Annotated in this window: 49 protein-coding genes, 1 riboswitch and 1 other annotated feature (2 of these 51 only partly in view); of the genes, 9 read left to right on the top strand and 40 right to left on the bottom strand. The window is 30.3% G+C overall.

Annotated features, from left to right (window positions below; genetic code table 11):
* The 13 genes from CDLVIII_RS01750 to purR form a co-directional block, all read right to left on the bottom strand.
* Positions 1-236, bottom strand: the 5' portion of a protein-coding gene (locus CDLVIII_RS01750) for an HU family DNA-binding protein (protein WP_009167755.1). It extends 40 nt beyond the left edge of the window; the window shows 236 of its 276 coding nt (coding positions 1-236); it begins with the start codon at positions 234-236; its stop codon lies beyond the left edge, outside the window.
* 219 nt (positions 237-455) lie between these two features.
* Positions 456-1,907, bottom strand: a complete 1,452-nt coding sequence (mazG, locus tag CDLVIII_RS01745) for a nucleoside triphosphate pyrophosphohydrolase (RefSeq protein ID WP_009167754.1) — start codon at positions 1,905-1,907, stop codon at positions 456-458.
* Between the two features lie 171 nt (positions 1,908-2,078).
* On the bottom strand, positions 2,079-3,626 hold the full coding sequence (locus CDLVIII_RS01740) for a polysaccharide biosynthesis protein (protein WP_009167753.1): 1,548 nt from the start codon (positions 3,624-3,626) through the stop codon (positions 2,079-2,081).
* Positions 3,627-3,720: 94 nt separating this feature from the next.
* Positions 3,721-4,269, bottom strand: coding sequence for a stage V sporulation protein T (spoVT, locus tag CDLVIII_RS01735; RefSeq protein WP_009167752.1), 549 nt, complete (start codon positions 4,267-4,269; stop codon positions 3,721-3,723).
* Positions 4,270-4,495: 226 nt separating this feature from the next.
* Complete coding sequence (locus tag CDLVIII_RS01730; protein WP_009167751.1) at positions 4,496-5,521, bottom strand: peptidylprolyl isomerase; 1,026 nt, start codon at positions 5,519-5,521, stop codon at positions 4,496-4,498.
* Between the two features lie 181 nt (positions 5,522-5,702).
* Positions 5,703-9,206, bottom strand: coding sequence for a transcription-repair coupling factor (mfd, locus tag CDLVIII_RS01725; RefSeq protein ID WP_009167750.1), 3,504 nt, complete (start codon positions 9,204-9,206; stop codon positions 5,703-5,705).
* 14 nt (positions 9,207-9,220) lie between these two features.
* Positions 9,221-9,796: an aminoacyl-tRNA hydrolase gene (gene pth, locus CDLVIII_RS01720; RefSeq protein ID WP_009167749.1), complete on the bottom strand. Its 576-nt coding sequence runs from the start codon at positions 9,794-9,796 to the stop codon at positions 9,221-9,223.
* Positions 9,797-9,818: 22 nt separating this feature from the next.
* Positions 9,819-11,237 (bottom strand): HAMP domain-containing sensor histidine kinase, encoded by a 1,419-nt coding sequence (locus CDLVIII_RS01715; protein ID WP_009167748.1) that lies wholly within the window; start codon positions 11,235-11,237, stop codon positions 9,819-9,821.
* A complete protein-coding gene (locus tag CDLVIII_RS01710; protein ID WP_009167747.1) occupies positions 11,238-11,924 on the bottom strand; it encodes a response regulator transcription factor in 687 nt (228 codons plus the stop codon). It abuts the gene before it with no gap.
* 311 nt (positions 11,925-12,235) lie between these two features.
* Entirely contained in the window at positions 12,236-13,204 is a 969-nt protein-coding gene (locus tag CDLVIII_RS01705) for a ribose-phosphate diphosphokinase (RefSeq protein ID WP_009167746.1), read from the bottom strand.
* Between the two features lie 47 nt (positions 13,205-13,251).
* Positions 13,252-14,619 carry a bifunctional UDP-N-acetylglucosamine diphosphorylase/glucosamine-1-phosphate N-acetyltransferase GlmU gene (gene glmU / locus CDLVIII_RS01700; protein ID WP_009167745.1) on the bottom strand — a complete coding sequence of 456 codons (1,368 nt, stop codon included), beginning with the start codon at positions 14,617-14,619 and terminating at the stop codon, positions 13,252-13,254.
* A 199-nt stretch (positions 14,620-14,818) separates the two neighbouring features.
* Entirely contained in the window at positions 14,819-15,094 is a 276-nt protein-coding gene (gene spoVG / locus CDLVIII_RS01695) for a septation regulator SpoVG (RefSeq protein ID WP_009167744.1), read from the bottom strand.
* Between the two features lie 279 nt (positions 15,095-15,373).
* Complete coding sequence (gene purR, locus CDLVIII_RS01690) at positions 15,374-16,189, bottom strand: pur operon repressor (protein ID WP_009167743.1); 816 nt, start codon at positions 16,187-16,189, stop codon at positions 15,374-15,376.
* Between the two features lie 273 nt (positions 16,190-16,462).
* Here purR and murC point away from each other — a divergent pair, with 273 nt between their 5' ends.
* The 3 genes from murC to asnS all read left to right on the top strand — a co-directional run bounded on the left by murC (position 16,463) and on the right by asnS (position 20,515).
* A complete protein-coding gene (murC, locus tag CDLVIII_RS01685; protein WP_009167742.1) occupies positions 16,463-17,839 on the top strand; it encodes a UDP-N-acetylmuramate--L-alanine ligase in 1,377 nt (458 codons plus the stop codon).
* A gap of 43 nt (positions 17,840-17,882) precedes the next feature.
* Positions 17,883-18,581: a metallophosphoesterase family protein gene (locus tag CDLVIII_RS01680; protein WP_009167741.1), complete on the top strand. Its 699-nt coding sequence runs from the start codon at positions 17,883-17,885 to the stop codon at positions 18,579-18,581.
* 539 nt (positions 18,582-19,120) lie between these two features.
* Complete coding sequence (asnS, locus tag CDLVIII_RS01675; protein ID WP_009167740.1) at positions 19,121-20,515, top strand: asparagine--tRNA ligase; 1,395 nt, start codon at positions 19,121-19,123, stop codon at positions 20,513-20,515.
* Positions 20,516-20,867: 352 nt separating this feature from the next.
* On the opposite strand, the gene serC is transcribed toward asnS, so the two are convergent.
* Positions 20,868-21,950: a 3-phosphoserine/phosphohydroxythreonine transaminase gene (gene serC / locus CDLVIII_RS01670; protein WP_009167739.1), complete on the bottom strand. Its 1,083-nt coding sequence runs from the start codon at positions 21,948-21,950 to the stop codon at positions 20,868-20,870.
* A 303-nt stretch (positions 21,951-22,253) separates the two neighbouring features.
* Between serC and CDLVIII_RS01665 the strand changes: the two genes are divergently transcribed.
* The 3 genes from CDLVIII_RS01665 (at position 22,254) to CDLVIII_RS01655 (ending at position 24,794) form a co-directional block, all read left to right on the top strand.
* The gene (locus CDLVIII_RS01665; RefSeq protein WP_009167738.1) at positions 22,254-23,339 is read left to right on the top strand and encodes an HD-GYP domain-containing protein; all 1,086 of its coding nucleotides are present in this window, start codon (positions 22,254-22,256) and stop codon (positions 23,337-23,339) included.
* A 66-nt stretch (positions 23,340-23,405) separates the two neighbouring features.
* On the top strand, positions 23,406-24,371 hold the full coding sequence (locus tag CDLVIII_RS01660; protein WP_009167737.1) for a glycosyltransferase family 2 protein: 966 nt from the start codon (positions 23,406-23,408) through the stop codon (positions 24,369-24,371).
* A 9-nt stretch (positions 24,372-24,380) separates the two neighbouring features.
* A complete protein-coding gene (locus CDLVIII_RS01655; RefSeq protein ID WP_009167736.1) occupies positions 24,381-24,794 on the top strand; it encodes a GtrA family protein in 414 nt (137 codons plus the stop codon).
* 35 nt (positions 24,795-24,829) lie between these two features.
* Here the strand turns inward: CDLVIII_RS01655 and CDLVIII_RS01650 are convergent, their stop codons facing one another.
* The 6 genes from CDLVIII_RS01650 to CDLVIII_RS01625 form a co-directional block, all read right to left on the bottom strand.
* The gene (locus CDLVIII_RS01650) at positions 24,830-25,036 is read right to left on the bottom strand and encodes a hypothetical protein (RefSeq protein ID WP_009167735.1); all 207 of its coding nucleotides are present in this window, start codon (positions 25,034-25,036) and stop codon (positions 24,830-24,832) included.
* Between the two features lie 233 nt (positions 25,037-25,269).
* On the bottom strand, positions 25,270-26,148 hold the full coding sequence (locus CDLVIII_RS01645) for an aldose 1-epimerase family protein (RefSeq protein ID WP_009167734.1): 879 nt from the start codon (positions 26,146-26,148) through the stop codon (positions 25,270-25,272).
* Positions 26,149-26,195: 47 nt separating this feature from the next.
* A complete protein-coding gene (nrdG, locus tag CDLVIII_RS01640) occupies positions 26,196-26,705 on the bottom strand; it encodes an anaerobic ribonucleoside-triphosphate reductase activating protein (protein WP_009167733.1) in 510 nt (169 codons plus the stop codon).
* Between the two features lie 296 nt (positions 26,706-27,001).
* Entirely contained in the window at positions 27,002-28,924 is a 1,923-nt protein-coding gene (locus CDLVIII_RS01635; protein WP_009167732.1) for an aconitate hydratase, read from the bottom strand.
* Positions 28,925-28,942: 18 nt separating this feature from the next.
* Positions 28,943-30,112 carry a homocitrate synthase gene (gene nifV, locus CDLVIII_RS01630; RefSeq protein ID WP_009167731.1) on the bottom strand — a complete coding sequence of 390 codons (1,170 nt, stop codon included), beginning with the start codon at positions 30,110-30,112 and terminating at the stop codon, positions 28,943-28,945.
* 487 nt (positions 30,113-30,599) lie between these two features.
* A complete protein-coding gene (locus CDLVIII_RS01625; protein ID WP_009167730.1) occupies positions 30,600-32,708 on the bottom strand; it encodes an anaerobic ribonucleoside triphosphate reductase in 2,109 nt (702 codons plus the stop codon).
* Positions 32,709-33,240: 532 nt separating this feature from the next.
* A riboswitch (TPP riboswitch) is annotated at positions 33,241-33,340 on the top strand.
* A gap of 57 nt (positions 33,341-33,397) precedes the next feature.
* Between CDLVIII_RS01625 and thiT the strand changes: the two genes are divergently transcribed.
* Positions 33,398-34,075 carry an energy-coupled thiamine transporter ThiT gene (thiT, locus tag CDLVIII_RS01620; RefSeq protein WP_009167728.1) on the top strand — a complete coding sequence of 226 codons (678 nt, stop codon included), beginning with the start codon at positions 33,398-33,400 and terminating at the stop codon, positions 34,073-34,075.
* Positions 34,076-34,225: 150 nt separating this feature from the next.
* On the opposite strand, the gene CDLVIII_RS01615 is transcribed toward thiT, so the two are convergent.
* The 15 genes from CDLVIII_RS01615 to CDLVIII_RS01545 all read right to left on the bottom strand — a co-directional run bounded on the left by CDLVIII_RS01615 (position 34,226) and on the right by CDLVIII_RS01545 (position 50,931).
* Positions 34,226-34,414, bottom strand: a complete 189-nt coding sequence (locus tag CDLVIII_RS01615) for a ferredoxin (protein WP_009167727.1) — start codon at positions 34,412-34,414, stop codon at positions 34,226-34,228.
* Between the two features lie 121 nt (positions 34,415-34,535).
* Positions 34,536-35,375, bottom strand: a complete 840-nt coding sequence (locus CDLVIII_RS01610) for an Mrp/NBP35 family ATP-binding protein (protein ID WP_009167726.1) — start codon at positions 35,373-35,375, stop codon at positions 34,536-34,538.
* Between the two features lie 16 nt (positions 35,376-35,391).
* The gene (locus CDLVIII_RS01605) at positions 35,392-36,231 is read right to left on the bottom strand and encodes a hypothetical protein (RefSeq protein ID WP_009167725.1); all 840 of its coding nucleotides are present in this window, start codon (positions 36,229-36,231) and stop codon (positions 35,392-35,394) included.
* A complete protein-coding gene (locus CDLVIII_RS01600; protein WP_009167724.1) occupies positions 36,218-36,991 on the bottom strand; it encodes a prolipoprotein diacylglyceryl transferase in 774 nt (257 codons plus the stop codon). Before CDLVIII_RS01600 ends, CDLVIII_RS01605 begins: the two co-directional genes overlap by 14 nt.
* A 241-nt stretch (positions 36,992-37,232) precedes the next feature.
* Positions 37,233-37,805, bottom strand: a complete 573-nt coding sequence (locus CDLVIII_RS01595) for a hypothetical protein (protein WP_009167723.1) — start codon at positions 37,803-37,805, stop codon at positions 37,233-37,235.
* 9 nt (positions 37,806-37,814) lie between these two features.
* Positions 37,815-39,737 (bottom strand): hypothetical protein, encoded by a 1,923-nt coding sequence (locus CDLVIII_RS01590; protein ID WP_009167722.1) that lies wholly within the window; start codon positions 39,735-39,737, stop codon positions 37,815-37,817.
* A gap of 98 nt (positions 39,738-39,835) precedes the next feature.
* On the bottom strand, positions 39,836-40,687 hold the full coding sequence (rsmA, locus tag CDLVIII_RS01585; protein ID WP_009167721.1) for a 16S rRNA (adenine(1518)-N(6)/adenine(1519)-N(6))-dimethyltransferase RsmA: 852 nt from the start codon (positions 40,685-40,687) through the stop codon (positions 39,836-39,838).
* Positions 40,688-41,245, bottom strand: a complete 558-nt coding sequence (gene rnmV, locus CDLVIII_RS01580) for a ribonuclease M5 (RefSeq protein WP_035301633.1) — start codon at positions 41,243-41,245, stop codon at positions 40,688-40,690.
* Positions 41,246-41,410: 165 nt separating this feature from the next.
* Positions 41,411-42,463: a 3D domain-containing protein gene (locus tag CDLVIII_RS01575; protein ID WP_009167719.1), complete on the bottom strand. Its 1,053-nt coding sequence runs from the start codon at positions 42,461-42,463 to the stop codon at positions 41,411-41,413.
* A 270-nt stretch (positions 42,464-42,733) separates the two neighbouring features.
* On the bottom strand, positions 42,734-43,519 hold the full coding sequence (locus CDLVIII_RS01570; protein WP_035302015.1) for a TatD family hydrolase: 786 nt from the start codon (positions 43,517-43,519) through the stop codon (positions 42,734-42,736).
* A 562-nt stretch (positions 43,520-44,081) separates the two neighbouring features.
* Positions 44,082-46,019, bottom strand: a complete 1,938-nt coding sequence (gene metG, locus CDLVIII_RS01565) for a methionine--tRNA ligase (RefSeq protein ID WP_009167717.1) — start codon at positions 46,017-46,019, stop codon at positions 44,082-44,084.
* A gap of 113 nt (positions 46,020-46,132) precedes the next feature.
* Positions 46,133-46,375 (bottom strand) — a binding site (T-box leader).
* Positions 46,376-46,545: 170 nt separating this feature from the next.
* A complete protein-coding gene (locus CDLVIII_RS01560; protein ID WP_009167716.1) occupies positions 46,546-48,321 on the bottom strand; it encodes an aminopeptidase P family protein in 1,776 nt (591 codons plus the stop codon).
* Between the two features lie 112 nt (positions 48,322-48,433).
* A complete protein-coding gene (locus CDLVIII_RS01555; RefSeq protein WP_009167715.1) occupies positions 48,434-49,678 on the bottom strand; it encodes an aminopeptidase P family protein in 1,245 nt (414 codons plus the stop codon).
* A gap of 91 nt (positions 49,679-49,769) precedes the next feature.
* Complete coding sequence (locus CDLVIII_RS01550; protein WP_009167714.1) at positions 49,770-50,297, bottom strand: nucleoside recognition domain-containing protein; 528 nt, start codon at positions 50,295-50,297, stop codon at positions 49,770-49,772.
* Positions 50,298-50,355: 58 nt separating this feature from the next.
* Entirely contained in the window at positions 50,356-50,931 is a 576-nt protein-coding gene (locus tag CDLVIII_RS01545; RefSeq protein ID WP_009167713.1) for a nucleoside recognition domain-containing protein, read from the bottom strand.
* Between the two features lie 332 nt (positions 50,932-51,263).
* On the opposite strand from CDLVIII_RS01545, the gene CDLVIII_RS01540 reads away from it, so the two are divergent.
* The gene (locus tag CDLVIII_RS01540) at positions 51,264-51,452 is read left to right on the top strand and encodes a hypothetical protein (RefSeq protein ID WP_009167712.1); all 189 of its coding nucleotides are present in this window, start codon (positions 51,264-51,266) and stop codon (positions 51,450-51,452) included.
* A 65-nt stretch (positions 51,453-51,517) separates the two neighbouring features.
* Here CDLVIII_RS01540 and CDLVIII_RS01535 read toward each other — a convergent pair whose 3' ends face one another.
* The gene (locus tag CDLVIII_RS01535) at positions 51,518-52,891 is read right to left on the bottom strand and encodes an MATE family efflux transporter (protein ID WP_009167711.1); all 1,374 of its coding nucleotides are present in this window, start codon (positions 52,889-52,891) and stop codon (positions 51,518-51,520) included.
* A gap of 389 nt (positions 52,892-53,280) precedes the next feature.
* Between CDLVIII_RS01535 and CDLVIII_RS29620 the strand changes: the two genes are divergently transcribed.
* Entirely contained in the window at positions 53,281-53,586 is a 306-nt protein-coding gene (locus CDLVIII_RS29620) for a hypothetical protein (protein WP_009167710.1), read from the top strand.
* On the opposite strand, the gene CDLVIII_RS01530 is transcribed toward CDLVIII_RS29620, so the two are convergent.
* The 4 genes from CDLVIII_RS01530 to ileS form a co-directional block, all read right to left on the bottom strand.
* The gene (locus CDLVIII_RS01530; protein ID WP_009167709.1) at positions 53,558-54,514 is read right to left on the bottom strand and encodes an IS3 family transposase; all 957 of its coding nucleotides are present in this window, start codon (positions 54,512-54,514) and stop codon (positions 53,558-53,560) included. The genes CDLVIII_RS29620 and CDLVIII_RS01530 overlap by 29 nt on opposite strands.
* 13 nt (positions 54,515-54,527) lie before the next feature.
* Positions 54,528-54,914, bottom strand: a complete 387-nt coding sequence (locus tag CDLVIII_RS01525; RefSeq protein WP_009167708.1) for an HTH domain-containing protein — start codon at positions 54,912-54,914, stop codon at positions 54,528-54,530.
* A 159-nt stretch (positions 54,915-55,073) separates the two neighbouring features.
* On the bottom strand, positions 55,074-56,072 hold the full coding sequence (locus CDLVIII_RS01520; RefSeq protein ID WP_009167707.1) for a LacI family DNA-binding transcriptional regulator: 999 nt from the start codon (positions 56,070-56,072) through the stop codon (positions 55,074-55,076).
* Positions 56,073-56,331: 259 nt separating this feature from the next.
* Positions 56,332-57,671, bottom strand: partial view of an isoleucine--tRNA ligase gene (gene ileS / locus CDLVIII_RS01515; protein ID WP_009167706.1) — the end only. The gene runs 1,774 nt beyond the window's last position; 1,340 of the gene's 3,114 nt are visible here — the last part of the coding sequence; its start codon lies off the right edge, out of view — the gene reads right to left on this strand; the stop codon is at positions 56,332-56,334.

Here is a 57,671-nt window from a genome sequence, read left to right as displayed (position 1 = left end):
AATACTGGCACTGTTGTTGCAGGAATCTTTATAACTTCCTTAGTTCTAGGATTTCTTCCTTCTCTAGCAGCTCTTTCTCTTGTTTCAAAAGTTCCGAAACCAACTAGTTGAACTTTTTCTCCTTTTTCTAATGCTTCTTCAACGCTTTCAATTAAAGATTTTAATGCTAATTCTGCATCTTTCTTTGTTAACTTACTTTTTTCTGCCATGCTAGTAATTAATTCTGCTTTATTCACAATAACATCCTCCTTAAAATCCAGTTATATATTGTTTAACTGTTTTCTTTATGTACTAAATTGCACTTCTTTATTATATAACCTCTTCAGCTACCCGTCTATAGAAAAACGCTTTCTTTTCCTATATATAACTAAATAATCCAATAAATCGTTACAATATAGTTCTTTATATTTTATTATTCTGCATAAACTAGAAAATTCCTCTATTTTAATTATATATTAATCTAGTTTTTTTGATATTTCCCAAAGTTTATCCATTTTATCCAAATTTTTATTAGTTAATTCAATACTTTTTTCTTTTGAAACTCTTTCAACGTAATCAAACCTTTTTATAAACTTGTCTATAGTATTATTTAATGCTATTTCCTCATCTACTTTTAAAAGCCTTGAAACATTAACACATGAAAATAGTACATCTCCAACTTCTTCTATTATTTTCTCCACATTTTCTTTATTATATACATCAATTACCTCTTTAAGTTCTTCTTTTACTTTATCTATAGCCAAATTTACATTTTTAAAATCGAATCCAACTTTCCTCGCTTTCTCTTGAACCTTATGTGCTCTTAATAATGCCGGTAATCCTTTTGTTATACCTCTCATTTCTTCTGCAATACTAGTATATCCCTTTTCTTTCTTTTTTAATTCATCCCATTTTACTAATACCTCGTCTGAGGAATTTAATCCACTAGAATTATTAAAGACGTGAGGATGCCTGCTTATCATTTTATTACATATTCCCTCTATCACATCATTTATATCAAAATATCCTTCCTCTTTTCCTATTGAGGAATGGAAAACAACCTGTAGAAGTACATCTCCCAGTTCTTCAATTAAAGAATTATCATCCTCCTCATCTATTGCATCTATAACTTCATAACTCTCCTCTATCAAAGCTTTTTTTAAAGATTCATGAGTTTGTTCCTTATCCCATGGGCAACCATTTTCGCCCCTTAATATTTCAATTATCTCTAGTAAATCGTTAAAATCCTTTTTATTATTAAGATCCTTAGGAATGTAGACAGATGTTAAATAGTCTATATCTTCCTGCATATCCAATTCAAATAAAGGTATCTTTCTTATACTTTCCTGTCCTATTATTCCTGCTGCTCTTACATAATATATTTCTGTTTCATCATTATAACATTCTAGTAATTTTAACTTAACTTCTGATGCTATTAATGGATTGTATACTTGCGTAATTATAGTTCCTATTCTCTTATCTAAAATTTGATTTCTTATATCAAAAGAATCTATTACCTTTAATCCTTCTATAGGATCAATTCTAAGGCTCTCAATCATCGCATCAATAAAACTTACGGCTGGTATTATCTTATATTCTATATTTTTTTCCTTACATAATTCAATTAAATTAAATACTGATTTTTCTGCAACTAACGGATGTCCTGGTACTGCGTAAATTAAATTTCCTAATTCATCATGCTTTTTTATTAAATCGTTAGCTATATTTAGATATACTTCATCAAAACTTTGGATACTTTCATAGACATCATCATAAGTATTAAATTCGATATTCTTTTTCTTTAGGTAATCTACTGTTGGATGTTTTTCTGTTCTTAAAAATATATTTTTATTACTCTCAAGTTCTTGTATTGTTCCTATAGTTAATGCTTCCTTCGCCCCTGGTCCTAGTCCCATTATTTTAATCATTAGAGTTTCTCTCCTTTTCACTTTTCTTTATGCATATCAAATGAACGTCTTTTCAATATATACGCTATTATATTTGTGTCACATAGAATAATATTAAATCTCTTGACTTTATTTATATTTAAATAAAGCAACCTGACTACACACTCCCAAATATATATTAGCATAATCTGACTAGTTTCTTTTTGAATATGTTTTAAATCTGCTTTTTATGTCCTCCACATTAAATACTCTAAATATAATTATTAATATGATATATATTATCATACCCAAGAATATGGATAATAAGCAAGATACTCCATTACTTATTGTCTTCTTATATATAATATTATAACTAATTAACACAAATATCATCATAATAATAGCTGCATATGTTGGCTTAATTAATATTTCATATAGATTTAACTTTATTTTTAATGTAAACTTCATAGCTATCATATTTAAAATACTTATTAATGAATATGCTCCACAGCTTGCTATAACAGCACCATATATATTAAAAGCTTCCATTGGAACTAATGTGCAAGTTAATATAATCTTTATTATGCATCCAATTAATAAATTAATAACAGGTTTAATATAATTTCCTGTCCCCTGCAATATTGCTGTTGTTGTTTGAGTAATTATTATAAATGGTATAGATAAAGATAAGTATTTTAATATTTCTATGCCGTCAAATCTACCCGGAAATATGAATTTCATTACTGGCTCTGCTAGAAAGAAAAGTCCCATAGTACATGGAATAGCTATTACTGCTGACATTTTAATAGAAGCATCTACTTTATTTTTTAGTCCCTTCTCTCTTTTAAGTACAAAATTCTCAGCTATAATAGGAACTAATGATGTACAAATTGCCATAGAAAGGGTTAATGGAATGTTTATAATAACCGAGGCTTTTCCTGTCAATTGTGCATACAGAACAGTAGATTGAGTATTTGTAAAACCTGCTTTTAGTAGTTCTTGCGGAACTAAAATAGAATCTATTAGGTTCATAATACTTCCAACTGTTGTACCTAATGATATAGGGATTGCAATTCTTAATATTGTACTTAATATTTCAGTATTGTTTCTTACCTTCTTAATTTTGTAATTCTTTTTAACCTTTTTATAATTGGAATATAAATACGTTCCTCCAACAACAGCTCCCGCAGTAGCACCAAAAGCTGCTCCTCCTGCAGAATATTCAATTCCCTTTGGTAATAAAAAGATAGCTAGTCCTACTCCAAATATAACTCTTCCAATCTGCTCAATTATTTGTGATATTGCCGACGGAGTCATATTTTGAAGTCCTTGAAAAAATCCTCTAAATATGGTTACATATGATATTACAATTGGTGCAAAAGAGATTCCTATCAATGAATAATATGCTTTTGAATCCCACTTTAAGAATAGTATTATCGGTTTTGCAAAAAAGAATAACGCTAAAGTAGTGCCTGTCCCTATTATTGCCATCAAAATAGCAGCTTCCTTCATAACTTCAAAACTTCCCTCTATATCATTCGTTGCATTCTTTTCTGATATTATTTTGGACATTGCTACAGGGACTCCTGAGGCCATGGCTATAAAAAACATATACAGTGGATAAGACATCTGATAATACCCTATTCCTTCATCACCTATTAACATTATCAGCGGCCATCTAAAAAACAGCCCTAGAAATCTAGTTAATATTCCTGCCGTCCCAAGAATAATACTTCCTTTTATTAAGGATTGCTTCTTCATAAAACACCTCCAAACTTACATGTTACAATAATAATTATTGTAAGTTTAGAGGTATTATTCCTTTTATTTTCACACTTTGAATAAATTATTAATATTATTGTTCCATTTGCTTACCTAAAAATGCTGCTGCAGTTTCAACTAACTTTGTTTCAACTTCACCAAGTTCTCCATCCTCTTTTGATACAATTATTACTGCACCAATTTCATCTCCTTCTGCTACAATTGGTGATATAACCTGACTTGTATAAGTTGTTTCATCATCATCATTATGTAATGGTATTACTGAATTACTAGCTTTATTTAATAATACAGTCTTTCTGCCATCCATTACTTTTTCTAGTTCGCTACTTACTTTTCTTTCTATGTACTCTTTTTTAGGTGCTCCACTTACAGAAACAAATGCATCTTTGTCAGCAATTAATACAACATGACCTATAACTTGTTGCAAACTTTCACAATATTCCTTTGAAAAATTAGTAAGTTCCTCAATTGGAGAATATTTTTTTAAAATTACTCCCCCATCTCTATCTGTGAAAATTTCTAATGGATCTCCTTCTCTTATTCTCAAAGTTCTCCTTATTTCTTTTGGTATTACCACTCTTCCTAAATCATCGATTCGTCTAACAATTCCTGTTGCCTTCATTGGTTATGTAACCTCCTTTGAACTCTTTAATTGATTGCAATATTATTATTTGAATTTCTAGAAATTTTATACACTTATAGACAAATTTTATATAAATTATTTTTTTGACAAAAAAGACTGTTCCAAAATAATCTAATTATTTTAAAACAGTCTCTTTATTATTCTATTAATTTCATAAACTTAGCTGTAAGTATTAAATATACTTTAAAAACATAATTATTATTAATTATAATCGATCTTCATAAGTTTTTACTTTTAAATCTGATTTCCATTCTGCTATCTTTGAATTAAAAGCATCACCTTGCTTTTGTTGTAATAAAGTTGATTTTATTTGATCTTTAACTTGATCAAATGGAGTCACTTGCGCAGCTTTTAATCCAGTAGCTTTAATTATATGATATCCATATTGGCTTTTTACTGGTGCTGAAATTTCTCCTTCTTTTAGATTTTTAAATCCATCTACAAATTCAGGAACTAATTGTGTTGTATTATATGCTTGGAATCCTAAATCTCCACCTTTGTCCTTAGACCCTGGATCAGTTGAATATTGTTTAGCTAATGTCGCAAAGTCTGCACCTGAGTCTAATTGTGCTTTTATATCATTAGCTTTTTTCAATGATGCATCAAAATCTACAGATCCATCACTAGCCTTTTCAGCAATTAAAATATGTGCTACATTTGCTCCAGCTCCTGTACTATATTTAGAATCCTTATTTTTATCATACTCTGCTTGAGCATCATCATCTGTTACAGTTACATCTTTTACCATATCTTGCTGAACTGCCTGCTCTATGTTACTCTTCTTTATTAAATCTCTAAGTTGATCTTCAGTTAATCCACTTTGCCCTAAAACGCTTTCCCATTGACCTTCTTCAGAATATTGCGCTTTATATTGGTTTATAGTATCATCAACCTTACTATTAAGCTCATCATCAGATGGCTTTAGTCCTAATTTATCAGCTTCTTGTAAAAGTATTTTTTCAGTTACCAGATTATCTAGTCCTTGCTTCTTCGCTTGTTTTACTTGGTCTGCAACCTTAGTATTAGTTTCATAATCATCTCCAAATTGTTGCTTTAACTGAGCACCAATTTCTTTATCTAAATCGCCTTTTGTTATTGTTTCACTTCCAACTGTTGCCAAAACTGTTTTTTGTATAGCTTCCGGTGTCTTCTCAATCATCTTGCATCCCATAGCTGTAGCTGAAATTGCTGCAATAGCTATAATCGCAATAAACTTCTTTAATCTTTTCAAAATTTTCCCCTCGCTTATTTTAGATTTAACCCTTAAAAATACGATGAACTTTTCTCAACCAATAGTATTTTTAAAGTCTTTACTGTAAAAAGTCTAATATTAGTATATCAATATTATTTTTATAATTCAATTTTTTTGAACTATTTAATTTATGTTACTTTTCTTTTATATCATATCTTTGTTACAATATTATGTCATTAAAAACTTCTTTTAAAAATTCTAATTTATTTTCCTTCTTAATATATTTTAACTTGAATGAAAAATAAGGGTTTGTTCCAAACTTTAATACCACACTGTTTTTATATTTGTCCATTAGAGTTTTAAATATATTCTTATATCCATTTTCATCTTGTGCAAATCTAAATATTATTTCTTTTGAATTTTCCTTTATTTCCTCTATAAAAATAGATTTAGCCTGACTTTTTATATAAGCAATATCCATTAAGTTATATACTGGTTCAGGTATCTTTGAATATCTGTCTTCTAGTTCTTCTTTTATATCATTATAGTCATCTATTCCCTCAATTGCAGCTATCTTTTTGTAAACTTCGATTTTTTGAATCTCATCTTCTATATAACTTTCTGAAATAAATGCATCTACCTTTATATCTAAAGTTGTTTCTATAGGTTCTTTTTGAATTTCTCCTTTTAGGATCTTAACAGTGTCCTCAAGCATTCTACAGTATAAGTCATATCCTATTGATGCCATATGTCCATGCTGAGATGATCCCATCATATTACCTGCACCTCTGATTTCTAAATCCCTCATAGCTATCTTAAAACCAGAACCTAATTCAGTAAAATCTTTTAATGCCTTAAGTCTTTTCTCTGCAACTTCCGTCAAAACTTTATCTTTAGTATATAAAAGATAAGCATATGCAATCCTATTAGATCTACCTACTCTGCCTCTTAATTGATATAATTGTGATAATCCCATTTTATCTGCATCATAAATAATTATAGTATTTACATTCTGAATATCCATTCCAGTTTCTATTATAGTTGTACAAACTAATACGTTATACTCTCCTGACATAAAATCATACATTTCTTTTTCAAGCTGTCTTTCTGCCATTTGTCCATGAGCAACACCTACTTTACTTTCTGGAACCAGCGTTTGTACGTATTTGGCCATTCTTTCAATATCTTCAACCCTGTTATATACAAAATAAACTTGACCATCTCTGCCTATTTCTCTGAGGATAGCATCTCTTATAAGCTGATCATTTTGTTCTACAACATACGTCTGAACTGGATATCTCTCTTCAGGAGGAGTTTCAATAACAGAAATGTCTCTAACCCCACTCAGTGACATATGAAGTGTTCTAGGAATCGGAGTTGCACTCAATGTTAAAACATCAACATTTTTTTTAATACCTTTAATCTTTTCTTTTTGCTTTACTCCAAACCTTTGCTCTTCATCCACTACTAGCAACCCTAAATCCTTAAATTGAATATCTTTTGATACTAATCTATGAGTTCCTATTAAAATGTCCAAATTTCCTTCTTTTACCTTTTGTAATATATCTTTTTGTTGCTTTGCAGTCCTGAATCTGCTAACCATATCTATTTTTATCGGAAAATCGGAAAATCTGTTTTTCATATTTTTATAATGCTGTTCTGCTAAGATAGTTGTTGGAACTAAAATTGCAACTTGCTTTCCATCCATGACTGCTTTAAACGCTGCTCTTAAAGCAACTTCAGTTTTACCATATCCAACATCCCCACATAAAAGTCTGTCCATAGGCTTATCTGACTCCATATCTTGCTTTATTTCCTCTAAAGATGTCAATTGATCTGGAGTTTCTTCAAATGGGAACTCATCTTCAAATTGCTTTTGCCATTCTGTATCTTTAGGAAATTTGTGTCCCTTTACAGTACTTCTCATTGCATAAAGTTTAACTAAATCTTCAGCTATCTCATTAATCGATTTCCTTGCTTTTGCCTTTGCTTTTTGCCATTCGGCACTTCCAAGCTTATTAACTTTTGGAGATTTACCTTCACTTCCAATGTATTTTTGAATTAAATCAAGCTGATCTACAGGAACATATAATTTGTCCCCTTTATCATAAACTATATCTAGATAATCTCGCTTATGTCCGCCAACATCTATCTGCTTAATTCCTTTATAAACACCTATTCCATGATTAGCATGAACTACATAATCTCCTGGTTTTAATTCTGCAAAGCTTTTTATTTTGGAGATACCCTTTTTCTTTGACTTGCTAGCCTTTAGTTTTCTCTTTGCTTCTCCAAATACTTCCCGGTCTGATATTACACAAACCTTATACTCAGGGTATTCAAAACCTTTCAACTGATTTCCAAAAGTTATTACTACTTCTCCATATTCAATTTTATCAACATCATCTCTATAGACACTTTCTATTCCTCTATCTCTTAACGTTCCTACTAATCGTTCCCCTCTAGCTCTTGTTCCAGATAATATCAATGTCTTATATCCTGCATTTTTCTTACTTAATATATCATCAATTAAAAAATCTAGCTGACCTTGATAATTATTTAATGTCACTTGAACCATATTTACTGTTAAATGTGGTCTAAGCCAATCATTAGTTTTAGTTAAAGCTTCAAAAAAGGCCATATCTTTATCTTCAAATGATTCTAATATTTCTTCTTTATTAAGCAATAAATTTCCTTGCCCGGGAAATATATCTCCTCTCTGAGAAAAAGCTGTAAAGTTTTCTTCAAACTCAAAATAAGTAGATTCTAATTTGCCTTTACATCTTTGAGCATTGTCTACTATGAAGAAATAATCCTTAAAATAGTCAAAAAGGCTTTCTGGTTCCTTTACGAAATATGTTAAATAACTATCTATTGTTTCAAATGATGACGTTTCCTCTAAAGCTTCTAAATTTTTATTTAACATTTTTCTTAATTTTTCTACTCTTTCGCTATCTTTGTCTTGTGCTGCAATTTCATTAAATTCTTCTTGAAGTTTGTCACGTCCATATTTCAACATTTCTTCAGATATTATTATTTCTTTAGCTGGGAATATATTTATCTTCTTAACCTTTTCTATACTTCTCTGAGATTCTGTATTAAATGTCCTAATTGATTCTATTTCATCGCCAAAAAGTTCAACTCTATATGGATAAGTTGAACATGTTGGAAAAACATCTAATATTCCTCCTCTTAATGAAAACTGACCTTTCCCTTCAACTGCTTCAACTCTCTCATAGCCAGATTGAAGTAGCTTCTTCGAAATCTCAGTAAGATCAATTTCATCCCCTTCTTTAAAGTTCATGCTATACTCTAAAAAAGATCTATGTGGAGTATATTTTGAAGCAAACGCCTCTATTGAAGTTACTATTATCTTCTTTTTCTTATTATTTAATATTTCATTTATTACTTTTAATCTTGCCCATCTTAAATCTCCAGAAATAGCATCAATATTATAGAAAACCATTTCTCTTATTGGAAAATAATATACTTCATTAGTGTAAAATATCAAATCCTCATAAAGGTTTTTTGCTTCTATATCGCTTTGCGTAATAATTACCATGGATTTATCGATATTCTCGAACATTCCACCTACTATATATCCTTTACCTGATTCAGATGCACCGTATATACCAATAGGATATTTTTTACTTTCAACACCTGTCTTTATGTTTTGAAATTCTATACTACTTTCCAAGGGCTCTAATAACCCTTTTAATCTCATCCCATGCACCTTCCTTAAATTATTGTACTTGCTTTAAACCCATTGAATTGATTCATAGCTGTCTTAACGTCACTTCTTATTATTTCTTCTGCCGCTTTTGTTGATGCGTCTATACTTTCACTTAAAATAGTCATTTCCTCCTTTGTGAATCTCCCTAGCACATATTTAACTAGATCCACATTAGGTTGTCCTATGCCCACCTTTATTCTTGAGAAAATATCACTTCCAAGATGCGCTATAATACTCTTTATCCCGTTATGACCGCCTGCACTTCCTTTATCTCTTATTCTCAATTTTCCAATTTCTAAACTAATATCATCATATATAACTAAAACTTCACTATTTTCAAGATTATAAAAATCTACTACTTCTCTTACGCTTTCGCCACTTAAATTCATGTATGTAGTTGGTTTTAAAAGCATAACTTTATTATTATTTATAAAGCCTTCACCATATACTCCTTTAAATTTTTGCCTATTTATTTCAATATTATACTCCTTAGCAATATTATCAATAACTTTGAAGCCAATATTATGTCTTGTATCTTCATACTCTTTTCCTGGATTTCCAAGACCTACTATTAAAAACATATGTTTTTCCTCCTTAGCGGGTTTATTTATTTCTATTATTCTTATATTTTGTTAGTGAAAATGTAAATGTGACACCTATATTAGGATGATTTTTAACCCATATTTCTTCACCTTGCTGCATTATTATCATTCTTACTATTGGTAAACCAAGTCCAGTACTCACCTTATTGGTTCTAGATTTATCAGACTTATAAAACCTATTCCATATATGTCTTATTTCATCCTCCGCAATTTTTGGCCCATTATTATATATCTGTACAAAAACCTTTGATCCTTTATAGTGTGTACTAATACGTATTAATCCATCACTACTACAATATTTAATTGCATTATCGAGTAAATTTGTTATGACTTGCATTGTCCTATCTTCATCAGCTTTAACATAGCAATTTTCATCTTGTAAATCTATTTTCAATGTTATATGTTTCTCTTTTATATTTTGTTCATTATTTATAACACATAATCTAACGAGCTCATTAATATCAATCTTTTTCATATCAAATTTTAGCTTACCAGATTCAATAGCTGATAAGTCTAGTAAATCATTTATTAGCCGCGTTAATCTTTTTATTTCACTATAAACAATATCCAGATAGTATCCTTCCTTGTCCTTAGGAATAACTCCATCTATGATCCCTGCAATAAATCCTTTTATAGACGTAATTGGAGATCTTAACTCATGAGAAACATTTGATATAAAATCTCGTCTATTATTTTCAACCTTTTCTAAAGATTCAGCCATTATGTTAAATGAATTTGCAAGTTCTCCAATTTCATCTTGTGATTCTAAATAAACTCTCCTATTAACTTCTCCATTAGCAAATCTTTTTGCTGCATTATTTATTTCAGCTAGAGGATTTATTAATATTTTCTTAGAAACTAAAGATAAGACCACTGATGCAAATATCATTGCACCTAATGCAGATATCCATACAATCAAATATATTCTATGTAGCTGCTTACTTATTATAGATAGAGGTGCTGTCATTGCAATATACCCCTCATATTCACCATTTTCTACTATCGGATATATATATGTATAGTAGTCATTAACATACTCTACAGGTTTCCCTTCATTTAACAAAGCCATATCCTTATCAGATATACTTGGCTTATCCTCTAAGTTTTTATTATCTTCAAATTCTGAATGCAGATATATATCACCAGATTTATCCGAAACAATAATATCTGAATTAGCTCCAACACTTGCCATATCTATTATAGCCTTTAACTTATCTAACTCTATATCACTTTTTTCAGTATTATATATTTTAATTGCTTTAGATATATATTCCCCATCTTGCTCAAATTGTGTTCTCGTTTCATCAAAATAAGTTATTCTGAACCATATAGATAAACTCCATGCGAGCAAAACCAATACTATGGTCAAAATAATTATAAATGTCATTATTAATTTTTGAAGTAAGCTTCCACTTTTCATTTAGTTCACCTCAAATTTATATCCAACACCCCATACAGTCTGTATCTCCCATTGTTCTCCGCTGCTTAGTTTTTCCCTTAATCTCTTTATATGCACATCTACAGTTCTTGAATCTCCTGGATAATCATATCCCCAAACTTCACAAAGTAATTGTTCTCTTGTAAAAACTTTATTTTTATTATTAGCTAAATAATATAATAATTCAAATTCTTTTGGTGGCATTTTTACTTCTTCACCATTATACATCACTTTATAGGAAGATGAGTCTATTGATAGATCACTTAATTTTATTATCTCGTTATGAATATTATCTGATGAATACCTTCTAAGTACTGCCTTAACCCTAGCTAATAGCTCTTTAGGTTCAAAAGGCTTTACTATATAATCATCGGCCCCAATTTCTAAGGCTAAAACTTTATCAAAGGTATCTCCCTTTGCTGTAATCATTATAACAGGTGTTTCCTTTTGTTTTCTTATCCATTTTAAAATATCAATTCCGTCCATATAAGGTATCATTACATCAAGCAGAACTATATCGGGGTTATAATCCAAATATAATTCCTGTGCTTCTTTTCCATTAGACGCTACTTTAGTATTATACCCAGAACTTTTTAAATACATATCTATTACTTCGCTTATGTTTTCATCATCGTCCACGATTAACACTTTTGTTATAGCTCCATCCATAGTCTTTTCCCTCCTTAACTGATTGATATTATCTATTTCCTAATATAACATAAACAATTTATATCTCATTATATTTTAATAGAAATCAACTCAAATTATTATTTTCATATAAAAATTTAAAATCAATCTATATATCAGGATTTTACCATAATATTTCAGTTGAAATTTTTAATATGATCTATTATAACCTAATGCTTGCTATCTAGAAATATATATTATAAAAAATAGAATATATATTTGTTTTAATATTTCAAAACAAATATACATTCCTTTTTATTTTTAAGTCATCTTAAATAAATATTAGACTACATTTACTTTGTTTGACATTCAAATAATTTACTTATTGGTTGGTCATCATAAATCCTCTTTATTGCTTCAGCAAATAGAGGTGCAACTGAAAGCGATTTAATCTTTGTATTATCATTTTGTTTATTTAGTGGAATTGTATTTAATAATACTAACTCTTCAATTGCAGAGCTATTTATCCTATCCATTGCCGGACCTGATAACACTCCATGAGTGCAGCAGGCATAAATATTCTTTGCTCCTAAATCTTTAAGTGCATTTGCTGCATTTGCAATAGTTCCTGCAGTATCAATCATATCATCTATTAGTATACATCTCTTTCCTGCAATATCACCGATAATATTCATTATTTCAGAAACATTTGCTTTTGGTCTCCTTTTATCTATAATAGCTATCGGCGAATGTAGATTATCAGCAAATTTTCTTGCTCTAGTCACACTTCCAAGATCAGGTGAAACAACGACAACATCATCTTGATCTGCCAATCCTTTTGATATAAAATGCTGTGCAAGTATCGGTGCTCCAAGTAAATGATCAACGGGAATGTTAAAGTATCCTTGAATTTGGGCTGCATGTAAATCCATAGTTAAAACTCTATGTGCACCTGCCGCTGTCAATAAATCTGCAACCAACTTAGCAGTTATCGGATCTCTTGATTTAGCCTTCCTATCTTGCCTTGCATATCCATAGTATGGCATAACTGCTGTTATTCTACCTGCTGATGCTCTTTTAAAAGCATCAATCATAATTAGTAATTCCATTAAATTATTATTAACAGGTGAACAAGTGGATTGAACTATAAATACATCATTTCCTCTAACCGTTTCATTAATATCAACAGATATTTCTCCATCACTGAAAGTTGAAACTTTAGAATCTCCAACTGGAACCCCTAGAATATCTGCTATATCTTTTGCCAACTTAGCATGGGAATTTCCAGTAAATACTTTTATATTTCTTCCATGAGTTATCATAATCAAGAAGACCCCCTTAAAAATTTTGGCTTATTTGTAATAAAAATTTACTTCTTTAATCCTTTTTTTTCTACCCATCCACTTATATTTCTCTGCTTAGCCCTAGCAACTGCAAGATCTCCTTCTTTTACTTCAGCTGTAATAGTAGATCCTGCTGCAATATATGTATTATCCTGAACTGTAACAGGTGAAACTAAATTAGTATTACAGCCTATAAAACTATGATTTCCTATAATAGTTTTATGTTTCTCTTTACCATCATAATTTACAACTACTGTTCCGCATCCAAAGTTGCATTCTGAGCCTACTTCAGCATCACCTATATAAGTTAAATGTGATACCTTAGTTCCATCCCCAATTGTTGATTTCTTTATTTCTACAAAATCACCTATTCTAGCATGCTTCCCTATTTTAGTCTCAGGCCTAATATATGCAAACGGACCAACAGTAGTATTATCACCAATATTACTCTCTAATATAACTGAAGCTTGGATATCTACTTCCTCTCCAATAGTACTGTTTACAATTCTTGAGTTTTGATATATTACACAATTACTTCCTATCTTTGTATTTCCCTCTAAAATATTATTTGGATATATTATTGTATCTTTTCCTATTTCAACATCAATTCCTATATATGTTGTCTTAGGATCAATCAATGTAACTCCATTTTCCATATGCTTAATATTAATTCTATTTTTTAATATTTCTTCTGCCTCTGCTAATTGAACTCTTGAATTTATTCCAATAGTTTCTTCATATTCAGTTACAACTGCTCCTATTTTTTTCCCTTGAGATTTTAATATTTCTATAGCATCTGTAAGATAATATTCACCTTGATTATTATTATTATTTAGTTTACCTAATGCATTTACTAATGATTCAATATCAAAACAGAATATTCCAGAATTCATCTCGTTAATCTTGAGTTCTTCTTCAGTACAATCTTTATGCTCTACAATTTTTGATACCTCATTATTTTCTCTTACAATTCTTCCATAACCAGTTGGGTCATCAACAATTGCAGTTAATATAGTAGCTGAATTTTTATTTTCAATATGCTCATCAAATAATCTTTCAATTGTTGACTGCTTTATTAAAGGAGTGTCTCCTGTAAATATACCGACTACTCCTTTCTTTCCCTTTAAAAATTCTTCTGCACATTTAACTGCATGCCCAGTCCCTAATTGTTCAGCTTGTAATGAATATGATACATTTCTATCTAAAGTTCTTTCCTTAACAAGTTCTGAGCCCTTACCTATTATTACATCTATATCATTAATTCCAGAATCTCTTACTGAATCTATAACATGTTTTAGCATTTCTTTACCGCATACTTTATGCAATACTTTTGGTAAATCTGACTTTATTCTCTTACCTTGACCAGCCGCTAAAACTAAAGCACATTTATACATTATATATAACACCTCATTTATAAATTTATACTAACACGATTATTTTATAGTAATAATTCATTCAATATTCATGCTAAATTAATTATATTGGAAAGCCACTTGTATTTCAACCATACAACCTACCTAATATTTCTTTACAAAATCTTCTTTCACAAAACAAAAGGAAGTTATATACAACTTCCTTTTGCTCATAAATTCATTATCCTTCCACAACTTCTTCTGAAACAGCTTTTTCATAAGCTTCTAAAATTGCAGTTTGAATTTTTTCTCTAGCTTCCGTATTTATTGGGTGAGCTATATCCTTAAATTCTCCATCTGGTGTTTTTCTACTAGGCATAGCAATAAATAAACCCGCTTGTCCTTCTATAACTTTGATATCGTGAACTACAAATTCATTATCAAATGTAACAGAAACTATTCCCTTCATTTTACCTTCTGATGCAATTTTTCTAATTCTAACGTCTGTTATTTTCACTTTACTCCACCCCTCCCAGTTGCTTTAAAAATATTTAATATTTATATAAATTCTCCACAAATTACTAAATTCCTTTTTTATATTTGATAAATCCTTATAAAATTTATTTTTTTGTATAAACATATAAAATAATAAATACTAAAAGATTACTATTTCTATTAATCCCACAACTTTATATAGTAAAAATCTTATTACCAGACTGCATAATCTTTCTCAACCAATAAATAATATGTCAGTTGTTTTATAAATTAGAACTCAATCTAATCCAATATTTCTAAATTAAGAAAATGTTTTCGAAGGCTGTATTCCTATAATTGCTGATTTATCTACTTCTTTTAATTCTACAATTGAAACATATTCATCAATGAATTTTTTTTCGATTTGTTTATTATCTACTAGCACTCCAATTCCTACTAGCTCACTATCAAATTCCTTTAACAGATCTTTAATTCCTACAGCAGTTCCCCCGCCTTTCATAAAATCATCTATAAATATACATTTACTAGATGATCTCATTGACTTCTTTGATAGTGACATTTGTTGCAGCCTGCCATCACTTCCAGAAACATAATTTATAGTAACTGTTGGGCCTTCTGTGACTTGACTGTCTCTTCTTGCAATAACTAATTGTACTCCTAAATTTCTAGCTACTTCATAAGCTAATGGAATTCCTTTAGTTTCAACTGTTATTACATAATCAATATCTTTTCCTTGAAAACATGACGATAACATTACTCCAGCCTTATTTATTATTTTAGGATTATACATTAAATCAGTCATATATATTATATTTCCTGGAATAACTCTTCCATCATCGCTTAATTGTTTACATATTTCTAATGCGAACTCTCTCTTTTCTTCATCTCCAATTTGAGGAACATACTTTATTCCTCCTGCCACTCCAGAAATTGTTTCAACTTTTCCCATTTCAAGTCTTTCTAATACTTCACGAACCACCACTATATCTTCACTTGTAGTAGACTTTGCTGCATTTAACAATTCTGAAAACTTATTTAATCCTAATATTTTATTAGGATTCTCTAATAATATCTTGGTTATAGCAACTACCCTTTTGTTTCTCGTAAATTTTTCCATCTTATCACCCACACGAATTTTTTTATATTAAATCCTTTTAATATTCATATTTTATGCTAAATTTAATTTAATATCAATGTTTTTACACATAAAGTTCATTCATATATTTATAACCTGTTCACAAAATCATTAAATAGGCATAAAATAATATGTATTTATTTTTTCCTATGGTTGATTTTTAGAAAAATGTATATAATTATATTTAAAGTATAAAACTAAAGATTTAACTAAGATTAAAAAATATATGCTTATTAATTAAAAGGAGTTGATCATTTGTCTTTCGATTTTATAGAAGATAAAGATAAAAAAATTCATTTCATAGGTATTGGTGGAATCAGTATGAGTGGGCTGGCTGCTGTTTTATTAAATAGTGGATTTAAGGTATCAGGCTCAGATTTTAAGGATTCATCAATTATAGATAAATTAAGGTCTTCAGGTGCTGAAATTTACATAGGTCATAATAAAGACAACATTAAAAATGTAGATTTAGTAGTTTATACTGCTGCAATTCCATCTGATAATCCTGAGCTTTTAGAAGCTAAAGAAAAGAATATAAAATTAATGGATAGAGCTGAATTCTTAGGTCAAATTATGAAAGGCCATAAATATAACGTAGCAGTTACAGGTACTCATGGTAAAACTACTTGTACATCTATGCTTTCTCACATTACATTAGCTGGTGACTTAGATCCAACTATCTTAGTTGGAGGAGAGCTAGATGAAATTGGTGGAAACTTCAAAATAGGTAATAGTGAGTATTTCATAACTGAAGCTTGTGAATATAAACGTTCATTCTTAAAGTTTTTCCCTTATATCGGTATAATCTTAAATATTGATGCAGATCACTTAGATTTCTATAAGGATATAGATGACATTACTGATACCTTCTCTCAATTCTCTAAATTAGTTCCAAGTGATGGGTATCTTGTTGGTTACGCTGGCGACTTTAGAGTTAAAGAAATTTTAGAAAAAGCAAACTGCAATACAATGACTTATGGATTTGAAGATGCTGATGTGACCGCTAAGAATATTGTATTTAACAATAATGGCTGTGCTACTTTTGATGTATATAAAGATTCTAAAAACTTATTTACTGTTTCTTTAAATGTGCCAGGTAAGCATAATATTTTAAATGCTCTTGCTTCCATTTGTGTTTCTCTTATTTTTAATATTTCTGATTCCAATATAATTGCAGGATTAGCAAAATGCAAAGGTGCTCACAAAAGATTCGAGTATAAGGGTGAAGTAAACGGAGTTACTGTAATTGATGATTATGCCCATCACCCTACTGAAATTAAAGCAACCTTAAGTACTGCAAAACAAATTCATCATAATAAAACTTATTGTATTTTTCAACCTCATACTTATACTAGGACAAAAGCATTATTTAATGAATTTACAGAATGTTTCAATGACGTAGATGAGCTTATATTAATGGATATTTATGCTGCTCGTGAAAAAAATACTGGACTTATATCTTCAGATGAACTTGGAGATGCTATAAGAGAAAAAGGAATAGTATGTACTAATGTTCATTCTCATGATGAAGCCTTAAGCTACGTAAAATCAAAACTTACTTCTGGCGATTTATTACTAACAGTAGGTGCTGGTGATGTAGTTATTGTTGGAGAGAAGTATTTAGAAGCATAAAATACTACTTTAATAATTTCTAAATAACTTAGGAGGATTGCTTATGAAAATAGCGGTAATTTCAGATATTCATGCTAATGTCTATGCCCTAATTAATCTTTTAGAAGATATTGATGTTGAAAAAGTTGATACAATTATTTGCTTAGGAGACTTAGTTGGTTATGGTCCTCATCCTAATGAAGTTATTTCAATGATTAGAAGAAGGCATATTCTTTGTATAAAAGGCAACTATGATAGCTCAGTTGTTGATAATGAATATTCCTATATAAGAGAAACTCGTATTAACAGTTTCTCTCTTCCTTGGACTGTTAGAGAGCTTAGAGAGGAAAACAGACTCTTTCTAGAAAACTTACCATCAACATTAACTTTAAATATTATGAATAAAAAACTGCTCTTTGTTCATGGAAGTCCAGATAAAATCAATGAATATCTTTTAAAAGATGAAGATAAAACCCTTGAAGTAATGAGTTCTATAAACGAAGATGTTTTAATTTGTGCCCATACTCATATACCTGGAATGAAGGAATTTGGAAACAAAGTATATATAAACTGCGGCAGTGTTGGTAAGCCTAAAATTGGCCGTCCTAATAGTACTTATTGTATTCTTAATATTAACAAAGAAGACGGAATGAAAGTTCAAGTAAAAGAAATTCAATACCCATATAAAAGAATAATTAAAGACATGACAATGTTGGATTTTCCACAGGAATTAATCCAAAGTTTTGAAAATGGTATGGAGTAGACAAGCCTTACAAAAAAATCATTACTATGATATAAATACCACCTTAATTAAAATTTAGGCTTATGAAAGTAAGTAACAAGTCCAATGTTGCTATGCATATTTTTCATCAATTTGCCGATGAGCAGAGAACCAAAAGTTCGAGACACCAAATCTTGCATTTGGTGTCTCGAATTTTCACACAGTGCAATCTATGATTTTGTGTGACTCGGTTAAGCAGACATATCAAATCTATAATTTGATGATGGTCGCTTACTCTGTGATTACTCAGGGAGCATATGCGAGTCGAGCTTCCTTTATGATGAAAAATAGGCTAGCAAAGGGACTTGTTATTTATTTGAATCTGCCTTACATAGAAAGTATAATTTATGGACATCCTCAAGTTGCATTCACCAAGAAAGTATTGTAAAATCTATTTATCATTAAGGGTAGCAGGTTTAAAATAATTATAATTTTATAATCTAATGAATTTTATCTTCATTAAAATTATAATTTGTATTTCTAACCTCAAGATTAATTATAAAAAATGGAGGTCATATAATATGACAAAATCAATTTCAATCAGAAGCCTTTATAGAAATACAGATAACTTTTTATCAAAAGAAATAACTATATTAGGCTGGATAAGAACTTTAAGAGCATCTAATGCTTTTGGTTTCATAGAAGTTAACGATGGTTCTTTCTTTAAAAATATTCAAATAGTTTTTGATGACAAATTAAATAATTTTAAAGAAATATCCAAATTACCTATAAGTTCTTCAATTTCAATTGTCGGTACATTAGTTGAAACACCAGATGCAAAACAGCCTTTTGAAATTCAAGCAAAGATCATAAATATTGAAGGTATGTCAAATTCGGATTATCCTCTTCAAAAGAAAAGACACACTTTTGAGTATTTAAGAACTATTGCTCACCTAAGACCTAGAAGTAATGCTTTTTCTGCAACCTTCAGAGTGCGTTCTGTTGCAGCTTACGCAATTCATAAATTTTTTCAAGATCAAAATTTTGTATATACACATACACCAATAATAACTGGTAGTGACTGTGAAGGTGCTGGAGAAATGTTCAGAGTAACAACTCTTGATCCTAAGTCTCCAGAATTAAATAAAGATGGAAGTGTAGATTTTGAAAAAGACTTCTTTGGCAAAGAAACTAATCTTACTGTATCTGGTCAATTAAACGCTGAATGCTTTGCCTTAGCATTTAGAAATATATATACATTTGGTCCAACATTCAGAGCTGAAAATTCAAATACCACAAGACATGCAGCTGAATTCTGGATGATTGAACCTGAAATAGCATTTGCAGATTTAGAAGATGATATGGAACTTGCAGAAAATATGCTTAAATATGTTATCAAATATGTTATGGATGAGTGTCCTGAAGAAATGCAGTTCTTTAATCAATTTATCGATAAAGGATTACTAGAAAGATTGAATCATGTTGTATCATCAGATTTTGCTAAGGTTACATATACAGAAGCTGTTGAAATTTTACAAAAATGCGGAAAAGAATTTGATTATCCTGTATCATGGGGAATTGATTTACAAACAGAGCACGAAAGATACCTTACTGAGGAACACTTTAAAAAGCCTCTATTTGTAACAGACTATCCTAAGGATATTAAAGCATTCTATATGAGAATGAATGAGGATAATAAAACTGTTGCTGCTACTGACCTTTTAGTTCCAGGAATCGGTGAAATCATAGGTGGAAGCCAAAGAGAAGAAAGATTAGATAAATTAAAATCTAGAATGGCTGAATTAGGTCTAAAAGAAGAAGACTATTGGTGGTATCTAGAACTCCGAAAATATGGAGAAACTAAGCATGCTGGTTTCGGTTTAGGTTTTGAAAGATTAATTATGTACATTACTGGAATGACAAATATCAGAGATGTATTACCATTCCCAAGAACTCCAGGAACTAGCGAGTTCTAATTAATTGATATTTAAAACACTTGAATTCGTGTTATAATGTCATTATTGTTTTATAATGAGTAAAAAGAGGGGTAAAGTTATTTTACTTCTCTTTTTTTATGTTACATATATTGATTAGAATAAATAAGAAATTAAATATAGTTGTTTACTAATACACCTCCCTATTAACTTATATAATTGATTAATCAGACTCATTTTTATTGCAAATATAGGAATTAATTGAAAATACATACTATCATAATTTACTTATAGATGAAATTGGTATAGAGTTAATTATATTTTAAATAAAGAACGTGTATCTTATCAAAAGATAAAATACACGTTCTTTTAATTATCTTAAATATAATATTTTCTATTTATTTTCTGCTTCAAATTTCTTCATAAATTCAACTAAAGCTTTAACACCTTCTGTTGGCATAGCATTATATATACTTGCTCTCATTCCACCAACAGTTCTATGGCCTTTTAAGTTTTCAAAACCTGCTTCTTTAGCTTCTTTTACGAACTTAGCATCTAACTCATCTGAGCCAGTTACAAAAGGTACATTCATTAATGAACGGTCCTTCTTTACAACTGTTCCATTGAACATACTGCTTGAATCAAGGAAATCATAAAGAATCGCAGCCTTTTCTTCATTTATCTTCTTCATTGCATCTAAGCCGCCTTTATTCTTAAGCCATTTAAATACTTTTCCGCATATATATATTCCATATGCTGGTGGTGTATTATATAATGAGTTATTATCAGCATGAGTTTTATACTTTAGCATTGTAGGAGTTCCTGGTAGTACATCATCAGTAAGTAAATCTTCACGAACTATTACTACGACAACCCCTGCTGGTCCTACATTCTTTTGAGCACCTGCAAAAATTAATCCATATTTTGATACGTCTACCGGTTGAGATAAGAAATCAGATGACATATCTGCTACTAGAATCTTATCTCCTACATCGGGCAATTCTTTATAGCTTGTACCATAAATTGTATTATTATGACATATATACACATAGTCAGCGTCATCAGAAATTTTTAAATTCTTTAAATCTGGTATATATGTGTACGTTTTGTCCTCTGAAGATGCTATTATATTAACTTTTCCATATATAGCTGCTTCAGCTGCTGCCTTCTTTGCCCATTGCCCTGTTTTAATGTAATCTGCAACTTTATTTTTCATTAGATTCATTGGAATCATTGCAAATTGTTGTGATGCCCCACCTTGAAGGAATAATACCTTGTAATTACTTGGAATATTTAATAATTCTCTTAATGTTTTTTCGGCCTCGGTAATAATCCCCTCAAAAGCTTTGGAACGATGACTCATTTCCATAACTGACATACCAGTGCCGTTGTAATCTAACATTTCTTCAGCTGCTTCCTTAAGAACCTCCTCTGGTAACACAGCCGGTCCTGCCGAAAAATTATAAACTCTTGACATTAAAAAAGCCCCCTTGTGATATTTTATTTTCTATAATATTATAACACAATTCAGGTATTAAGTAATAAATTTATCGCTCCAAATAGTGAGAAAATTTTAAATATTCCTCTAAACTTCTCTAAATTATTTTTTTCCCTATTTACTTGATAATTGCGGCATTTCAAGACAAATAATAATATATTTTTCTCTTGTACCACTACAAATATGTAAAATTTATTGATATACTACTATTATATTTAGTATTTAATTATAGACTGTGTTGGAAATTGTAATATAATCAAAACACTTGAGGAGAAGATAGTTATGAGATTGGTTCCAATTGAATGCGTAAAGCCTAATACAATTATGGGTAAAACATTATATGATTATAATGGTAGAGTCTTAGTAAAAGCCGGTGTAGTTTTAAGTCAGGGAATTATTTCTAAGATAAAAGAAATAAACATTCTATCAATATATATAGTTGATGAATATAGTTCTGAAGAAATCGAAGATATTATTAAACCTGAATTAAGACAAAATGCAATTTTAACAATAAAAGAAGCCTTTTCAAATATAAATAGACTTACCGTTGCTGATAAATTCTCAAAAAAGGAAGCTGCGTATTTTGAAAATATTGGAGACACGGCAGAAAACTTGCTTGAAAATATTTTAAGCAATAAAAATGTATTGATTCCACTAGTAGATATTAGGAGTATGGATAATTATATCTATGCACATTCTGTTAACGTAGCTATAATGTCTCTTGTCCTTGGTATTGCCTTAAAGCTTCCAAAAAGGCAATTACAAAATCTTTGCATAGGTGCTTTACTTCATGATATAGGTAAATCATTTATTTCTAAAGAAATTTTAATGACGAAAGAGGAGCTGACTCCAGATGAAATTTCAATTCTAGAGCAACACCCAACCTTAGGATATAAGTATTTATCTGACTCTTATAATTTAAGCGCACATAGTAAGATGATAACCTTACAACATCATGAAAGACCAGATGGATTAGGATATCCTAAAGGCTTACATAATGATGAAATAAACATGTTAAGTAAAATTGTCAGCATTACTGATGCTTATGATTCTTTATCCGCTGGCAGACCAAATAAAAGAGCATTGTTTCCAAGCGATGTTTTAGAATATTTAATGTCCAACGCAGGAAAAGCATTTGATTATGATATAGTTAATACCTTCTGCAAGATAGTAATTCCTTTTTCTAAAGGCACATTAGTAGAATTAAGTAATGGCGATATAGCTGTGGTTCAAGAAACGTTACCTGGTTTTCCTCTAAGACCAATTGTAAAAATAATTAAAAGCTCTAATGCTAATACAATAGATACAGAAATTAATTTGATAGATATCACTTCATTAGTCATAAAAAATATAAAATACGAGTTATAAATTTCTTGATAATATGTTAATAATAGTAATGTGAAATTTTATATAATGTCTACTGGAGGCGACTTTATGAATGATATACTATACCTTGTAATTCCTTGCTATAATGAAGAAGAAGTTTTACATGAGACTTCCAAAAGGCTGCTAGAAAAAATAAATTATATGATTGCAAATAACCTTATTTCTGATGAGAGTAAAATTCTATTTGTCAACGATGGTTCAAATGATAAAACCTGGAGTATAATTGAGGAACTCAATGTAAAAAATACTATCTTTTCAGGAATCAACTTATCAAGAAATAGAGGACATCAAAACGCTTTACTAGCGGGACTTATGACTGCTAAGGAATATGCAGATATGACTATTTCATTAGATGCTGACTTACAAGATGATGTGGATGTTATAGATAAATTTGTTGAACAATATTATAGTGGCTGTGATATTGTTTATGGAGTACGATGCTCTAGACAAACTGATACTTTCTTTAAACGATCAACTGCATTAGCTTTTTATAAGCTTATGAATGGTCTTGGTGTTGATATGGTTTATAATCATGCTGATTATAGGCTTATGAGCAAACGGGCCTTAGATGGATTAAGTCAATACGAGGAAGTTAATTTATTTCTTAGAGGGATGATTCCCTTAATAGGCTATAAATATTCAATTGTTGAATATGAACGCCATGAACGTTTTGCTGGGGAATCTAAATATCCATTAAAGAAAATGATTGCTTTTGCCCTAGATGGAATAACCTCTCTTAGCATAAAACCAATAAGAATAATAACTTTTCTCGGTTTTACAATATTTTTTATTAGCGGAATCGCTTCTATTTATTCTCTAATAGTCAAATTTTTAGGCACTACAGTGACCGGTTGGACGTCACTAACTTTATCAATTTGGATGCTTGGAGGTATACAGCTTTTATCACTTGGAGTTATAGGTGAATACATTGGTAAAATATATAATGAAACTAAAAGAAGACCTAGGTTTATTATTGCTGATAAATTAATTAATACTAATAAAAGGGATAGTTAGGTATTTTACATGAATAATATTATAAAAAAAGTTAAAGATACTTTTATTTCGAAGCAATTTATCATATTTATTATAATCGGAATTATAAATACATTTAATGGAACTGTATTTTCATATATATATTCTAGTTTTTTGAATGCAACCATAGCATTTTTGCCTGGATATATTTCAGGACTGATTATATCTTATATTTTAAATAGTTTTATCACCTTTAAAGAAACTCTCAGTCTTAGAAAGTTCATTAAATTCACAATATCATCCATGCCTAATTTCATAATTCAATATATTGTTGTGATTATCTGTAGTGCTTTTGGAATACAAAAACTTTTCGCATATTTACTAGCAGCAATTATTGGCGTTCCAATTACATTTTTATTAATAAAATTTTTTGCGTTTAACACTAAAAATATTAATACAGAGTAAAAAGTAAGATAAAAATATTTCAATTATGTTTTATCTTACTTTTTATTTTTCATTATGGCTTTAGATATGTATATATTAACGTTTTCTATAGTTATAATGCCTTTTTCTTTAAGCACTTGTATCTCCCCCAGTACTTCTCCAAAAGACATATTCTCTTTTTTAATTTTTTTTGACTTTAAATATATTTCCCTCTTTTTGAAGGTGTACCTGTGTATATCCTTATTACTTATCTTAACCACCATGAAAATCTCTCCCATTTATTTATCTCATGGTAATTTTATCGAGCTAATTTTATTACTCTTTATTGATTTTAAGTAAATAATTGTAACGTTTTTCATACTTCTATTTTATTCTTTTTTAATTTGTCCACATGTAAATAAAAATAATCCACAGATATATAGGTTTTATTAATACTTTCTGTGAATTATTTTTACTTATTCTATTTCAAGTCAAATTTTAAAGCTTAAATGTAACTTTATATAACCGTTATTTTATAAGTACAACTAAATTCTTTTCCTGGTTTCAATGACAATATGCCTTCTTTTTCACTAAGTTCACCTTCAAAGTTTTCATAATCTGCATGTCCAAACCAAGGCTCTATGCACACAAATGGTGCTCCATCTTTTGGTGCCCAAATTCCCATATAAGTAAATTCTTCAAAGTCAACAATTAATGCTCTATCATTATTCTTTGATCTTATTGTTATTTTATCAGATTTTAAATCATCAAATACTAATGCATCGTCCTTAAATAAGTCTTTTGATAACATAAGTTTATCCGTAGAATTTAAACACTTATCCCTCTTATGAGAAAGATATCCATCCTTTGTAATAATCATTTTCTTACTTGATTCTCTTTCATTGAATTGAAGATAGCAATCTTCTAATGTATCGTTAGTATTATCAATAGGACATATAAACGCTGGATGAGCACCTATTGAAAAATATATTGTTCTATCATCTGTATTTTTAACACTATAGGTAACATTCACAGTATTATCTTCCAACTTATACTTTGATTTCAATGAAAACTTATATGGATATACCTTTAGCGACTCCTCTGAATAATTTAATTCAAAAATTATTTCATCCTCTGTTTTTGAAATTAATTTGAATTCTGATGTCCTAGCTAGTCCATGTTGTGGTAATTCATATATCTTTCCATCAACTCTATATTTTGAATCTATAACCTTCCCTACTATAGGAAATAATATTGGTGCATGATATTTCCAATACTCTGGATCTCCATTCCATAAATATTCAATTTCCTCATTGATGCTTTTTATTGAATGTATTTCTCCCCCATGTGTACTAGCTGTAATTTTAATACATGCATTTTCTAAAGAATAGATCATAATGTTTCCTCCTCGAATTAAAATATATAATCAAAAACCTCATATTATTAATACTCTTTAATTACTATAATTCCTTTTTTTAAACTCTCTTGAACATCTATTATTCTTTGATTACTTGATCCCCTAAATTTAAGTCCATCTTCATGCTTCTCCTCTTGAAACTTCCCATCTACTAAAACATCAATATTATTCAATAAATCGTTCCAGCCTAGTCTTACTTCCTTATTTTCTAAAATATATTCATAAGTATATCCTGTATAACTCCAAACACTTAGTTTTGCTTTTTTAAAAGCTTTTGCCATAATAGCGAATTTATCAGCCTGTTCCCATGGATCCCCTCCACTGAATGTAACTCCACTTAATATTGGGTTTTCTAATGTATCCTTTATAAGCGAATCAATTGATCTTTCTTCACCACCAGTAAAATCATGAGTATCCGGGTTAAAGCAGCCCTTACAATTATGTTTGCATCCTTGAGCAAAAAATACTCTTCTCATACCTGGTCCATTCACCAAACTTTCATAGGCTATCCCAGATAATCTTATAGTTTCTTCCATAATAACGACCTCTTTCTAACTGCTTTATATTATCACATAAAAATCCTCTTATTAATTAATTATAACCTACCTATAAATATATTTACATAATATATTCTAAATAATCTTACAATGATTAACAGTACTTATAAATGATTAGTTATTTAAATACTTATCTTAATATAACAGTTCATTCTTCTTTAGTAATTTATTATTATCTCTTAAATTTTATAAAAGAAATTTATATAAAAAACTCAAGAATTTAATCTTAATAAATTCTTGAGTTTTTTAATTTGTACTATACCGCTATTTTATAGCTAGCTGTTTGCTTTTACATAATTAAGTCTTCCGCCAGCCTTAATAACTGCAATTTCTTTTTCTGTCAAATCAACTTTTGCTTCAAATTCAATTCCTTTAGTTAAGTTCTTCACTATAACTATTCCTGAATCTAATGCAGTTTGAATATTTTCTATCTTTAAATCATCTATTAGATTAATACCATCATAATCTTCTTCATTCTTAAACTCCATTGGAATTATTCCATTGTTAATTAAGTTAGCCTTATGAATTCTTGCAAATGATTTAGCTATAACTGCCTTAACTCCTAAGTAAAGAGGCGCTAATGCAGCATGTTCTCTACTTGAACCTTGACCATAGTTTCCTCCTGCAATTATAAATCCACCATTAAATTCCTTAGCTCTCTTAGGAAATTCTGTGTCTACTGTATTAAAACAGTATTCTGCAAGATACGGTATATTTGATCTAAATGGTAATAACTTCGAATTTGAAGGCATAATGTGATCCGTTGTAATATTGTCTTCAACTTTTATTAATACTTTCCCATCTAATTCTTCAGCTAAGGCTGCACTTACTGGGAATGGTTTAATATTAGGACCTCTAACAACTTCAACTTCAGCATTAGTTGGTGCTGGTGCTAAAATCATAGAATCATCTATTAAGAATTCCTTAGGCATATCTATTGTTAAATCTACATCTACTTCTGTCGGATCAGTTAAAACCCCATTTATAGCTGAAACTGCAGCTGTTTCAGGACTTACTATATATATTTGTGCTGATAATGTTCCACTTCTACCATAGAAATTTCTATTTACAGTTCTAAGTGAAATCGCATCAGTTCCAGGTGACTGCCCCATACCAATGCATGGTCCACAGCCATTCTCAAGAATTCTCGCTCCTGAACTGATTATATCCGCTAATGCACCGTTTCTAGCTATCATTTCCATAACTTGTCTTGAACCTGGACCAATTACTAAGCTTACATTTGGATGAACCTTATTTCCTTTTAATATCTTAGCAACCTTCATTAAATCTTCATAAGAAGAGTTAGTACAACTTCCTATAACGACTTGGTCAACTTTAATATTACCTACTTCACTAACTTTAGCAACATTATCTGGGCTGTGTGGCTTAGCTGTAAGTGGAGTTAATTCACTTAAATTAATTGTGATTACTTCATCATACGCAGCATCTGCATCTGGCTTAAATTCTATAAAGTCCTTTTCTCTTCCTTGTGCCTTGAAAAATTCTAATGTTCTTTCATCACTTGGAAAAATTGAAGTAGTAGCACCAAGTTCAGCTCCCATATTAGTTATAGTAGCTCTTTCTGGAACTGAAAGTGTCTTAACTCCTTCACCAGCATATTCAAAAACTTTACCAACTCCACCTTTTACGGTTAATATTCTTAATACTTCTAGAATGACATCTTTTGCTGCCACCATTCGGTTTAACTTTCCAGTAAGTTCAATTTTTACAACCTTAGGAGTGTTTATGTTATAAGCTCCGCCTCCCATAGCAAGAGCAACATCTAATCCACCTGCACCCATAGCAAGCATACCAACTCCACCTGCTGTTGGTGTATGGCTGTCAGATCCTATCAATGTATCTCCTGGAGTTGAAAATCTTTCTAAAAATATTTGGTGACATATTCCATTACCTGGTTTAGAGAAATATACTCCATATTTAGATGCAACTGTTTGAATGAACTTATGGTCATCTGCATTTTCAAAGCCCTGTTGCAACATATTATGATCTATAAATGCTACTGACTTTTTAGTCTTTACTCTGTCTATGCCCATAGCTTCTAATTGAAGATATGCCATAGTTCCAGTGGAATCTTGAGTTAAAGTCTGATCGATCTTTAATGCAATAGGTTCTCCGGCCTTTAATTCTCCCTCAACAACATGACTCTTTAAAATTTTATAAACTAAATTATCTCCCAATTTTTCTTCCCCCTGTTTCTATTGCTTATTTTTTTCTTCTAATCGTCTATGATACTCTTTATATAATTGAACTACTTCTTTATCGAATAAAGTTCTCTTTAATCTAACTGCTGTAGCTCTTACAAGTTCAAGTATTCCTTTTGCTTCATCATCTGTAAGTTCTCTATTATATTCTCTAAATTTATTTATTATTGAAGCTCGTCCTGAATGCTTTCCTATAACAATCTGCCTTTCAAGACCAACTATATCTGGATCAAATGCTTCATAATTCTTAGGATCTTTTATTGCTCCATCTGCATGAATTCCTGATTCATGTGCAAACATATTTGTTCCAACAATAGCTTTCCAGATTGGAAGTTCTCTTCCTGATGCTCTTGATACATATTGTGATACTTCTCTAAACATTTGGGTATTTATTGCTTCACCATTATATCCATATACAAGCATTAATGCCATTATAACTTCTTCTAATGCTGCATTACCCGCTCTTTCCCCAAGGCCATTTACAGTTACTCCAACATGGGTTGCTCCACCTTTAATACCTGCTACAGCATTAGCTGTTGCCATTCCAAAATCATCATGTGTATGCATTTCTATATCAAAGCCTGTTTTATCATATATATATTTAATATCATCTCTAATTTTAAATGGCTCCATAATTCCTACAGTATCACAATATCTAAATCTATCTGCACCTGCTTGTTTAGCTGCATTAATATATTCAACTAAAAAGTCCTTATCTGCTCTAGATGCATCTTCCCCGTTAACAGATACATAAAGACCATTTTTCTTTGCAAATTCTACAGATTTAACCATGCTTTCTAATACCCATTCTCTAGATGTTTTAAGTTTATGCTGAATGTGTATATCTGATACTGATATTGATATGGCAACTGCATCAACTCCACAATCTATTGATTGTTCTATATCGCTGACTACAGCTCTATTCCATGCCATAATACTAGGTTTCAAATTTCTTTTTACAATTTCTTTTATAGCCTTCTTTTCGTCCCCACCCATTGTAGGAATTCCTACTTCTAGTTGATCAACACCTAAGTCACTTAACATTTCTGCTATTACTATTTTTTCTTCATTAGCAAAAACTACTCCTGCTGTTTGTTCCCCATCTCTAAGAGTGGTATCTACTATAGTAACTTTTTTGTTATTTTTTAAATTACTAATTGCCATTGCAATCCCCCCACTTTATATTATTACTTATAGCTTAAATCAAATTTTATGTATATTTATAATATCATATATAGGTAAAAGTATACAAGAATTATTTTCTTCCTTTTGCAACAAATCACGATTGCTCCTTCATGATATTTTAAAATCTATTTAAATTAGGAAGAAATTTCCCTTGTTATTGCAAGTTTTTTTTTCAATATTGCATAGTTTAAGAAATTCAATCTTTTATTTTTCTAACAAATTCATGCAATTTGATTTGTATTTATACTAAACAATTACATAATTATGTAGAAAAATTTAATATATAGCCAGATATATTAAATTTTAGTGTATAAATATAAAAAAACTATGCTAAGATAAAATTTTAACAACCGTTAATTTATTTTTATCCTAACATAGTTTCTTAAATTAATTACCCCAAACTAACTTTGAAAATAAGAATAATCAAATTTTACTATTTAAAGTACTTACAATCACTAATAATTTTTTAATAATGATGACCATGGTTCTCTGTATGTGATATCCTATCTTCTCTTTCATGATACTTTCCAGCTCCAAATCTTTCATCTAAGCTCAAATATCCTGTAACTCTAGATATTCCTTGTATATTTGTACTTCCACACTTTGGACACTTACTTTGATTCTCATGTAAATAAGTACCACATTCCCTACAGTATCTTATGTGAAAATTAATTCCCATATAACTAATATTAGTGTTCTTGTATGCATAGTTTAGTATATCCATTATTGTTTGTGCATCTGGCGAATCATCCACCTCAATATAACTTATATGCCCACCATTACAAAGTTTATGATATGGTGCTTCAATATCAATTTTATCTTTAATAGATATCGGATAACCTACTGGTACATGGTAACTATTTGTATAATATTCCTTATCTGTTACACCTTTTATTATTCCAAATACTTTTTGATCTTGTTTTATAAATTTACCTGAAAGTCCTTCTGCTGGAGTAGCATAGCAGCTCCAATTTAATTTATATTCTTCTGTAAGTTTATCACAATATTTTCTTATATGTTCAATGATTTTCATCCCCAGTTCTCTTGTTTCAGCATCTTCACCGTGATGTTTCCCTCTTATAGCTACTAAAGTTTCTGCAAGTCCTATGAATCCAATTCCCCAAGTTCCTTGCTTCAAAATTGGTTCAATAGAATCATCAGAAGTTAAGCCTTCTGCTCCCCTCATAAGCCCTTGACCTGCAACAAAAGGTAAATCTTTAACTCTTAGTTTTTTTAATATGTTATATCTATGCATTAAAGATTCTTTTGCTAATTCAAGTCTTGAATCTAATATCTCAAAAAACTTATCTATATCCCCTTTAGCCTGCAAACCTATTCTTGGAAGGTTAAGAGTTGTTGGTGCTATGTTTCCTCTTCCTTTACATCCTGGCTCACCATTTATATTTTTCATAAGGTAAGTTCTACATCCCATAGTCGCAGGAACATAGCCTTGATCATAATATTCTTTATTGAAATCTGCATCAATATTCATAAACGTCGGATTCATTCTCTTTGCAGCCACTCGACAGGCTAACTTAAATAAATAAAAATATGGATCATTTTCTTCTCTATTAACACCTGATTTTACTCTAAAAATTATGTTAGGGAAAATAGGCTGCTCTCCTTTACCTAACCCCTTTTCATATTCTAAAAGAAAAATTTCACATACTAATGCGGCATCTCTACTTGTAGGTAGACCAATGTTTATTGAACTAAATGGAACTTGAGATCCAGCTCTTGAATGCATTGTGTTAAGATTATATACAACTCCCTGCATAGCTTGATGTATTTTCTTTTTTACTTTTTCTTCAATTAAATCTTCTATCTTTTCTTCTGATATTCCCAATTCTATTAGTTCTTCTCTAATTTCATCTCTGGTAGGCTCGACAAATATAGCCATATCATTATCAAAATCTGGATGAGATTGCCCTCCAAACATATCATTTTGAGTTGACTGTAACAATATACAAGATAATTCAGCAGCCGTCTCTATTCTTCTAGGAGCATTAATTGTTCCATACCCAGTATTAAATCCATTTTCAAGTATCTCTCTTGTTGGTATGTGTAAGCAGTTTACTGTCAAGTTATAGCTGTCTAAATCATGATAGTATAAATCGCCTACTTCGTGAGCTCTGGCTAAATTCTTAGGCATTATGGCTAAAGTATTCCACTTATTCGATTCAGAAGCTATTCTAAGAAGCTTAGAACTAAAATTATTTCCTACATTTGCATTATCTCTATCAGTCTCAATTCCAATCTGCCTTATAGCTTTCATTAAATCTGATTTTATTTCTCTAACCTTTGTTCTCTCACTTCTGTATGTTGAATAAGCAATTGATATATCTTTATGCTCTCCATCTTTCAATGCTCTCTCTACAGAATTCTGTATTTGTTCTACGGTTATTGATCCTGTATATTCTGCTTCAATATACGTGATTGCTTTATGTACCGTATCTAATACTTCACTTTCTTTCAAATTTAAACCGATTTCACTAGCTGCTCCCTTAATCGCCTGACCTATCTTGTCAGAGTTAAACTCAACTTCTCTCCCATCCCTTTTCACAACATATAGCATTATTATTCCCTCCGTGGCACAATATATAGTATTATTACTATCGTATATTATACTGTATTAGGTATTCATTAGCAATAGTTCTATTTTTTTATTTTTAAGCATCTACATTTTAATTATCATGATTTACACCCAATTATCTTTAAATTTAACTTGTTTTTGATGTTTTTATTAAGTTGACTTTTTAAAATCATCCCTAGGCTTGTCTTTTACATAACTTATATTATTTAAAATCTTTATAGATGAATACATATTTCTTCAATTGTAAATAATATTATCAAAGAAAATTCATGAAAGGATTTATTTAAATATGAAAGATTTTGTGTTAGATTCCACTTACAAAGATTCAATCATTGTTAATAGTAATGGTGATATTATTACAACTGCATCATGTAATATACCTTCTAATAGCATCGTTCATCATGGTGTAAACTTAAATAACACCAATCTTAACTATAGCAATACTCACCGGAAAAATGACAAGTTCAACAGCTATAATCTAATTGACTATTTTTAACTATAGGTATAAAATATAGTAATGTGCTAGGGGAGCCATTGGCTGAGATTTGATATTCATAAACCCTTAAAACCTGATCTAGTTAATTCTAGCGTAGGGAATGCAACCTTATAAAATTTTTTATTCTATATTATTAGGTTGAGAATCTCCAAGCACAATTAAGGAGGTTTTTTTTATGTCACTTTTTAATGATTGGGCTGAACAATTTTCTAGTTATTTCTTAGAATTACCACAACATATTACAGATATATTAGCAAGCCCTATGTCTATTATTACTTTAATCGGTTGTATATTATTGCTTATAGTTTTAGTAAAAGCTAAAGGAATAAAATTTACGCCTCAGTTAATTGCCAGAATTGGAATAGCTTTAGCATTGGCTACTATATTAAAAATACTGAGGTTATATCACTTTCCTCAAGGTGGAAGTATCACTTTAGGCAGTATGGTTCCTGTGCTCTTTATAGCCTTTATGTATGGTCCACAGGTTGGATGCTTAACCGGCTTCCTTTATGGAGTAATTACATTATTCTTAGACCCATATATTTTACATCCAGTTCAAGTATTATTTGATTACCCACTACCATTCGCGGCCCTAGGCCTTGCTGGTTTCTTTAAAGATAAGAGGCTAATCGGGACAAGTGTAGCTGTATTTGTAAGGTTTATATGCCACTTTATTTCTGGCGTTGCTTTCTTTGGATCATTTGCACCAGAAGGAGTGTCTCCAATTGTTTATTCACTAATTGTTAATGGACCTATGGTAGGAATAGAAGGAATTATATGTTTAGTTATTTTAACAGTTCTTCCTTTTGAAAGAATAATCCACGCATCCTCAATAAAGGCATTACACAGTTAGATATTGATCTTATAAAAACCAATTATAATTTTATATAGAAATAGGCTTGATACTTTCACTATATCAAGCCTATTTTAGATTAAATGATACTACTTTTTAATATATAATTTTCTTTTAAATGTCCAATTTGTACTTGTAATTAAACTTTTATTATTCTACCGTAATTGCGTTAACTGGACAGCTTTCTTCAGCTTCTTTTGCTTCATCAACACAACCATCTGGAACTTCATCAACTACAGCTCCAGCTTTTCCATCATCCTCCATTTGAAAACATTCCGGACATATAGATGGACATAATCCACATGCTATGCATGTATCTTTATCTACATTTGGTTTCATAATTTATTTCATCTCCTCAATCTAGAATTACATAACTTATTATTTCCCAAGGAATATTAAGTTATGTATATGTATAATTTAAAATCTAAAATAAATTTATAAAACCATAATATAATTATTTTTAATATAATCCTTCAAATATTAATGAATATAAAGGATTTTCTCTAACATATTCTTCTGCTTTTCCTTCTTCCAATGCTTCTGTAAATTCAATATTAATAGGTAATTCTCCAATCAATGGTATTCCTAAATATTCAGCATTTTCTTCTGAGGATTTTCTGCTAAATACTCTTATCTTTTTTTCACAATCTGGACAGTTTATATATGCCATATTTTCTACTACACCTTTGATCTTAACGCCTATTTTTTCAGCCATTATTACTACTTTCTTAACTATCATTGATACCATATCTTGTGGAGTAGACACTATTACAACTTCGTTAATTGGGAACTCCTGCATTACAGTCAATGCTATATCTCCAGTACCTGGAGGCATATCTATAAGTAAATAATCAAGTTCTCCCCAATTAGTCTCTATAAACATTTGTTTTAATACCCCTGTGATTACAGGTCCTCTCCAAATAACAGGCTCATCTTCTACTGCTGTCAGAAGATTCATAGAAATCACCTTTATTCCGCTCTCTGTTGTTACAGGTTCAAATCTTACCATATCATTTTCCAATGGAATTATAGTAGCTCTTTTACTGTTTACTCCAAAAAACCTTGGCATAGATGGTCCTGTAATATCTGCATCTAGAACTCCAACTTTATAGCCTTTCTTAGCTAACATAGTTGCCATCATTCCAGTAACTGTTGATTTTCCAACTCCACCTTTTCCACTTATAACTCCTATAACATTTTTAATTTTGCCATATCTAGATATAAGTTTTAAGCTTTCTTCCTTACATCCTTCACCTTTGGATGTACATGTATCCTTACTTTTACAATTTTCACAACTCATACTATATTATCCTCCCTTACCAGTCTTGTGGCACTTTACCTGGCTCACTTACTTTTATGTCCCAATCTTTATTATAATTATATTCTGCTATTACATAGTAATTTTCAGAAGATTTATCTTTCTTATTATCTATTGTTATCAATGTTTTAAAAAGTGTAGTATTAAATCCTCGGTTCTTTACCTTAACTATTACATCAAAATCCTCAGGATTTTTATCTACCAAATCACTATTAGGTAACTCTGCATTTAAATTTTTCTTAAATTCCTCTAAGTCTGTAGAAAAAACATACTTCAAACAGTCTGTATCTCCCTGTATATCGATTCCTACCTTGCTTCCATCTGCTAGAGCATCCTTTTTAGTTTCAATAACCTTTAATATTGATTGATAATATATATAATTAAAGTCCCTAGGCTTTCTAATAAATGAAAGATTCTCCATTATCGTATTTTCTAAATTTTTCGGAACTGAAAAAGCATCATTTTCATCATAAAAGTTTCCTGTTCCTTTCTCATTTGCCCCAACTACATATTGGTATTTTTTCACTTCATCTCCAGTATATATTTCAAAAATATAATCCGGCGCTAGTGAACTCTTTTTTGATACTTCACTTCCATCAGATAGTATATCATAAATGTCATCTATTGCTTTACTATCATTAACAATAAATCTGAACCCGCTATCCCTAACACTCTGTATTACTATTTTATCAACTCTATTTTGTTTTATATAATCAAACTTTTGATTTTTTAGGTTTAATTTTACTTCTACATTATTAATAAAATCACAACCAGAGAGCATCATACTTGTAATTATTAATATAGATAAAGCAATAATTGAAAACTTATTTTTCTTCAATTCTTTTCTCCGCTCCTTTAAAAATCTTATGTTTATAATAAATACTAATCCCTAGTATCAAAGTAAATATTGCAATAAATTGTGATGTAGAAAAAATTCCAACACTACCCCTTGGATCATTCCTTAAAAATTCCACTAAAAATCTCCCTATACTATATATTATTAAGTATAAGCCCACAACCTTACCAGATTGCCTTTCTCTTTTGCTATAGTATAAAAGTAAAAAACCTAGTAAAAAATCAAAAATAGATGAATATATTTGTGTTGGTTGTAAATATACGCCTGCTGGTGCTAGGGAATTTTCCGGAAATTTAACACCTATAGGCAGAGTAGTTTCTTCACCATAACAGCATCCTGCTAAAAAACATCCAATCCTCCCAAATCCTTGAGCTATTGCGAGCCCTGGAACCGTCATGTCTAAGATCTCCATGAAATTCCAACCTTTTCTTTTACAATATAAATATATAGCTATGGCTCCACCACCTATAGCTCCATAAATTACAAATCCATATCCAAAGTTCAATAATATGCTTGGATCTTTTATAATATCTTTAATTTCAGTTATTATAAATAATGCCTTACCTCCAAATATACCGCCAAGTACTGCAAAAATAACTAAATTCAATAAAAGTTCTTCATCGAATCCTCTATTTTTTCCCTTATTTATAAATAAAGTGGCTGCAATTATTATTCCAATTGCAATCATTAATCCATAACTCTTTATTTGTATCCCAAATACCTCGAATAGTATTATCCTCATTACTCCCCTCCAAACGTCAAATAAGTATCAAGGAGAAGCTCTATCCGCCTCTCCTTGATACTTAAATTATAATACTTATCCGTACCATTGGCAAATCTTATTTACTTTACAAAAACATCCGAAAATAAATATTTTAATAAAGTTTATATTTGAAGTATAAACTAAGGCAAGTCTTCATTATACAAAATATTATAAGTTTAATTTTCCTATTATGGTATCTTGTAATAGGATCACTTATTTCTTACTTTTTCGAAAACTTAATGTTTGAGATAATATTACTAAGCACAGTCTCAATGTTATCTTTATAATATTGTGTTTTTATATTAAATAATATTTTTATTGTTTGACCTTCTTCAAAATTTAAATAATAGCATTCATTTTTAAAAGTATATCCATTTTTTATGGATGTATCATATTTAACCAATACTCCTGAATTATTAGAATTTTTAAAAGGCATAACTTCTGAATTATAATATTCCAAATACTGATTATCCAATTCCTTTTCTGCAAATGCATTTAAATCTTCTTTGGTATTTATTACTTCAACAAGACCTGTAAGTTTATTATTCTTGTCTTTAAAATCTAATCTATAACTTACATATTGTCCTTTACTTTCCTTTTCCTCAACAGTCCAGTCACTTGGCAAAGATATAGTATACTTATTATCATCAAGAGCATATTCAGTAAACTCACTTATTCCTTGATCCATAAGAACAACCTGTTCAAAATTATTCTTAAAGAACCTTTGAGTTATAACTAAAACCAACATTAATAATAGTAATATTGATGTAACAATCAGTTGTTTTTTATTCATGACATTTCACTATTTGGTTGGAATTACAATTGAAGAATTCTTAAAGTCGTAAAACATCAACCAATATCCTTTTCCGCTTTTATTGTCACTGGTCCATGTTACAAATCCTGTTCTTCCACCATATGGCTGATCACTTTTTGCTTTACTTCCAGGTATAGCGTATATAATATACTGCATATCCCCATCTTTATTGCATTTATATCCTAATAGAAAATGACCTACTTTACTGATATAAGGGTAATAATTTAACATTGGATAATATGCTAATGTATACTGATTATAATTTGATTCATCAGATAAATCTTCTACACCATTTACATCAATTTTATACCACTTACAATAGTTTATATCAATTAGTTTTCCTAAAAATGGAGCAAAGCCTTCTGCAATTTTTTCAAAGTATTTTCCTATGCTTCCCTTTATATTAATTTGATTTGAAATTATTGGCTGTTTCTTATTTAAACTTTCTGGTTCTCCATCACTTAAATCTAGTTGTCCAAAACAATTTGGAGCTGATGGCTTAACATTTTCTGGACATTTTCCTGTTTTACTTCCTTCATATTCTGGCCATGGCTTCCATGTAGTCTCCATTGGTGGCTTCGGAGCTGGTGGTGGTGCCATTGGTGCTGGCGGTGTCATCATCATCGGAGCTGGTGGCGGTGCCATTGGTGCCGGCGGTGGTGTCATCATTGGAGCTGGTGGCGGAGTCATAGGTGCGGGTGGTGGTGTCATCATTGGAGCTGGTGGCGGCGTCATATATCCTGTTCCAGTTCCCATAGTTTCTGTTGTTGTACTCGCAGGCTTTATCTTTTTAATACCACTTTCATATTTATCAAAATCTATTATATCTTTTCTATCAGAATCATCTATTTCATTCAATTTATCCAGTTCAAAGTTTTCTTCTATTCTCTTATAATTCTGGATATAATTATAACTTGGGTCTTTTTTCCCTTTACATTTCTTCTCTATTTTGAATTTCTTCCACTTGCAATTATAATCATTCTTATCTTTAATGAAGCCATAAATTATAACATCCTTATACATATGATGATACACTTCCATGTCCACTGAACCATCATACGTCTCTAATTTCATGGCTAGTTTAGTAATAGTTTCTTCTACATTTTCGCTTTTTTCATAATAATCGTATCCATCAAGCTTGTCGCACTTATCACATTTCTCATCTTTCTTGTCTTTCTTAGATTCCATGCATTTCTTCTTTCTATCTTCACTAAAATCATCTTTAGTTTCATATATGTTTGTATAACTTTCTGGAATTCTATTTTCTGTTTCTTGAATACTAGAATTATTATTTGATTTTCCTAATTCTATGTTCCCTTTAGATAAAATACTATCTTCATCCTTTTTACGCTCGACTATATCAGATGCTTTTATGGATGTATCACTAACTTGCGACATTGTAGTTTTGTTAGCTACATCCGTATTATAAATATCCTTCTTTACATTTTCTGCATCTGATTTACCAATGTATTTCTTAGAATCTGCTTTAACATACTTAAATTTTCTCCAATTATCAGTAGAATCTTCTCCATTCATAAATCCATGCATTATGAATTCATTTTCGTTATCTTTTACTCTGCAAATAGCAGCACCAGATACTTTTTCATAAGATATTCCAAGACCAGCTATGTTATTAACGTAATATTCTTTGCTAGTATCTCCTTTTCCAACTTCATTTATCGCTAAAGATCCTATATCAATCAATTGTCTTAGGTCTCTTTTGTTACAAATAAGTACCATCGAATAGTTATCTTCTTGTCTAAGATTTTGAGCATAAAAAGAAATCTTGCACTTATCTCCTTTTGCTTCTATTTTCGCATATCCAGACAAAGCCTTTTCATTAGCATGAGAATATCCTCTTTCATCTTCTTGCAATATTATAAAATTTCTATACAATTTATTATGTGCCAAACCCTATATTCCCTCCACATATATTTATTCCATATAATATATGCTTGGGATTTGGAATTATGATTCATTTAAAACCTTGAATATAAAATGTACTATTTTTAGTCTGAAACCTTTATATCATAAATACAATCTGCTAGCTTTGCAAACTCTTCTAATGCCAATGTTTCAGCTCTCCTTTTAGGATCTACTCCTGACTTTTCAAATGCTTCTTCTAATTTATCTCTATTTACTTTAAGTGTTTTTGCCGCATTCCATAAAGTCTTTCTTCTCATATTAAATCCTGCTCTTACTAACTCAAACATAAAGTTTATATCCTTGGTTTTTACTCTTGGTTCATTCAATTTATCTAGTCTAATGACTATAGATTCTACTTTAGGTCTTGGAATAAAACAAGCTGGCTGTACCTTTCTTATAATACTAGTGTTACAATAATATTGAACCAAAACGGATAATGCTCCATATTCTTTGCAATCTGGATCTGAATTTATTCTCTCTGCAACTTCCTTTTGTATCATTATAGTTAGAGACTTAAAGTTATATCCTTCTTTTAAAAGCTTAACTATTATTGGAGTAGTTACATAGTAAGGTAAATTAGCTACAAGTTTAACACTCTTTTCAGTACCAATAAGTTCATTAAAATCAACCTTAAGTGCATCTTTATGTATTAATTCAAAGTTTTCATATTCCCCTAATTCTTGTTTTAAAATTGGAATTAAATCATTATCTAATTCAATAGATGTTACTTTTTTAGCTTTCTTTAAAAGCTCAGCTGTTAATGTTCCAACTCCTGGTCCGATTTCTATGACAAAATCCTCATCATTAACTTCCGCTCCATCAACTATATCATTAAGTACAGAATCATCAACCAAAAAATTTTGGCCTAAACTCTTTGAAAATTTAAAGTTATATTTTTTAACCAATTCTTGAGTTTTTACATCTTTAAAATCCATTTAATTATTACCTACTTCCAATTGTTTTTCTATTTCCATTATAGCATCCGTAAATTCTTCTCTTGTTATTCCATAATTATTTAGTCTAGAAATCATTTGTGTTGCATTTCCATATCCTATTCCTAATATTTTACCTAACATACGTCTTCTAACCTTTGATGTAGTATCACCTGTTAATTTAAAATAAAACATATCCTGCATATTAAAAAATTCCTGCTTCTCTTGTACCGTTATTTTCGCCATTTCTAGTGCTCTTAAGATAACTTCTGGACAAGCATTTTCAACTCCAATATCTCCATTTTTAAGCCCATCTTCCTTCGCTATATACGCATGCTTTATTCCTTTTACTCTCTTAGATATTATTCTTCTTATCTTTTCACCTGCAAAATCTGGATCAGTTAAAACAATTACGCCTTTTCTTTTCTGAGCCTCTTTTATTCTTTCAATTACCTTGGCATTTATTCCAAATCCTCCAACAGATATTATTTCTGCATCTATTGCTTTTTTTACGGCATCAACATCGTCTCTACCTTCAACAACAATTACTTCCTTTATCAATATTCTACTTCCTTTCATATGTGAATAATAATTCTTCATCTAAATAAATCAATTATAAAATATATTATACAGTAATTTAACTCTTATCTCTTTAAATAATATGATAAAACCTTTATTAGTTAAAGAAAAAAAATAGAGATAACTAATGTTATCTCTTAAAATAATTTACCATTCTCCAGGATAAGCTACTACCAATACGTTAACTGACTTCCTACCCCAATTGTTACATTCACTTGATGAATTGAGATACAAATCAACCTTATCGCCTCTTATAGCACCACCCGTGTCCGCTGCAATTGCATATCCATACCCATCTACATAAACTTTACTTCCTAATGGGATTACAGAAGGATCAACCGCAATAGTACTTAAACCGCCTTCATTTCTAACAGGAGTTCTCCCTGTAGCAGTAGTCGAATGATTACTGTACGCTGTTGCTGTACAATTAAACTTTTTCTTGTAGTTTATCCTATCTCCGCCTCTACTTGCGTATACTTGGCCAGTTCCTTTTACTACTATTTCATTTTTTGGCTCTGATATAGTTTTAGTACTCTTTACATTTCGAGAAACTTCTACTCCATCTTTATATATTATTTGATAAGTAATTTCCTTTTCCCCATTAACTCCTTCACTCTTAACCTTTTGGACACTGCTGTCCAAGTTTTCATCTTTTTCAACTATTGTATCAAAGTTAATTGGTTGTTTCTCAACAACATCTTTAGTGTCCACTTTGACAAGCTGTACACTTAAGTCCCCTTCTACCTTAGAATCCAATGAAGGTGATACTTCATCTACATCTTTGTCAAATTCTATTCCTTGACTTTCTAATGTATTCTTCTCTGCATCGAGCATATCCTCAACAGTATCTTCTGCTGTTTGCACTTCTAATTGCACTCCATTTGCTTTAATTTCAACTGGAATAGCTTTTTTAATTTTTATAGTTTCTTTCTCAGATACTTTGGATTCTATGGATGGCTGCACTTTGTCTTTTTCGGATAGTTGAATTCCTTTTTCCTGCAACACATCTTTAACAGTCCCCTTGTACGTGACAAAAGTCTCTTCTTTACCGTCTATACTTAATATGAGCGTTTTTCTCATGCTCATTATCGTCACTACTGTAACAACTACAATCATTATTGCAGCTGCACCAATTATAAATTTTGCCTTCGGACCGTTAGAAAAACTTTGTTTGATAAATCTTCTCAATTTTTCTATCATTAATTTCCCTCCTTTGGCAAGAGTGTCTTTTGAATTATATATTAATATTCCAAAGTTGTCAAACCAGTGATCTCTTGCAATATTAATGAAGTATAGTAACAATGCACCTTGTGCATAAAAATATAATATATAAAAATGATAGCGTGTTTTCTCATTACTTCATTAAAAAGAGTTTAAAATAAAATGATATTAAATTGATACTCAAACTATTTAGCTCATAATTAAACATATACATGAATTAATGATTAAGAGTACAATATATATTTTACCTTATTTTTCCTTAATAATCAATCTAGCAAAGTTATTATTAAAGCTTAAATTAGCCTCATATGGGTCAATATTTCTAATTTCTGCTATTTTAGTGATTATATATTCAATATAATCTGATTTATTTCTTTTTCCTCTGTTTGGCTCTGGAGCCATGTACGGACAATCTGTTTCAACAAGAATTCTATCTAGCGGAATTTCTTTTGCTACTTCAACGGTTTTCTTTGCATTTTTAAAAGTAACAACTCCTGTAAACCCTATATAATAACCAAGTTTCACGCATTCTTTTGCAAATTCTACACTTCCTGAAAAGCAATGAACTACTCCTGTGACATCAGGAAATTCCTTTATAATTTCTAATGTGTCACTATGAGCATCTCTATCATGGATAACAACAGGAAGCTTTAGTTCTTTTGCTAAATTCATTTGTTTTCTAAATACTTTTTTTTGAACTTCTCTAGAAGGATTTTCATCCCAATGATAATCCAGACCTATCTCTCCAATAGCTACTATTTTATCATTACTTTTAATATACGTTCTAATCTCATCTAATATGTCTTCCTCCATCTCATCTGCATTTTCAGGATGTATCCCTAATGCACCAAATATAAAATCATATTCTTTTGTTAATTTATCCGTGCTTTTTAAACTATCATATGATGATGCACAATTCAATACTCCAACTACTCCATTTTTTCTAATTTCATTTAGTACATTTGCCCTATCCTCATTAAATGCTTCATCATCATAGTGAGCATGGCTATCAATTATTTTAAACTTCTCATTCATCTTCATTTATCATTCCTTCCCATAATTTATATTTTTTATACATTTTATACAATAAACTTCAAATAATATAGTTTAAGTTCTATATTATTCTATAACTTTTTATATTATTACACTTTTCATTTTTAATTTTATTTATTATTTCTTTATATAAGTTATTTTATCATTAATTATTTTTTTAGTATCATTATTTCCCATAATTTGTGTTTCTCAATATAACGATTATAATTTTACAAATTTACTTTTTGACACGTAAATGACATATTTTTATCGTAAAATTTAAATTGTAAAGTAGTTAAAGCATTATTATTTACCCCTTTTAACCATTTATTTTTATGGTTAAAGAACGTCTCATTCCCCTAAATGAGACGTTCATTTTTTTGCACAAAATTTCTTATTCCTAACATCAGATGAGTACTCACAAAGTAAGCAATGATCATCAAATCATTTTTATATGATGTTAACTCATAAGTGGGGTAACTAAGTTCAAGGAACCAAATCATAGATAGTTCTGCTAGCCAAATACAAGATTTGGAGCATCACTTTTGGACTTTGACTTATCTGCCTATCTTACTATACTTCCAGTATCAAGGTCACCAGGATCTACTATTTTTAATATACTGTCATCATCACTTGCAGCACATAAAATCATTCCTTGAGACAATTCTCCTCTAAGCTTTACAGGTTTTAAATTGGCAACTAATACAACGTTTTTCCCAACTAATTCTTCTGGTTTGTAGTGAGCTGCTATTCCTGAAACCACTTGTCTTTCTTCGTTGCCTAAATCAACTTTTAATTTTAGTAATTTCTTAGCACCTTTTATTGGTTCACACGCTAATACTTTTACAACTCTTAAATCAATCTTTTCGAAATCTTCAATTGTTATTTCTTCTTTTATTTGAGTAATCTCTCTCTTAGCTGGCTGCATAGCTGCTTTTAAAGCTTCTAATTCAGCAAGCTTTTTATCAACATCTATTCTAGGGAATAAGTTTTCAGCTTTAACCACCTTTGTTCCTGCTTTTGTTCCATCAAATGATTTTAATGATTCCCATGATATTTCTGAAGTATTAATTTGTTCATTTATCTTCCTAGCTGTATCTGGTAAAAATGATGAAATCATTACAGATGCAAATCTAAGACTTTCAGCTAGATTATAAAGTACTGTTCCAAGTCTAGCTTTTTTGCTGTCATCTTTAGCCAATATCCATGGAGTTGTTTCATCTATATATTTATTAGCTCTTCCTATTAATTCAAAAACATGTTCTAATGCTTGTGGTATATTTAACTCATTTATCGCGTCTTCGATCTTTCCTGGTGCTGCTAATGCTAAGCCTATTAACTCATCATCAATAGCTTCCTTTTCACTTTGCGCTGGTATTTCTCCGCCAAAGTATTTTTCAACCATCGCAACAGTTCTCGATAAAAGATTACCTAAATCATTACAAAGATCTGAATTTATCTTCTTTATGAATATTTCATTATTAAATAATCCATCTGCTCCAAATGGGATTTCTTTTAATAAATAATATCTTACAGGATCTACCCCAAATTCATTTACAAGTACGACTGGATCAACTACATTTCCTTTAGATTTTGACATCTTTCCACCATCAACAAGTAACCATCCATGGCCAAATACTTGTTTTGGTAGTGGTAAATCTAAAGCCATTAACATAATTGGCCAATAAATAGTATGGAACCTTAAGATATCTTTTCCTATTAAATGCACATCTGCAGGCCAATACTTTTCATATAATTCTTTATTATCTTGACCATATCCAAGAGCAGTTATATAGTTTGATAAAGCATCAATCCAAACATAAACAACATGGCTTTCATCAAAAGTTACTGGTACTCCCCAATTGAAGCTGGTTCTTGATACACAAAGATCTTGAAGCCCAGGTCTTAAGAAATTATTTAACATTTCATTTTTTCTTGATTCTGGTTGAATAAACTCTGGATGATCTTCAATGTGTTTTATTAATCTGTCAGCATATTTACTCATTTTAAAGAAATATGCCTCTTCCTTTGATTTTTCAACTGGTCTTCCACAGTCTGGACAATTACCATTTACTAATTGAGTGTCAGTCCAAAATGATTCACAAGGTGTACAATACCATCCTTCATAAGAACTCTTATAAATATCTCCTTGATCATATAATTTCTTAAATATATCTTGAACTGCTTTAATATGATAATCATCAGTAGTTCTTATAAATTTATCATAGCTTATATTCATCATGCTCCAAAGATCTTTAATTCCAGCAACAACTTCATCTACATGCTGCTTAGGTGTAATTCCTTTTTCTTCAGCTATTCTTTGAATTTTTTGCCCATGTTCATCTGTACCAGTTAAGAACATTACATCATATCCAGTTAATCTCTTGAATCTAGATAAGGCATCAGCAGCTACGGTAGTATAGGTATTTCCTATATGAAGCTTAGTTGATGGGTAATAAATTGGCGTACTAATATAAAATGTTTTTTTACAATCTTTACACATTATTTGTGTTCCTCCTTATTTTAAACAATGAAAACTTATTTATTTTTTTAAATCTCTCATTGTGATTTTATTTATATAATTAAAAAGTCTCTATATAGGTATATTAAAACCTATATAGAGACGCATTATACGTGTTACCACTCTATTTCTTACTCATTTCACAACGAATAACTCAGTAGGTGACCATCATCACCTTGCAATATAACGGTTGCTCCCGTATTTTCCTAACCAAATACCTCGGCTCAAAAAACATGCTCTAAGACCATCTTCATAAAATTCACAAACGCTAACTTTCAGCATTTCTTAGCTCTCTTATAGAATGCTCCTTTTATTACTCTTCTTTTCATCGCATTTTTATATAGTTAACAATTAACAGTTGGTGAATAAAATTATTTCAGAATTCTTTTCGTTTAGTTATAAAAACTTACTTTTGATTCTAATACCTAAATACATGTTAATTCTCAAATTATTTACATTATACTATTTCTTTTAAATAGACGCAATAGTATAATTTTCTAGCTTATTATTATATTGCTTTTGTCACATTTTTGAGAAATTCTTTTTCATCAAAACTCAAGAAAGGACTTAATTTATTATAAGTTTCTTCATGATAACTATTTAGCCACTCTTTTTCATCTTCTGTTAATAATTCTTTATCAATTCCATCTAAATCTATTGGACAATATGACATAGTTTCAAATCTATAGAATTCACCAAACTCATCACTTTTTTCATCTTCCACAACTAACATAATATTTTCAGTCCTAATTCCATGACTACCTTCTCTATATATTCCTGGTTCATTGGTTAGTATCATTCCCGGTTCAAGCTCTATTGTATTAGGAATTGGTCTTATAGTTTGTGGTCCTTCATGAACACTTAAACAAAAACCTACTCCATGTCCTGTTCCACACTTATAATCTATTCCTTCTTCCCATAGAACTCTTCTGCTTAATATGTCTATATTTGATCCAGTTGTTCCTTTTAAAAACTTAGCCTTCATCAAATTTATATGAGCCTTTAATACTAATGTAAAATCTCTTCTTTCTTGTTCACTTATTTCTCCTAAAATAATGCTGCGTGTTATATCAGTAGTCCCATCTAAATATTGTCCGCCGCTATCAACTAACAATATTCCCTGCCTTTCTAATTCATATGCACTTTCTTCTGTTGCTGAGTAATGCATCATTGCTGCATGCTCTTTATATCCTGCAATTGTAGCAAAGCTCTCTTCAATAAATAAATCACCTTTGCTTCTAAATTCATATAGCTTATCATTTAAAGTAAGCTCTGTGATAACTTCTTTACCTGCATTTTCTTTAATCCACTTTATGAATTTTACCATTGCAACTCCATCTTTAAGCTGGCAGTTTTTTAAGCTTTTTATTTCTGTTTCATTTTTTATAGCTTTTAACTTTGTGGTTATATTTAATTCTTCTATTATATTAATATTTTTATTTATTTGTTCATATATAAAGGCACTTACTTTACCCGAATCTAATATAACACTATCTTTTATCGCCATTATATCTCCAAATATGTCCTCATAATCCTTTAATTCAATTCCCTCAGCTAATAGCCTTTCTTTATCATAAGCTGATACCTTTTCCTTATCTATATATAATCGTGCTTGTTTCTCATCAATCAGTGCATACGATAATATTACTGGTGTATATTTAACATCATTTCCTCTAATGTTAAAAAGCCATGCTATATCATCTAAAGATGCTATAATATATGCCTTTCCACCTAGTTTTTTCATCTCAGCTCTTACTTCTTGAATCTTTTCATTAGCAGTTTTTCCACAGTATTTTGTATCAAGAATAAAAATCTTTTCCTTCGGCATTTCAGGTTTATCTATCCAAATCTCTTGAATTAAATCCTTGCTCATAGATATGTTTATATTCTTTTCTTCTTTTATTTTTAAAATATCTTTATATTGGTTTAATGGCACTACTCTTCCATCAAAGCCTAGAGTTTCTCCTTCCTTCATGTTATCTATAAGCCATTCTTCTAAAGTTGGCCATCCTGGAATTCTCATTTTAAAAAGTTCTACACCTGAACCCTCTAACTGCTGATTAGCTTGTATAAAATACCTTCCATCTGTCCATAAAATTGCTTTTTCTTTCCCAATTAAAGCTGTTCCTGCTGAACCTGTAAAGCCAGTTATATATGCTCTTGCTTTAAAGCATTCAGCAACATACTCACTTTGATGAAAATCATCACTTGGTACTATATAATAATCTATTTTTTCCTTTTTCATTAGTTCTCTTAACTTCTGTATTCTTTCTGAAACTTTCATAGGTTTCCCCCTTAATATTTATACTTTAAATGTATTCTAAAGGCTAACATAACAAGTACATATGTTAGCCGATTTAATACCATTATTGCCTATAAATTATTTTTTACATTTATTATTTCATAAATTCTTCAATGTCCTTAATTTCCTTTATCATGTCCTTAGTTAAAACTTCACATCCATCTTTAGTAACTAGAATATCATCTTCTATTCTTATTCCAATACCTTCTTCTCCTATATATATTCCTGGCTCAACTGTAAATACCATACCTTCTTTAAAAGTAAATTCTCTACCCAATATTCCCAAGTCGTGAGTATCCAATCCTAAACTATGTCCTATTCTATGCCAGTAATATTTTTTAACTTCTTCCTTTTCCTTTATTATTCCTAGTTTAATACATTCTTCAGCAATTAAACCTCTAGCCCATTCATCAAGTTCCTTTGAATCAACTCCTGGTTTTATTTTATTAATTACTGCCTTGTTTACTCTTAGAACTGCTTCATAAACTTCTTTTTGTCTTTCAGTAAACTTTCCATTGATTGGGAAAGCTCTTGTGATATCTCCATTATATAAATTCCATTGAGCTCCTAAATCAAATAAAATTAAATCTCCATCTTTTAATTCACTATTATTGTCAACATAGTGAAGAATAGTTGCATTCTTTCCTGCTGCTGCTATTGTTCTAAAAGCGTAGTCTTTAACCCCTCTTGTTTTGCATTCAAAATCAAAATATGATTCTATTTCATATTCCTTCATTCCAGCCTTCACATTTTTCATTAAAGCCTTTACACCTTCAATTGTTATTTCTATAGCTTTTCTCATTTCCTTTATTTCTTCATCAGACTTAACCATTCTAAGAGGTGCTATTTTACTTATTAAATTCTTTATGTTAATGTATGGATATTTACTTATAATTTCTTTTGCGAATAAATTTGATACAGATGCATCATCTTCAAACGCTTCTCTATCTAAATCTAGGTATAAATTAAGCTCTTCACTACCTTTAACTATTCTATTAAAATAATCATTGAATTCTTTCATATAAACCGTATCTTTTATGCCAGATATCTCTTGACCTTCAGTATCCCTTAGAGTTTTTCCGCTCCACATTTCTTTATCTAAATCTAAGTCAGTCAAAAACAACTTTTCACTTACTGAATTATTGAGTTTTGATAATACTACTATGTGCCCTTCTTCTTGTATTCCTGTTAAGTAATAAAAGTTTCTATCAGGGGTGAATTGATATACTTCATCTCCTGTCTTTGGACGTGACTTTCCTGCAAATAACACTATGACTGAATTGTCTTCTATAGTATTCATAAACCTTTTTCTATTTTCTATATATACATTTTTGTTCATAACATTACATCCTCTTTCATTCAAGTTTTTCCTTCTTTTATTATAATACTCCAAAAATTAATCTTAATAAAGGCAATTAACCTAACAAATATTATCTCAATAAAAATTTGTCTACCATAAATATAGCCATTATTATTGCTGTCAAATCAGCAAATACTGCCGCCCATAAAGTATGCCTTATCTTCTTTACCTTTACTGCACCAAAGTAAACCGTAATAGTATAAAATATAGTTTCTGTACTTCCCATTACCACAGATGCTATAAGACCTGTTCTTGTATCCGGTCCTACACTTTTTATTATATCTGTAAATACTCCAATTGCTCCACTTCCTGATAAAGGTTTTATTATTAATAAAGGTATAAGATCCTTAGGCAAGGCTATCATATTACCTAACGGTGCAATTAAATTATTTAATAAATCCATTAACTTTGCGTCCTTAAAAATTTGAACTGCAATTATCATAGCCAGTAAATATGGAAATATTCTCAAAACTACATTCAAACCTTCTTTAGCACCTTCAATAAACCATTCATAAACCTTTCTGCCTTTAAACATTCCATAGGTTATAATAAGTAAAAATATTATTGGTATTATGCTCTTACTTAAATAGTTAAACATATCACTATTATTCCTCCTGTAAAAGTAATTATTTATCTTATATATTCTAAGAATACTTTTAAAAATACTTTTGCAATAATTTGCAGCATATTACCCCAACTATGGCTGCTGTTGCTGTAGATACAATTGTTGGCAGTATTATTCCACCTGGATTTCCAGAATTGCAAGCTGCACGTATTGAAATTATTGTAGACGGAACTAATTGAATGCAGGTTGCATTCAAAACTAAAAAAAGTGCCATATCATCAGATGCAGTTCCTTTTTTCTCATTAAGCCTATCTAATTCTTCCATAGCCTTGATTCCAAAAGGTGTTGCTGCATTCGACAATCCAAGCATATTTGCAGTAAGATTCATAACTATAGCTCCCAATGCTTTTTCATCTTTAGCTGCATTTTTAAAAATAACTTTAAGAATAGGTTTCAACAGCTTAGATATTTTTTCTGTAAGTCCGCTGTTTTCTGCTACTTTCATAACTCCGCACCAAAAACACATTATACCCGTAAGCTCAATTATAAAAGTAACCGTACTTCCGGATGAATTAACTATTGCCTTGGAAATAATTTCGCCATTTCCACTTAACACCCCAACCAAAATTCCAAAAAAAATCAGAAAAAACCAAATATAATTTATCATATTCTCCCCCATAAGGCACATGAAAATAAATAACAAATCCAAAGTTGCCATGGATATTTTTCATCAGACAAGGAGGCAAATTGCCCTTATAGTGGGTCTATTAGGTCAATTTGCCGATGAGCAGAGAACCAAAATCTATGATTTTGTGTGAATCGCTTACTCAGCGAGCGTATGCAAGTCGAGCTTCTGCTATGATGGAAAATGGGCTGGCAAATGGACTTGTTATTTTTTGAATGTGCCTAATATAATTACTCCTTATATTTATATTCCTTGCACTTATTTTTTAGTAGTGATAGGATGTAATTACATAATTAAATTAAAAGGAGATTTTTATGAACGACTCAAATTTAAAAGTGGCTCAACAAGATATAGAAGAAGCATTAAAAACTGTAGAAGATATGGAAAGATTTATAAACGATGATGAACCATCTTCAAAAGAACAATTAAAAGAAAAATTTATGAACTTATCATCTAGGGTTCAAAAGTTAGAAGATATCTTAAAGAATGAGGGAATTCTTTAAATACATAAAAAAAGCGTAGTTAATATTTAACTGATATTAACTACGCTTTTTATATTATTGATATTCTAGTTTTCAAGTACGGCTTCTTTTACTTTCTTATCCTCTGATAATTCCTTTGATTTTTTAATAAATACAATAAAAGTAATTGTAACTGACAAAAAATCAGATGCTGCTCCGGCAATCCACACTCCATTTAATCCAAAAAATATTGGAATTATTAAAAGACATGGAATTAATATTATCACTTGCCTTAACAAACTTAAAATCATTGATATTTTAACTCTTCCAATAGACTGGAAATAATTAGTTATTACGATCTGCCCTCCTATAAATGGAAGCATAATTAGAAATATTCTCATTCCATGTGATGTGACTTGTATAAGTGAACTGTCTCCATTAAAAGCCTTGACTAAAATTTCTGAAGCTCCTTCAATAATTATAAATCCCACAGCTACTATTACAGTAGCTGTTATAATTCCATACTTTACAGCCTGCTTAACTCTATCATATTTCTTCGCTCCAAAATTATAACCAATTATAGTCTGCAATCCTTGATTTAATCCAAAAATAGGCATTAAAAATACCATAGCCACGCTTCCTATTATTGTCATTGCACTAACTGCTATATCTCCACCATATTTCTGCAAAGAGCTATTACAAACTATTTGTACTGCACTTTGTGCAAGCTGCATGCTAAATGGACTTATTCCTATAGCAATTATACTCAACACAGCTTTTTTACTAAGCTTTAAATTTTCTTTTCTAATTTTTAACACGCCGGCTCCTTTAGTAAAGTAATATAATATCCAAGTACTGCTTACTGTTTGTGCAACTACAGTTCCGAGTGCTCCTCCTCTAACTCCAAGGTTAAAACCAAATATAAATATAGGATCTAAAATAATATTAATAATTGCACTCATAAGCATAGATGCCATAGCAATTCTAGGACTTCCATCACTTCTGATTGAATGGTTAAGGCCAAAACTAATCATGTTAAAAATACATCCACTAAAAATTACTTGGATAAATTCTTCTCCATAACCTATAATATTTTCACTAGCACCAAATATTTTTAAGAGTGGATTTGAAAATGCAAGTCCAAATATAGTTAAGAAAATACTTATTATTATTATTAACGTAAATGCATTCCCCAATAACTTTTCTGCACCTTCTTTATCATGCTCTCCGAGCTTTATTGATATCTTCGTTGCTGTCCCAATGCCAATTAACATTCCAAACGCTAAAATTATAGTCATGAGAGGCATTGTTATTCCTACCCCTGCCATAGCTATATTTCCTATTCCTTCTATATGTCCAATAAATATTCTATCTATTATATTGTATAAAGTATTAACCAGCATACCTATTATTGCTGGAATCGAAAATTCAAGTATTAACTTTCCTATTTTCATTTCTCCCAACCGTTTCTGACTATTCATAAATATCCTCCTTATAAAAATTTTCCCAGTAATTAAAACATTATAAATAATTTATATTAATTAAACGTTATAAGTAAATTAATATAAACTTTCACTGACTGCAACAATAACAATTTTAGTATTATTTGGGTGTTATTACAACTAATTTTGAAAACAAAAAAGGCGGCGCTTTATATAAAGTGGTCCCATTGTCAAGGACATTTATAAAAAAAGGCATTAAATTTTAAATCTAAATCATGTATTTTATCCGTAAGGAGGAGATGCAGAAAAGATGAGCCAACATTGAATCCTATGGATTTGATGTTGGCTCATCTTAATAGCTAACTGTATCTTGTATGATTATGATAAATAGAAAGTTTATAGAAACCTTAAATACTTTCAAGGAATCTATGTTAAGTGATGATGTTCCCTCTTATGTTATTCGTTATTGCGAACAGCTTAATGAAGTGAAGTGGACATGGTTTTATGTACAAATGATGGAAGCTGTGATAATTACAGAAGAACTTGACTATCTGTTTTATGTGCTGAAATGGATTTTAAAAACCGATTTCCATGACCTCGCATATGAAATGTATTTCTATGACATGATCAATCCAGAGTGTAGTTCTGAATCACTGATTAAGGATGAATACCGGGCTATGTATAGCCAACGTTACCATACCCAGTTCATGGAAGACCTGTCTGTTCATCGTTGAGCGGATGCTTTCCAGTTATTATATATTCTGCATATTGATTTGGTGCCAGCTTCGCCAGTTTCCACTGATATCGTTCATTATTATAATAGTCCATATAATTATCAATTTCATTGCAAAGTTCATCGTAAGTACTGCATCTGTCCAGATGTATTTCATCTTTCATATGCCCAAAGAAAGATTCTTGTGGTGCATTATCCCAGCAGTTTCCCCTTCGTGACATAGACTGCCTCAGTTCTTTGTCTTTCAGCAACTGACGGAAAGACATGCTGGTATAATGACAGCCTTGATCTGAATGAAGAATAGCATCTATTTGAAGAGTGTCTCCATGTTTATCAATTAAGTTATTAATAGTTTCTAATACAAAATCAACTTCAAGAGACTCGCTTACTACATAGGACAGAACCTGTTTTGTATACGCATCTTTAATAACAGAGAGATACGCTTTACAGCCATGGTTATAAAATAAATATGTGATATCGGTAAGAAGTATTTTTCCTGCACCATGTTCTGCAAATTCACGTTTTACAAGGTTATCAGATATGGCATCTGTCTTAAGAGCTTTTGCCATTCTACGGTACGGATTGGCTTTCCTAATTGGACAAAAGAGATTGTATTTCTTCATCAGGCGGCTAATCTTTTTCTGATTCATTCGCACACCCATATGTAGCAGCCGCATATGTATTCCACGTCTACCTTTATCATATCCACGATACTTGTAAGCTTCTAATATTAGAGTAAAGTCAGCTCTATCCAGTTCTTCCTTATTACATCGTTGACCAAATGAATGAAGCCAGTTATAGTAGCCGCTTCGCGATACGCTAGCCATTTTACATAACCAACTTATATTTAATTCATTATTATCACGCTGAGTCATTTCTTGGATGAGTTTGAATTTTTCTTCTGGTGCTGCTTCTGTTTGTTCTTCCATTTGGCTTGTCTTTCTAAAAATTCGATTTTTTTAAAAATTCATTTTCTTGTTTTAGATATTTAATTTGATGTTCCAGTCTGGCAATTCGCTCAGCATCAGTTAAATCCTTTGCAACTGGACGGCCTAAGTTACATTTTCTTATATCTTCAAAGCCATCTGAGCGAAATTCACATCTCTTCACCATTGCAACAAGAGCATCCTTACGTTTTTTACCTAAGAGCTGATGATTAATTCCACATTCAATCAATATTTGAGATGGTATTTTTCCTGCACGGTATTCTTTTGCAAACAGTTCTTTAAATTTAGTTGTATAAGTTATTGCTTTATCACTAACTTTTTCGATATACGGATTTTTTCGCAATTCTTCTTGTTGTTCTTCTGTAAAATGATTAACACCCATAAACACCCCTCCAATTATACTGAAATTAATTGTAACAAAAAAGACCCTATAAAATAGAGTCAGTAAGAAATTTGGTTTTATAAGCCTTTTTTCTAACTGTCCATTCTATAGGATCCATTTTAATATGCTCCACCTTTTTTAACACACGTTTTCTTTTTATTATATTGTACTTTCTCTTTCAACCAATTGATGTTCTAAAACATAATGAGGCTCTTCTAGTTCCTTTTTGTTTAACAACTTTATGAGCATTCTCATAGCAACAGATCCCATATCATAAGTTGGTTGAGAAATTGTTGTAATCTTTGGATAGAAAATAGATGCTGCAAAATTATCATTAAATCCTACAACGCTCACATCTTTAGGAATTTTTAATTTATTATCTCTTAAAGCATTTATTGCACCCATTGCAATATCATCAGATGCACATACGACACCTTTAAATTTCTTACTTTGCTTTATAAACTTTTGTATTCCTTCATATCCACTTTTTACTTTCATTGAACTTAGATAAACCAATTCTGGATCTATCTTTATTCCTGATTCCTTCATAGCATTTTCATAACCAACATACCTATCGCCCCAAGCGTTTTTACTTTCCTTTTCGGTTCCTATGAATGCTATTTCTTTTATACCTTTTTCAATTAATAATTTTGTGCTGTCATAACTAGCTTTAACGTTATCGATAGTTACACTTGGTAATAATCCTTCTTTATCTTTTGTTTCAACTAGCACAGTTTTTAGGTCTAATTCGTTGATTAATTCCAAGATTTCCTCATTAAGAGAACTACTCATGTAAATTACACCATCGACCATTTTCTCTTTAAGTACTCTTAAGTATTCTTTTTCTTTTTCTATATCCAGGTCTGAATTACATAGTATTATGTTGTAATCGTATATATTCGATACATCTTCAGCACCTCTTACGATTTCTGGGTAAAATTGATTTGATATGTCTGGGAGTAAAATTCCGATTGTTTTTGTTCTTTGAGTTTTTAAACTTCTTGCAACTATATTGGGTCTATATCCAAGTTTCTTTATTGCATCCAAAACCTTTTTCTTAGTATCCTCATTTACTACATCGATATCATTTAAAACTCTAGAAACTGTTGCAATTGATACTCCAGCTTCTTTTGCAACATCCTTAATAGAAGTAGCCATTATTATTCCTCCTTTGAATTTTTCTAGATAATTTTATTATACTAATATATTACATTATAAATCAACAGAACTTACAATAAATTATTGTATTATTGTAAGTTTTGTCAAAAATCATAACTTTTAAACTTAATTTCATAATTTTATATTGTAATGTAAGTTATTATATCTGAATAATAAAACTAAAGATTATTATTACAAATAAATAGACTGAGAATCTCAAGAAATTATTTTAATTCTCAGCCTATTATTATCACTATTATTATTTTGTTACTTCAACATTCATGTTTAGTGTTTCTCCATTTATAACTGTTTCTGAATAATCAGCTTGCTTGTTATAAATAACCTCAGAAGTTAAAGTCTCTTTTTTAATTGTTTCTTCAAACTTCCTAATGACGTCTATTAACATATCATTGTCTGATACATAGAGATTTATTCTATCTGCAACTTCAAAGCCTTTATCTTTTCTCATGTTTTGAATCTTTGAAATTATCTCTCTTACATGACCTTCTTCTTGAAGCTCAGGTGTAATTGTTGTATCTAAAACAACTCCTAGTTCACCCTCTCCTGCAAATGCATATCCCTCTAAGCCTTGCATTGTTACTAAAAGATTCTCATTTGTAAGAACTATTTCTGTTCCATTAACGTCAATAGCTTCACTTCCACCATTTTGAATTTTTTGAGCTAATTCCATTTGATTCTTTTCTGAAATAGCCTTTTTAATTTGTGGAATTAGCTTACCATACATCTTACCTATAACAGGAAGATTAGGTTTTATTTCAAAGTTAACATACTTAGATAAATCTGCTCCTAATTCAACTTTTTTAATATTTAATTCTTCCTTTACAATATCTCCATAGTATTCTGGAAGAGACTTTGTTGAAATAAGCATTTCAGAAAGTGGCTGTCTGTTTTTAACATTAGCTGAGTTTCTAGCACTTCTTCCAAGTTTAACAAGTGTATATGCTAGATCCATTTCATTTTCTAGTTCCTTGTTTATAGCTGCTTTATCAACTTCTGGCCAAACACATAAATGAACACTTTCAGGTGCATTCTTATCTAAATTTACAACTAAATTTTGATAAATTTCTTCAGTCATGAATGGTACAAATGGCGCTGCTACTTTAACCAAAGTTGTTAATACTTTGTGAAGTGTTACATAAGCACCTATCTTATCATTTGTTAATTCTTGTGACCAGTATCTTGCTCTATTTCTTCTTACATACCAATTTGATAATTCATCAGTAAAATCTTCAATAGCTAACGCTGATTGAGTAATCTTATAAATATTTAAACCTTCATCAACAGTTTCAATTAAAGTATTTAATTTAGATATAATCCATTTATCCATTACGTTGTCTGAAACAAAATCAGCATACTTAGTTGGATTAAACTTATCTATTTCAGCATATAAAACATAGAATGAGTATACATTCCATAATGTTCCTAAGAATTTTCTTTGAGCCTCTCCAACATCATCTATTGAAAACCTTGTTGGAAGCCATGGTGCACTTGCAGTATAGAAATGCCATCTTGTAGCATCTGCCCCTTGACTGTTTAATACCTCAAATGGATCTACAACATTTCCTTTATGTTTAGACA

Origin of the sequence: Clostridium sp. DL-VIII (assembly GCF_000230835.1) — a bacterium.
Classification (GTDB): domain Bacteria; phylum Bacillota; class Clostridia; order Clostridiales; family Clostridiaceae; genus Clostridium.
The sequence above is the reverse complement of the archived record's forward strand: the minus strand, read 5'-3'. Positions and strand labels throughout refer to the sequence as shown.

Coding starts and splice junctions, on each gene's coding strand:
- mazG (WP_009167754.1), bottom strand. CDS start 1,907: ATGATTAAAATAATGGGACTAGGACCAGGGGCGAAGGAAGCATTAACT.
- CDLVIII_RS01740 (WP_009167753.1), bottom strand. CDS start 3,626: ATGAAGAAGCAATCCTTAATAAAAGGAAGTATTATTCTTGGGACGGCA.
- spoVT (WP_009167752.1), bottom strand. CDS start 4,269: ATGAAGGCAACAGGAATTGTTAGACGAATCGATGATTTAGGAAGAGTG.
- mfd (WP_009167750.1), bottom strand. CDS start 9,206: ATGAGATTAAAAGGGTTATTAGAGCCCTTGGAAAGTAGTATAGAATTT.
- pth (WP_009167749.1), bottom strand. CDS start 9,796: ATGTTTTTAATAGTAGGTCTTGGAAATCCAGGAAAAGAGTATGAAGAT.
- CDLVIII_RS01715 (WP_009167748.1), bottom strand. CDS start 11,237: ATGAAAAGTGGAAGCTTACTTCAAAAATTAATAATGACATTTATAATT.
- CDLVIII_RS01710 (WP_009167747.1), bottom strand. CDS start 11,924: ATGGATGGAGCTATAACAAAAGTGTTAATCGTGGACGATGATGAAAAC.
- CDLVIII_RS01705 (WP_009167746.1), bottom strand. CDS start 13,204: ATGATAACTCATGGAAGAAATATAAAAGTATTTACTGGAAATTCCCAT.
- glmU (WP_009167745.1), bottom strand. CDS start 14,619: ATGTATAAATGTGCTTTAGTTTTAGCGGCTGGTCAAGGTAAGAGAATA.
- purR (WP_009167743.1), bottom strand. CDS start 16,189: ATGGAAAAATTTACGAGAAACAAAAGGGTAGTTGCTATAACCAAGATA.
- CDLVIII_RS01680 (WP_009167741.1), top strand. CDS start 17,883: ATGAAAATAGCGGTAATTTCAGATATTCATGCTAATGTCTATGCCCTA.
- asnS (WP_009167740.1), top strand. CDS start 19,121: ATGACAAAATCAATTTCAATCAGAAGCCTTTATAGAAATACAGATAAC.
- serC (WP_009167739.1), bottom strand. CDS start 21,950: ATGTCAAGAGTTTATAATTTTTCGGCAGGACCGGCTGTGTTACCAGAG.
- CDLVIII_RS01665 (WP_009167738.1), top strand. CDS start 22,254: ATGAGATTGGTTCCAATTGAATGCGTAAAGCCTAATACAATTATGGGT.
- CDLVIII_RS01660 (WP_009167737.1), top strand. CDS start 23,406: ATGAATGATATACTATACCTTGTAATTCCTTGCTATAATGAAGAAGAA.
- CDLVIII_RS01655 (WP_009167736.1), top strand. CDS start 24,381: ATGAATAATATTATAAAAAAAGTTAAAGATACTTTTATTTCGAAGCAA.
- CDLVIII_RS01650 (WP_009167735.1), bottom strand. CDS start 25,036: ATGGTGGTTAAGATAAGTAATAAGGATATACACAGGTACACCTTCAAA.
- CDLVIII_RS01645 (WP_009167734.1), bottom strand. CDS start 26,148: ATGATCTATTCTTTAGAAAATGCATGTATTAAAATTACAGCTAGTACA.
- nrdG (WP_009167733.1), bottom strand. CDS start 26,705: ATGGAAGAAACTATAAGATTATCTGGGATAGCCTATGAAAGTTTGGTG.
- nifV (WP_009167731.1), bottom strand. CDS start 30,112: ATGGCAATTAGTAATTTAAAAAATAACAAAAAAGTTACTATAGTAGAT.
- CDLVIII_RS01625 (WP_009167730.1), bottom strand. CDS start 32,708: ATGCTATATGTTGTGAAAAGGGATGGGAGAGAAGTTGAGTTTAACTCT.
- thiT (WP_009167728.1), top strand. CDS start 33,398: ATGTCACTTTTTAATGATTGGGCTGAACAATTTTCTAGTTATTTCTTA.
- CDLVIII_RS01615 (WP_009167727.1), bottom strand. CDS start 34,414: ATGAAACCAAATGTAGATAAAGATACATGCATAGCATGTGGATTATGT.
- CDLVIII_RS01610 (WP_009167726.1), bottom strand. CDS start 35,375: ATGAGTTGTGAAAATTGTAAAAGTAAGGATACATGTACATCCAAAGGT.
- CDLVIII_RS01600 (WP_009167724.1), bottom strand. CDS start 36,991: ATGAGGATAATACTATTCGAGGTATTTGGGATACAAATAAAGAGTTAT.
- CDLVIII_RS01595 (WP_009167723.1), bottom strand. CDS start 37,805: ATGAATAAAAAACAACTGATTGTTACATCAATATTACTATTATTAATG.
- rsmA (WP_009167721.1), bottom strand. CDS start 40,687: ATGGATTTTAAAGATGTAAAAACTCAAGAATTGGTTAAAAAATATAAC.
- CDLVIII_RS01575 (WP_009167719.1), bottom strand. CDS start 42,463: ATGATAGAAAAATTGAGAAGATTTATCAAACAAAGTTTTTCTAACGGT.
- CDLVIII_RS01570 (WP_035302015.1), bottom strand. CDS start 43,519: ATGAATGAGAAGTTTAAAATAATTGATAGCCATGCTCACTATGATGAT.
- metG (WP_009167717.1), bottom strand. CDS start 46,019: ATGTGTAAAGATTGTAAAAAAACATTTTATATTAGTACGCCAATTTAT.
- CDLVIII_RS01560 (WP_009167716.1), bottom strand. CDS start 48,321: ATGAAAGTTTCAGAAAGAATACAGAAGTTAAGAGAACTAATGAAAAAG.
- CDLVIII_RS01555 (WP_009167715.1), bottom strand. CDS start 49,678: ATGAACAAAAATGTATATATAGAAAATAGAAAAAGGTTTATGAATACT.
- CDLVIII_RS01550 (WP_009167714.1), bottom strand. CDS start 50,297: ATGTTTAACTATTTAAGTAAGAGCATAATACCAATAATATTTTTACTT.
- CDLVIII_RS01545 (WP_009167713.1), bottom strand. CDS start 50,931: ATGATAAATTATATTTGGTTTTTTCTGATTTTTTTTGGAATTTTGGTT.
- CDLVIII_RS01540 (WP_009167712.1), top strand. CDS start 51,264: ATGAACGACTCAAATTTAAAAGTGGCTCAACAAGATATAGAAGAAGCA.
- CDLVIII_RS01535 (WP_009167711.1), bottom strand. CDS start 52,891: ATGAATAGTCAGAAACGGTTGGGAGAAATGAAAATAGGAAAGTTAATA.
- CDLVIII_RS29620 (WP_009167710.1), top strand. CDS start 53,281: ATGTTAAGTGATGATGTTCCCTCTTATGTTATTCGTTATTGCGAACAG.
- CDLVIII_RS01530 (WP_009167709.1), bottom strand. CDS start 54,514: ATGGAAGAACAAACAGAAGCAGCACCAGAAGAAAAATTCAAACTCATC.
- CDLVIII_RS01525 (WP_009167708.1), bottom strand. CDS start 54,914: ATGGGTGTTAATCATTTTACAGAAGAACAACAAGAAGAATTGCGAAAA.
- CDLVIII_RS01520 (WP_009167707.1), bottom strand. CDS start 56,072: ATGGCTACTTCTATTAAGGATGTTGCAAAAGAAGCTGGAGTATCAATT.